Genomic DNA, 56,237 nt, shown 5'->3' on the forward strand with positions numbered 1-56,237 from the left:
CGCGGCATCCAGCCAGACGGAGATGCCGTCAGAAAGTCGATTTGCCGTCAAAACCTTGCTCACCATGACCTCTTCCTCAGTTCAAAATCTGTTCGTCGCGCCCGAAGGCGGCTTCAACGTTTTTCGTCTCGCCGCGCACCTTGCCTGCGACCAGCGGTTCGGACCGCTCGAAGTTGGCGCCGGCGACCGCATCGCCGATGATGACCATGACCGGACCCGCAAGCTCGCTGCGGTTTTCAAGATCCGGAAGGTCCTTCAGCGTGCCGTGCAGCAGACGGCGATCGGCGCGGCTGGCGTTCTCGATGACGGCAACCGTCGTTTCCGGCGGAAGGCCTGCCTGCATCAGACGACCGGCGACCGACGCGGCGACGGTACGGCCCATGTAAACGGCGATCGTCGCACCGGAAACCGCAAGCCGCGCCCAATCAGGCAAAACTTCGCCGGTCAGATCATGACCGGTGGTGAAGACCAGCGACGAAGCGACACCGCGAAGCGTCAGCGGCAATTCGAAATCGGCAGCCGCGGCGAAGGCCGAGGTGATACCCGGAACGATCTCGTAGCTGATGCCGGCTTCGCGCAATGCCGCCATCTCTTCGCCGGCGCGGCCGTAAACCAGCGGATCGCCGGACTTCAGCCGGACGACGCGCTTGCCTTCGGCAGCCAGCGTCACCAGCAGCTGGTTGATCTCGTCTTGGGACTTGGAGTGGCAGCCCTTGCGCTTGCCGACGGACAGTCGCTCGGCATCGCGACGGCCCATATCGACGATCGCCTGCGGCACCAGGGCATCGTAAACGATCGCGTCGGCTTCCATCATCACGCGCTGGGCGCGGAGCGTCAGCAGGTCTTCAGCGCCCGGACCGGCGCCGACGAGCCAGACGTGGCCTTTCGCCTTCTCAGGCGCATCGAGAAGACGCGACGCCTCACGGCGGGCGGCAGCCAGATCGCCGCCGGCAATCTTGTCGGCGACCGGGCCCTGGAAAAACCGGCGCCAGAAAATACGCCGGGCGACGCCGCGCGGCACCAGGCGATCGACCGTCTCGCGATAGCTTGCGGCAAGCGACGCGACGACGCCGAGCGAGGGTGAAAGCAGCTGATCGATCTGGGCGCGGATCATCTGCGCCAGAACCGGCCCCGCCCCTTCGGTACCGATGGCAACGGCAACCGGAGCACGATTGACGAGCGCCGGCGTGAAGAAATCGCAGAAATCGGGTTGATCGACGGCATTGGCCGGGATCTTGCGTTCGCGCGCTGCGATGACGATGCGCTGGTCTTCGGCGGCATTGCCGGTCGCGGCAAAAACGAGGATGGCGCCGTCCAACTGCTCGGGAACGAAGGCGGCGGCGATATGTTCGATGGCACGTTCACGAAGGTATTGCGCGAACTCCACTTCCGGCGCGTCGGCGAAGACCACGATCGACGCTTCCGTGTTCAGCAGCAGCCGCACCTTGGCAAAGGCTTCGTCGCCATTGCCGAAAACCGCCACGCGCTTTTGCGCGACGCGAAAGAATGCGGGGAAAACGGCGAGCTGCTGCGGCATGGTTAGACGGTCGTTCCTTCTACAGGCTGCGGCGAATATCCCTTATGGCGCACGACAATTGAAGGAACAGAAATTTCAATGCCTTTCCAGGCACGTATTGTTTTGCTCGGCGCTGCACCATTTTGAGCAAATATCTCCGAGCCTGTTCAATCGCCGACCTTGGCGCGGCCATTGCGCCGCATGGGCAACGTCCGTTAAATGCGGTCAACGACCTGCCGGAGACCTGTGACATGACAAAACCAGAACTCGCCGAACGGCTTTTGACCGTCATCGAAGAGGATATCCTGCCGCTCACCGAAAAGGGTGTCGCCGCCGGCAACAAGGTCTTCGGCGCGGCGATCCTGCGCAAGTCCGATCTGTCTCTGGTGCTGGCCGAAACCAACAACGAGACGGAAAATCCGCTTTGGCATGGCGAAGTCCATACGTTGAAGCGCTTCTACGAGATGGCGGAAAAGCCGGATACGCGTGATCTCATCTTCCTGTCGACGCACGAGCCCTGCTCCATGTGCCTTTCAGCGATTACCTGGGCCGGCTTCGACAATTTCTACTATTTCTTCAGCCACGAGGATTCGCGCGACGCCTTTGCGATCCCGCACGACCTGAAGATCCTGAAGGAAGTCTTCCGGCTGGAACCAGGTGGTTACGCTCAGGACAACGCCTTCTGGCATTCCGCCTCGATCGCTGCCCTTTCGGGGGATGCCGACGCTGAAACCCGCGATCGGCTCGCCGCCCAGGATGCCCGCATCCGCGCCCGATACCAGAGCCTGTCCGACAGCTACCAGTCGGGCAAGGACGACAACGCCATTCCGCTGAACTGAGATCCATGGAACCTTCACGCGACATAAAGGGCCTGCTCGACATCATGGCGGCGCTCCGCCAGCCCGAGACCGGTTGCCCCTGGGACATCGTCCAGACCTTCGAGACCATCAAGCCCTATACGATCGAAGAGGCCTATGAGGTCGCCGACGCCATCGAGCGCGGCGATATGCATGACCTCTGCGACGAGCTCGGCGACCTGCTGCTGCAGGTGGTCTTCCATGCCCGCATGGCGGAGGAAGCCGGCGACTTCGCCTTTGGCGACGTCGTCGAAGCGGTCACCCGCAAGATGATCCGCCGCCATCCGCATGTCTTTGCCCGCTCCGACGCCGATACGCCCGAGGCGGTGAAGCTGCAATGGGATGAAATCAAACAGGCCGAGAAGGTCGAGCGGCAGGAAAAGCGCGCCAAGCGTGGCCTCGCGCCTGATGCAGCCGCAAACCATCTGGGCTCGGTGCAGCGCTCATTTCCGGCGCTCGTAGAAGCCCTGAAGCTGCAGGAGCGCGCTGCAAAGGTGGGCTTCGACTGGTCGGAGCCGGAACCGATCCTCGACAAGATCGAGGAGGAGATCGGCGAGTTGCGCCAGGCGCTGCGCGAAAGAGACCGCGCCAAGGTCAGTGACGAACTGGGCGACCTGATCTTCGCCGTCGTCAATATCGGCCGCCATGTCGGCACCGATCCGGAGATGGCGCTTCGCGGCACCAACACCAAGTTCCGCCGCCGCTTCGCCCATATCGAGCGTGAGCTCGGTGCGGCCGGCGAGACGCTGGATGAGGCAACGCTGGAGCGGATGGAAGAACTCTGGCAGGCAGCCAAGGCAATCGAGCGGCAGCTGGGTTAGAACGAGCGGGACGCGCGCCCGCCACGCGTCCCGTTAGCCAAAACCGAGGCCGCCGGTCGCCGACCCCGGGAAAGCTATGGCTTACCAGTCTTCCGCGACCGGCTTCGGTCCGTTTCCGAGGCGACGCTCCAGCTCGGAGGCCTCGTTCTCGGTCAGCCTGAGATCAAGGCTTACCCGGCCATCTTCGAGGTCTTCACGACCATCGACGATCGCGTGCTGGTAGACCCAGGGCAGAAGCTGCAGCTGATCGATGCCGAGAACGACAGTGCATTCCGTCAGAACACCGGAAAGACGGCGGCCGATTTCGGCGAGCAGTTCGTCGACGCCGTCACCGGTGATCGCGGAAACGGCAACCGTGTTGTTGGACGTCGCCGCCTTGCCGCGCAATGCCTCGCGCGATTCGTCGTCGAGCCGGTCGATCTTGTTCCAGACCTCGATCAGGCGCTCGGAGGCTTCCTTCTCGTCGATGCCGAGATCGGAAAGGATTCTGAGAACGTCGCTTGCCTGCGCCTGGTTGTCCGGGTCAGAAAGGTCACGCACGTGCAGGATCAGATCCGCCTCCAACACCTCTTCGAGGGTCGCGCGGAATGCGGCGACGAGGTGCGTCGGCAGGTCGGAAATGAAGCCGACAGTGTCGGAGAGGATGACCATGCGGCCATGCGGCAGCTTCAGGCGCCGAAGCGTCGGGTCGAGCGTCGCAAACAGCATGTCCTCGGCAAGAACGCCTGCCCCGGTCATGCGGTTGAACAGCGTCGATTTGCCGGCATTGGTATAGCCGACGAGAGCGACGATCGGGTGCGGCACCTTCTTGCGCTTGGAGCGATGCAGCTGCCGTGTGCGGCGCACCTGCTCCAGCTCGCGCTCAAGCTTGACGATGCGATCCTGCAGCAAGCGCCGGTCCGCTTCGATCTGGGTTTCACCCGGACCGCCCATGAAGCCGCCACCGCCGCGCTGGCGCTCAAGGTGGGTCCAGCTTCGGACCAGGCGGCCCTTTTGATAGTTGAGGTGCGCGAGATCGACCTGCAGCGTGCCTTCCTTGGTGGAGGCGCGGCGGCCGAAGATTTCGAGAATGAGGCCGGTACGGTCGATGACCTTGGCGTTCCATTCCTTCTCGAGATTGCGCTGTTGCACCGGCGTCAGCGGATGGTCGACGATGACAAGGCCAGCGTCGAGCTCGACGAGGATATGGCCGATCTCTTCGATCTTGCCGGTGCCGAGCAAGGTGCCGGGCTTCGGCTGCGCCACCGGAACGATGGCGCCGTGCACGACCTCAAGGTCGATCGCCATGGCCAGACCGGTCGCCTCTTCGAGGCGACTTTCGTCCGAGCGTGTCGTGGTGGTCGAGAGGATATCTGCGGACTGCCGTCCGGTCTTTTTCAAGACCGGAACGATGACGACCGCGCGCATGTCGTCGCGGAGCTTCTCGAGCTCCGGAATGATCGACGACAACTTTGAATCACGTTTGGTAATGTGCCTAACGTCCCGTCAGGATGCGGCTTCTTCGTTCTCGAACATCTGCAGCGGCTGGCCGGGCATGATGGTCGAGATCGCGTGCTTGTAGACCAGCTGCGAGTGGCCATCGCGACGCAGCAGGACGCAGAAGTTGTCGAACGAGGTCACAACGCCGGTAAGCTTGACGCCGTTGATAAGAAAAATTGTCAAGGAAATCTTTTGCTTGCGGACCGTATTGAGAAAGAGATCCTGCAAGTTTTGAGAACGTTCCGCCATCGCGCCGCTTCTTTCTTATTTGCCGGCGTTTCGCGCCGGTGCATTTTTGTCAAATTCAGCAATCAGAGGCGCCACAAGTACCTTCCCCGACACCTCTTCAGAGTTGGTATCAAATCAATGTCTTTTCCGCAACGCCGAAAAAGGCTTCGCGAATATTCTGTGCTATGCTTCCTGGATGACCGTTGCCGATCGGCTTGCCGTCGATCGAAACCACCGGAAAACAGATGCTGGTAGCGGCCGTAATGAAGACTTCGCGCGCCGCGAGCATCTCTTCCACCGAGAACGCCCTCTCCTCGATTTTGAGCCCGAGCGGCACCGCCACATCCATCAAGGTGGTGCGGGTGATTCCCTTGAGGATGCCGTGTTCCGCCGGCCGCGTGCGCAAGTTTCCGTCACGATCGACGATCCAGACATTGGTCGCCGCCCCCTCCTTCACCGTGCCGTCGGCATCGACGAAGATCGCCTCCTGCGCGCCCTCTTCCCTGGCCTTCTGGCGCGCCAGCACGTTGGGTAGTAGCCCGACCGACTTGATGTCCACCCGGTCCCAGCGGTTTTCCGGCACCGTGATCGCCGCAATTCCGTGGGTCGCCTTCCTGGCAATGGCCGAGGCATCGGTGCGCTTCGCCGTCACGACGATGGACGGGCGGGTGTCCGCCGCCGGAAAGACGTGGTCGCGACGCGCCACGCCGCGCGTGACCTGCATGTAGAACAGGCCGTTCCTTACCCGGTTGCGCCGGACGACTTCGCGGATCACGTGGACGAGCGCCGCCCTGGTCATCGGCCAGTCGATGCGCAGCTCGCTGAGCGACCGGCCAAGGCGGTCGAGATGACGGGTGAGATCGACGATATAGCCGTGTCGTACCTCGCAGACCTCGTAGACGCCGTCGGCAAACTGGTAGCCGCGGTCCTCGATATGGACGCCGGCGTCTGCGTGCGGCACGTAGGCGCCGTTGACATAGGCAATTCGGGACATCGTCTCGACCTTAGAAATACTGGATGCTGACGCGGAACAGCTGCTCGACATGGCGCACCGCATCGGCGGTGGCAAAGAGCACGACGCGGTCCTTCGCCTTGATCCGGGTGGCGCCGTCAGGGCGAATGAACGTCTTGTCGCGATAGAGCGCGCCGATGCGGATACCGTCGGGCAATTCGAGGTCGCGCAGGGCCTTGCCGACGAGCGGCGACGTTTCGAGAGCCTCGGCCTCGATCACCTCGGCCATGCCCTTCTGCACCGCATAGACCGAGCGGATGCGGCCCTTGCGGACATGCTGCAGCACGCGCGAAATGGTCACGGCGCGCGGGTTCACATAGGCATCGACGCCGGCGGTCGCAGCGAAATCCTGGTAGGACGGCTCGTTGATGAGGACGAGCGTGGACTTCGCACCCAGGTGCTTCGCCATCATGCTGCCGAGGATGTTGATCTGGTCGTTGTTGGTCAGCGCCACCACGAGATCGGCGTCCTGGACATCGGCCTGGGCGAGGATTCGCTGGTCCATGGCCGACCCGTTGAGAACGACCGTGCTGCTCAGCTTGTCGGCCATCATCACGGCGCGGTCGCGGTCGCTCTCGATCAGCTTCACTCGCGTGCGCGGCTGGTGTTCCTCGATCGCCTTGGCAACGAAATAGCCGACGTTGCCACCGCCGAAAATGATGATGCGCCTCGCCTCCTGCTCCTCGTGACCGAAGAGCGCCAGCGTGCGACGCGCATGATCCCGATCGCAGACGACATAGGCGATATCGCCCGCCTGCAACTGGTCGTCGGAATGCGGCACAATCACCTTGCCGTTGCGGAAAATACCGGTGACCGTCGCAAGCAAATCGGGAAACAGTTCGCTCAACTGCTGAAGCGGCGTGCCGACGACGGGGCAATCTTCCAGGCACTCGAAGGCGACCATGGCGATGCGGTCGTCGGCAAAACGCACGACGTCGATCGCGCCGGGAAAAGAAATGCGCCGCAGCACCAGCCGCCCGACTTCGACTTCGGGCGAAATGGTGACGTCGATCGGCACGTTCTCGCGCGAAAACAGGTTTGCATATTCCGGCGCGAGATAGCTCTGCGCCCGAATGCGTGCGACCTTGGTCGGCACGTTGAAGATCGCGTGCGCCACTTCACAGGCAACGATGTTGACTTCGTCGGACAGCGTCACCGCAATCAGCATGTCGGCCTGGTCGGCACCTGCCTTGGCCAGCACGTCCGGGTGCGCACCGTGGCCGACATAGCCGCGCACGTCGAGGCTCTCGGTGATGTTGGCGATCAGCGCTGCCGACGTATCGATCACCGAAACGTCGTTGTCTTCCTGCGCCAGCCGCTCGGCAATGCCGTAGCCGACCTGCCCCGCGCCACAAATGACTACCTTCATGTCGTTCTTTCACATGCGAGCGCGGGCGAAGTTGGCCGGAAATTCCGGTTCACACACCCAGCGACTTCAGCTTCCGATGCAGTGCCGACCGCTCCATGCCGACAAATTCCGCCGTGCGCGAAATATTGCCGCCGAATCGGTTGATCTGCGCGATCAGATAATCACGTTCGAACATTTCGCGAGCCTCGCGCAACGGCAGCGTCATGATGTGCTGGTCGCCCTGCGCCGAGATCTTCGGCAGCGTGTCGCCCACTTCCGTCGGCAGCATGTCGGCCGAGATCGGCGTATCCGGACCGTCGCTGCGCGCAAGGATCATCAGCCGCTCGATGTTGTTGCGAAGCTGACGGATGTTGCCCGGCCAGTCGTGCGCCTGAAGCACGGCCAGCGCGTCGTCCCCGATCTTGCGCGGACGGATGCCGGCCTGCTCGCTGACCTGGCGCATGAACATGTCGACGAGGAACGGAATATCCTCGCGCCGTTCGGCCAACGCCGGGACGCGAACCGGAATGACCGCCAGCCGGTGGAAGAGGTCTTCGCGGAACAGGCCCTCGGAGATCATGTTTTCGAGGTTGTAGGCGGTCGACGAGATGATGCGGACATCGACCTTCACGCGCTTGGTGCCGCCGACACGCTCGAACTGCTGGTCAACGAGCACACGCAGGATCTTGTTCTGCGTCTCGCGCGGCATCTCGCCGATCTCGTCGAGATAGAGAATGCCGCCATGGGCTTCCTCAAGCGCGCCCGTGCGGCGCGGCTGGCCCGGCGTGCCTTCGGTCCCGAACAGCGCGATTTCCATCCGGTCCGGCGTGATCGCCGCTGCGTTCAGCGCCACGAACGGCCCAGCGGACCGCGTCGACTTGCGGTGGATCATGCGCGCGACCAGTTCCTTGCCGGAACCCGAAGGACCCTGGATCATGATGCGGCTGTTGGTCGGCGCAACCTTTTCGACCGTCTGGCGAAGCTGGGAGACCGCAACGGACGTGCCGATCAGTTCGACCGGGTCGCCGGACTTCTTCTTCAGTTCCGAGACTTCGCGCTTGAGCTTGGAGTTCTCCAGAGCCCGCTCGGCGATCAGAATCAGGCGGTCCGCCTTGAACGGCTTCTCGATGAAATCATAGGCGCCACGCTTGATGGCGTTGACGGCGGTTTCGATGTTGCCGTGGCCGGAAATCATGACGACCGGCAGATCCGGGTGGCGTCCCTTGATCTCGTCGAGCAGAGCCAGGCCGTCGAGGCGGCTTCCCTGCATCCAGATATCGAGGAAAACCAGCCGCGGCACACGATCGCTGATCGCCGCCAGCGCGCTGTCACTGTCGAAGGCGGTGCGCGTTTCGTGCCCCTCGTCGGACAGGATACCCGACACGATCTCGCGGATATCTTCCTCATCGTCCACAACCAGAATATCAGCGGCCATCGCTCGCACCCTTATCCTTCAAACTCTCTTCGCCCCCGGTTTCTCCGGCAGGCGGCAGGATCACGCGGATCATCGCCCCGACACCGCCGTCGTATTCGGCAGGCGCGTCGTGCAATTCCAATTGTCCGCCATGGTCCTCGATGATCTTCTTGACGATGGCGAGCCCCAGGCCCGTGCCCTTCTCGCGCATCGTCATGTATGGCTCCAGAATACGGTGCCGGTTTTCCGTGGGCAGGCCCTTGCCGTTGTCGATGATATCGACGACGAACCGGCCTGTCGCCGCATCGCTTCGCGCACGCGCCACGATAACAGGCTGGCCGCGGACCGCGTCCGACGGCACCGCCTCGATCGATTCGACGGCATTCTTGACGATGTTGCCGAAGGCCTGGCCGAGCATGCGCTCGTCGAACAGGCCCTCAAGCGGCTCCTCGCCAAAGTCGCGCACGAAGTTGATGTGGTTGTTGCCCATTTCGCGCAGGAACACTGCATCCTTCAGGATCGCGCGAAGATCCGCCCGTTCCTTTGTCGGCTTCGGCATGCGCGCGAAGGCCGAGAACTCGTCCACCATGCGGCCGATGTCTTCCACCTGACGCACGATCGTATCGGTGCACTGATCGAAAACGGCCTTGTCGTCCTGATTGATCTGCTTGCCGTAGCGCCGCTTCAGGCGCTCGGCCGAAAGCTGGATCGGCGTCAGCGGGTTCTTGATCTCGTGCGCGATGCGGCGCGCCACGTCGGCCCAGGCGGTCGAGCGCTGGGCGATGACGAGATCGGTGATGTCGTCGATGGTGATGACGTAGGATTCGTTCGCCTCGCCGCCCTCTTCCCGCGTCACCTGAACGTTCAGCGTGCGCTCGGTTCCGCCGCGCATGACGTTGATCTGCTTGCGGTAATCGTTGCGGTGGCGCCCTTCGGCCTCGACCAGCACCTCCTCGATCTCCGGCGCAACCTCCCGCAGGTCAGCACCGAGAAGATCCGGCGCCGCCTTCTTCAGGAAATCCTCGGACGACGGATTGGCGATGGTGATCTGGCGATCACGCCCGACACCGATGACGGCCGCAGTCACACCCGAAAGAACCGCCTCGATGAAGCGGCGACGGTGGTCGACTTCGTCCTTGGCCTCCAGGATCTGCTCCTGCTGGCTGCGGATCTCGGAAACCATCTTGTTGAAGGTTCGCGACAGATTACCGACGTCGCCATCGACGGCGCGCACCGGCACGACGACGTCGAGATTACCGGAGGCAACGCTGTCGGCGGCACCGATGAGCTGGCGGATGGGCCGGACAATCCGGTCGGCGACCGCGATCGCGGTCCAGATCGCCGCAAGCAATACGATGAGTGCAAAGCCGATATAGAGCACGCCGAAGGCGATCTGGGTGAAGGTTCGCCCGGCCTCGAGCATCTTGTACTCGGCGGTGTTCTCCTCCATCAGCCGGAGCGAGCGCATCACCTCCGGGTCGACGTTGCGAACCGTGTAGAGGAAGGTGCCGGGAATGTCGTCAAGCGGGATGACCGCGCCGACAAGGTTGGTGATGCCCGGCGGGATCAGGGTCGGCTGGCCGGAGACGGAGCTCTTCAATGCATCCGGAGGAATGGCCGGAAGCGGGCGGTCGGTCGAGATGCTGGCCTGCACGATGGGGCTGCCGTCGGCGCGCACAAGAAAGGCGCCCAGCATGCCGCGTCCCCGCGCCTGGCGCGTCATCAGCTCGGCAAAGCCCGTACGGTCGAGGCTGTAGAGCTGGCGATTGCGTTCGAGGTCGTTGGCCATCGACACGGTCTGGCCCTGCAGATAGCTCGCATTTTCGAGCACATAGGCCTGCGCCACGTTGATCGAGGAGCGGACGATCGCCTGGGTTCGGAGCGAGAACCAGCGGTCGAGGCCGACATCGAGCGTGATGCTGGCAAAGATCGCGACGAGCACCGCCGGCGTGATCGCGACGATCGAAAAAAGCGCGACGATGCGCACGTGCAGGCGTGCAGCCGCGCGCCCCTTGTGGCGGGCGCGCAGGAGACGCAGAATTTCACGGGCAATCAGATAGATGAGGCCGACGACGAAGAGGCTGTTGATCGCCGCGCAGGCGATGACGACATTTCGTTCGAGCTTGATGGGCGTCAGACCGAGAAGCACGAGCAGGGAAACGGTCGCGCAGATCAGCGCGCCGGTTGCCAACATCAGGCCCGGCAGGGCAAAGGACCCACGGCGATCCTGCGCCGCCAGTCCCTCATCTGTGCCCAGCGGCAAGGCCATTGCGTCCACCATGAAAAGCGTTCCCCCAACCGTCGCCGGCCGGCGGCGGCATCTCTTGCTTGCATTCTCGGGTCAAAGGTTGACCTCACCACCCAGCTGGGCTGCCGCGCTGCACCCCCGTCAATCGATTGGGTCAAATCGATTGAACAGGACGGCAACGACGCGCGATTCGGCGGCCGTCATCCGTTCAAGCAACGCATTGTGGCGAAAATGCAACGGTGGGTGTGACCAAGTCAAGCGCTGCGTGAGCTGCGATAGACCGAAACGCCGAGCTCGCGGATCTTCTTGCGCAGCGTGTTGCGGTTGAGGCCGAGCAGATCGGCCGCCTTGATCTGGTTGCCGCGGGTGGCGGTGAGTGCCGCAAGGATCAGCGGATACTCCATTTCCGCCAGCACCCGGTCGTAAAGGCCCGCCGGCGGCAAGGCCTCGCCGAAGCTTGCGAAATACTGGCGCATGTTTTCTTCGACCGCCTGCGAAATCGTCAGCGAGCCGGGGCGCGCCGCCGCCTTCTCGATCGGGCTGTCCGGAATCTCGGAGCGAAGCTCGTTTTCGATGATCTCACGGCTGATGACGTCCTGTGGATAAAGTGCCGTCAGGCGCCGTACCAGGTTCTCCAGCTCGCGCACATTGCCCGGCCAGGGATGCGCCTTCATCAGTTCCAGCGCCTCATGGTCGAAGCGCTTGACGTCCAAGCCCTCCTTCTCGGCCTGCTGGACGAAGTGGCGCACGAGGTCCGGAATGTCCTCGGCACGGTCGCGCAGGGGAGGCAGCCGTAGCGGCACGACGTTCAGACGATAATAGAGGTCTTCGCGGAACAGGCCCTGATTGATCGACTGCTTCAGGTCCTTGTTGGTTGCCGCGACGATGCGCACATCGGAGCGGATCGGCGTGCGTCCGCCGACGGTCGTATACTCCCCCTGCTGCAATACGCGCAGGAGACGCGTCTGCGCATCCATCGGCATGTCGCCGATTTCATCGAGGAACAGCGTGCCGCCCTCGGCCTGCTCGAAGCGACCGGTCGAGCGCATCTGCGCGCCGGTGAAGGCACCCTTCTCGTGGCCGAAGAGCTCCGATTCGATCAGGTCGCGCGGGATCGCCGCCATGTTGATCGCGACGAACGGGCCGTTGCGGCGCTTGCCGTAATCATGCAGCGCGCGGGCCACCAGCTCCTTGCCGGTGCCGGACTCGCCGGTGATCATCAGCGTCAAGTCGGTCTGCATCAAGCGCGCAAGCACCCGGTAGATTTCCTGCATCGCCGCCGATCGGCCGACCAGTGGCATGCCGTCCTGGGTGTCGTCGTCGAGCTTTGCCGGCCGGCGCTTCGGCTCCGACAGCGCCCGGCCGATGATGCCGATCAGTTCGGTCAGGTCGAAAGGCTTCGGCAGATAGTCGTAGGCGCCCTTCTCCGATGCCTTGATCGCCGTCATGAAAGTGTTCTGAGCGCTCATGACCAGCACCGGCAGGTCGGGCCGCGCCTTCTTGATGCGCGGCAGAAGATCGAAAGCGTTTTCGTCCGGCATCACCACGTCGGTCACGACCAGATCGCCATCGCCCGCCGCAATCCAGCGCCACAGCGTCGCCGCGTTGGAGGTGATGCGGACATCGTAGCCGGCGCGGCTCAGCGCCTGGTTCAGCACGGTGCGAATGGCGGCGTCGTCATCCGCGACGAGGATCGTGGCACCGGTCATGCAAGGTTTCCTTTTGTCATCGGCATGTCGTCGTCATCCGCGGCCTGGCCTTTGGAGGCCGGCATCAGCACGCGGAAGGTGGTGCGGTTCTGCTGGCTGTCGCATTCGACGATCCCGCCGTGGCCGCCGATGATCTTGGCAACCAGAGCGAGACCCAGGCCGGAACCGTTGGTCTTGGTGGTGATGAACGGATCAAACAAGAGCGGCAGCAGGTCCTGAGGGACGCCCGGCCCGTTGTCGTGCACACAGAATTCCAGCGGCAGCGAGATCTTCTCGCGCGTTCCGGCAACCGATAGGCGAATGCCCGGCCGGTAGGCCGTCGTCAGCAGGATTTCGCCGTCGTGGCGTTCGCCGATCGCTTCGGCCGCGTTCTTGATCAGGTTCAGGAACACCTGAACCAGCTGGTCGCGGTTGGCATAGACCGGCGGCAGCGACGGATCGTAGTGCTCGGCGAACTTGATGTGGCGGGCAAACCCGGCCTTTGCGATCGCCTTCACATGGTCGAGTACCGAATGGATGTTGAGCGGCACGCGATCGACGGGGCGTTCGTCAGAAAACACCTCCATGCGATCGACCAGCGAAACGATGCGGTCGGTCTCGTCGCAGATCAACCGCGTCAGCGCGCGATCCTCGTCGTTCGCCGAAGTCTCCAGCAGTTGCGCCGCACCGCGGATGCCCGAAAGCGGGTTCTTGATCTCATGCGCCAGCATCGAGGCAAGACCGGTCACCGAACGAGCAGCGCCGCGATGCGTCAGCTGCCGGTCGATCTTGTCGGCCATCGAACGCTCCTGGAAGACGACGACGACCGCACCCGGCTCGGACAGTACAGGGGCGACATAGAGATCGACGAGCTTGTCGGCCCCAAGGCGCGGTGAACTCAGGTCGACGCGATACTCGTTGACCGGCGCCTTGCGCTCGCGCACCTGCTCGATCAGCGTCAGCAGCGGGCTACCAAAGGGAATGAAGGCGCTGATGTCATGGCGCGCCAGGTGGTTGGCGCTGGCGCCGAAAAACGATTCGGCCTCCCAGTTGGCAAAGGCGACGAGGCCCTTGGCATCGACCATGATCACCGGGTTCTGGATGGCGTTCAATACCGCCATCGACAGGCCGTTGGCGACGGCATCAGGCATGCTCGGTTTCTCGGTCATGCGGCAATTCCTTCTGCGACCGCCTCGCCTTCCGGCTTGCCCGGGGCGGCGTCGAGCATCGCCGCGCAGGCCCTGTCGCGGACGAAACGGGCATCGGTCGATGTCAGGATTGCTGCCTTTTCTGCTCCCGCCATGTCGGGGGCGGCGCGATCGAGGTACCAGGCGACATGCTTGCGGGCGTGCCGCAAACCAACCTCGACGCCATAGAATTCGAGCATCATTTCGTAGTGCTCCGCAAAGATATCGGCGACCTCCGCCGGTGACGGATGCGTGACCGCCCCGGCGAGAAGGCCGACGTGCCACGGGCGCCCCTGGGAGGAACGGCCGGCCATGACGGCGTCCGCGCCCGATCGACGAAGGATCTCCTCCGCGTCGGCGACCGTCTCCACATCACCGTTGGCGACCAGTGGCACGGTGACGACCTCGCGGACCAGTCGGATCGCATCCCAATCCGCCTTGCCGTTATAGAACTGCATACGGGTGCGCCCGTGCACGGTGATCGCCTTCACACCTGCCTCTTCGGCGCGCTTGGCAATCAGCGGCGCGTTGATCGAGTTTTCGTCCCAGCCGAGCCGCATCTTCAGCGTCACCGGCACATCGACGGCGTTGACGGTCGCCTCGACCAGCGACAAAGCGTGATCGGGGTCGCGCATCAGCGCCGATCCGGAATAGCCGCCCGTCACTTTCTTTGCCGGGCAGCCCATGTTGATGTCGATGATGTCGGCGCCGTTGTCGGCGGCGATCTTCGCTGCCTCCGCCATCCAATGGGCCTCGCGGCCCGCGAGCTGGACGATATGCGGCTTGATCCCGGAGTTCTTCAGCCGCGCCCAGGATTCCTGGGCATTACCGACCAGTTCACGGCTCGCCACCATTTCGGTGACGACGAAACCCGCGCCGAAGCGCCAGGCAAGCCGCCGGAATGGAAGGTCGGTGACGCCGGACATCGGCGCGAGCGCAACCCGGTTGCGGAATTCGATGGATCCGATGCGGAGCGGAGACGAAAGAGCCGGAATTGGCAAATGCATATCTTTCAGGCACATGTTGTTCCTGCACTATTTTTAGACATTGTTCTCGGACTTGCCAAGCGATTTCGGCGCGGCGCGCAAAATTCCCAGCTCGGCTGGCAAAGCACGACCCTTCGCGGTACATCACGGCGAAGATCGGCGAATGCGGGACCTCATACAGAAAATGCAGCCTCAAGAACAGCTCAAGTGCGGCGTCGTTATCGTTGCGGCAGGACGCGGCGAACGCGCCGGACAATCGGCCGAGGGTCCGAAGCAGTACCGAACCATCGGCGACCGCCCCGTTATCGCCCATACGCTTGACACTTTCGCGACATGGCCGGACGCCGGCCCGATCGTCGTCGTCATTCATCCGGATGACGAAGCGCTGTTCGACGCCGCACGCAAGCGCTCTGCGGCCAGCGATGTGATCATCGTCCATGGCGGCGCCACCCGGCAGATATCGGTGCTCGCCGGCCTTGAGGCCCTGGCGGACATCGGCGCGCGCCGCGTGATGATCCACGACGCGGTGCGCCCCTTTGCCGATCACGCACTGCTGTCGCGCTGCGCTGCGGCATTGGGTGAAGACGTCACGGCCGTGCTGCCGGCAGTCGCCGTTGCAGACACGCTGAAGCGTGCCGGCAAGGATGGCATGGTCACGGAAACCGTGCCCCGCGACGGCCTTTATGGTGCGCAGACGCCTCAGACCTTCGATCTCCAGGCCATTCTTACCGCCCACCGGGATGCGGCAAGAAGCGGCCGCACGGATTTCACCGACGACGCGTCGATCGCCGAATGGGCCGGCCTCAAGGTCGTGCTCGTCGAAGGCGCCGTCGACAACGTCAAGCTTACGCTGAAAAGGGATATCGCCATGGCCGACGAGAAACTCAAGCGGATTGCCCTGCCCGATGTGCGCACGGGCAACGGCTATGACGTGCACCAGCTCGTCGAGGGCGACGGCGTCACGCTCTGCGGCGTCTTCATTGCCCATACCAAGAAACTCTCCGGCCACTCCGATGCCGACGTGGCGCTGCATGCGCTCACCGACGCGCTGCTCGCCACCTGCGGCGCCGGCGACATCGGCGATCATTTCCCGCCCTCCGACCCGCAATGGAAGGGCGCGCCGTCTCGCATTTTCCTGGAGCATGCGGCCAAGATCGTGCGCGAACGCGGCGGCATCATCACCAATGCGGACGTTTCGCTGATCGCCGAAGCGCCGAAGGTCGGGCCGCACCGCCTGACGATGCGCGAGAATCTTTCGGACATGCTGGGGATTTCGCTCGACCGCTGTTCGGTGAAGGCAACGACCAACGAACGCCTTGGCTTTGTCGGCCGCGACGAAGGCATCGCCGCGATCGCCACGGCCACCGTTGTCTATGGGAGCCTTTCGTGATGTGGCCAGCCGATATCGAGGTCAAGGCCGGTGAGATTATCGCTGCGTTTACGGCGCGCGGTCTCAAGGTCGCGACCGCCGAATCCTGCACCGGCGGCCTGATCGCGGGCGCCTTGACCGAGATTCCCGGCTCGTCGGTGGTCGTCGATCGCGGTTTCGTCACCTATTCCAACGAGGCGAAAGTGGCGATGCTCGGCGTCGAGGCAGCGACACTTATCGCCCATGGTGCGGTGTCGCGGCAGACGGCAATCGAGATGGCGCAGGGTGCCGTCGCGCATTCGGCGGCGGATTTCGCCGTCGCCGTCACCGGCATTGCCGGCCCGGGCGGTGGCTCTGCCGAAAAGCCTGTCGGCCTCGTACACCTTGCGGCATACGGACGAAACGGGGCATTGCTGCATCGGGAAATGCGCTACGGCGATATCGGCCGCAGCAAGATCCGGCTCGCAACCGTGCGCACCGCGCTCGACATGCTGACGGAAATCGCTCAGGCCGAATAGATGCTGTCGGCGCGCTTTTCGAACGCGTCGGAGAACATACGGAAAGCGCGATCGAACATCGTGCCCATCAGGGCGCCGAGAATGCGGCTCTTGAACTCGTAGTCGATATCGAAGTGCACGACCGACTGCCCCTCGTCCGAAGGCTCGAAGCGCCAGCGGTTGTCGAGATATTTGAACGGCCCATCGATGTACTTCACATCGATGGTGCGCTCGGCCTTGTTCAACAACACCTGTGTCGTGAAAGTCTCGCGGATCGCCTTGTAACCGACGGTCATGTCGGCAAGCAGCAGCACTTTGCCGTCGCGCTCCTTGCGGGAACGTACTTTCAGCGCCTCGCAGAGCGGCAGAAACTGCGGATACTGTTCGACGTCGGCAACGAGATCGAACATCTGGTCTGCGGTGTGCTTGACGACGTGGTTGGTTTCGAAATGCGGCATAAGGGGGAGTTAAGCGGGAGAACCGAGAAGATCAAGGAGCCTGCGCATCTGGCGCCGCGATTTCAACTGCAGAACCGGCACGTCAGGGCCGTGCTTTGCCAGACCTGCGACGATGTGCGGCGTAAATTTCTGCTCGAACGTCCAGATGAACTGAAGGAAATCCCAATCGACCTTTTCGATGCACCCCGGCGCCATCTCAGGACGGGTGCGGCCGAAGTGTTTCAGCCAGCGGGTAACGACGCCGCGTATGCAGACAAGCCGCGGCATGCGCACCCAGATCACGATGTCGCTTCTTGGCACCCGGATATCGAATGAAGACGGACTGGTGCCATCCATGACCCAGCGATCGGCGGCGATCTTCTCGACAATGCGCTGGCGTTGCTCCGCCCGGTCACGCTCGGCCCAACCCGGCAACCAGCGAATATCCCGATCGATCGAAATGTAAGCAAGCTGGAACTGACGGGCGAGCTTCAGTGAAAGCGTCGACTTGCCGCCGCCGGAGCACCCGACAACGAGGATACGCCTGGCACTGCGAATATGGTCGGCGGCAACGGCATCGGCGACATAGTTGACGATTGCCGGTTTTGACGGCTGGTTCATGGAAACTCCCGCGGAATTCGGGAAGAGCGAAACCCAATGTGAAACTCCGGCGCGGGGCCGGAGTTTCTTTTGATCAGCCAGGCTGTCAGCCTGCCACGGCCGCCAGCTTCTTCTCGCGGGCTGCACGCAGCCGCGCAAAGTCGTCGCCGGCGTGGTGCGAGGAGCGCGTCAGCGGGCTCGATGACACCATCAGGAAGCCCTTGGTGTAGGCGACGGTCTCGTAGGACTTGAACTCCTCGGGCGTCACGAACGCTTCGACCTTGTGGTGCTTGCGGGTCGGCTGCAGGTACTGGCCGATCGTCAGGAAGTCGACGTCAGCGGTTCGAAGATCATCCATCAGCTGCAGCACTTCGTTGCGCTCTTCACCGAGGCCAACCATGATGCCGGATTTGGTGAACATGGTCGGGTCCAGTTCCTTCACGCGCTGCAGCAGGCGGACGGAGTGGAAGTAGCGTGCACCCGGACGGACCGTCAGGTAGTTGCCGGGCACCGTTTCCATGTTGTGGTTGAAGACGTCGGGCTTGGCGGCAACGACACGCTCGAGCGCGCCCGGCTTCTTCAGGAAGTCCGGCGTCAGGATCTCGATGGTCGTCGAAGGCGATGCTTCGCGGATCGCCCAGATCACCTTCTCGAAGTGTTCGGCGCCACCGTCTTCCAGGTCGTCGCGATCGACCGAGGTGATGACCACGTGGCTAAGGCCCATCTGCTTGACGGCCTTGGCAATGTTGGCCGGCTCTTCCATGTCGAGCGCGTTCGGCTTGCCGGTCGCGACGTTGCAGAAGGCGCAGGCGCGGGTACAGATCTCGCCCATGATCATGAAGGTCGCGTGCTTCTTGTCCCAGCACTCGCCGATGTTCGGGCAGCCGGCTTCTTCACACACGGTCACGAGCTTGTGCGACCGCACCAGCTCGCGGGTCTCCTGATAGCCCTTGGACATCGGCGCCTTGACGCGGATCCACTCCGGCTTGCGCATCACCTCCGTGTCGGGCTTGTGGGCCTTTTCCGGGTGGCGGACGCGTTGCGCCCGGTCAGAGACGGCATCGAATACCGTTACCATACTGTCTTCCTCGTCGCGGCGGGGCCGGCATCAGGCCGGGTAACCCATTTTCGCTCTATATAGACGGCCCGATGGCAAATGTCAGGCCGTCTTCATATCACGCCCGACGGAAGCGCAGATGGCCCGGCAGGCTATCGTTTGACGGCGCGACCAACGGCGATCAGCAGGCAGGCGCCGATGAAGCCGATGACCAGATAGGCAACCCAGCCGGCAAAGGTCATGCCGAAGGCCGCCAGGATGAAGTTCAGCACCACCGCGCCGATGATGCCGAGCAGTATGTTCATGAACAGCCCCATGTCGCTGTTCATGAACCTCTCCGCGAGCCACCCGGCCAAACCGCCGATGATGATCGCAGCCAGAATACCGACGCCGTTCACGCTCATTGTTATCTCCGTGCATTGAAAACGAGGCAGTAATCAATGCCGAAGCTGCGTGAAAAGTTCCGTCGCTACACCCTTTAGGCGTTGAGGGCGCGGCCGTAGGCGTCGAGCACGCTTTCCTTCATCGTCTCCGAGATCGTCGGATGCGGGAAGATCGTGTGCATCAGGTCTTCCTCGGTCGTCTCGAGGTTCATCGCGACGACGAAGCCCTGGATCAGTTCGGTGACTTCGGCACCGACCATGTGGGCGCCAAGCAGTTCGCCGGTCTTCTTGTCGAAGATCGTCTTGACCAGGCCCTGGTCTTCGCCAAGCGCAATCGCCTTGCCGTTGGCAACGAAGGGGAAGCGGCCGACGCGGATGTCGCGGCCGAGTTCCTTGGCCTTGGCTTCCGTCAGACCGACCGAAGCGACCTGCGGGTGGCAATAGGTGCAGCCCGGGATCTTCAGCTTGTCCATCGGGTGGACGTTCGGCAGGCCGGCGATCTTTTCGACGCAGATGACGGCTTCGTGCTCGGCCTTGTGGGCGAGCATCGGCGGGCCGGCAACGTCGCCGATCGCGTAGACGCCGGGAACGTTGGTCTTGCCATAGCCGTCGATGACGATGCAGCCGCGGTCGGTCTTGACGCCGAGCGTCTCAAGACCGAGGTTCTCGATGTTGCCCTGGACGCCGACAGCCGAAATCATGCGATCGGCGGTGATCTTTTCGACCTTGCCATCCTTCATCTCGACATGGGCGGTGATCGAGTTGGCAGCCTTCTCGACCTTCGTCACCTTGGCCTGAAGATGGATCTTCATGCCCTGCTTCTCGAACTGCTTCTTGGCAATGTTCGAGATTTCGGCGTCTTCGACCGGCATGACGTTCGGCATGACTTCAACGACCGTCACGTCGACACCCATGGTGCGGTAGAACGAGGCGAATTCGATGCCGATCGCGCCCGAGCCCATGACCAGCAGCGACTTCGGCATTTCCTCGGGCTTCATCGCCTCGAAATAGGTCCAGATCAGCTTGCCATCAGGCTCGATGCCCGGAAGCGCGCGCGGACGAGCGCCGGTCGCGATAATGATGTGCTTGGCGGTGTAGGTGCCCTCGCCCTTGGTGTTCTTCGGCAGCGGCGCCTGCGGCTGGACGACGGGCTTCGTCGATTTGCCGACGACGATCTCGCCCGGCTTCGTCAGCTTGGCCTCGCCCCAGATCACGTCGACCTTGTTCTTCTTCATAAGGAAGCCGACACCGCCGTTCATGCGCTCGGCAATGCCACGCGAGCGGGCGACGATCGCCTTCAGATCCGGCGTCACCGTGCCTTCGATCTTGATGCCATAGGCGCCCGGATGCTGGGCATAATGAAGAACCTCAGCGGAGCGCAGCAGTGCCTTGGTCGGGATACAGCCCCAGTTGGAGCAGATGCCGGCCAGATGCTCGCGCTCGACGACCGCGGTCTTGAGACCCAACTGCGCCGCACGAATGGCGGCGATGTAGCCCCCCGGACCCGAACCGATGACGATGACGTCGTAATTCTCAGCCATGTGTTTCCTGCCTTTGTCTCAAGCGACTTTGCGGGTGAAGAGCACCCAGTCGTGTTTCTTGCTTTCCTCAAAGAGCGGAACCGCTTCGACGCGCGCTGCCTCGCCGAAGCCGTTTGCCCTGTATAGTGCCTGCGCCCTCACATTGTGGCTTTCGGTGATCAGGCTCACCGGCGCCGATCCGGCGCGTTCGAATTCCTCTGCCAAGAGCGCCTTGCCGATCCCGCGACCGCGCTGATGGCGATAGACGCCGAGGCTCTCGATGAACCAGTGCCCGACGATCTGCCGTTGCAGCGCCAGCAGGGGCTCGAGAACCGGGTGCCTGGCGACAATCTCGGCCGCTTCCGGCCCAATCCCATAGCCGACCGACAGTCCGGCAACTTCGTCATCGATCTCGGCAACCAGCGCATCGCGCCAATTCCCCGGCCCAGGCTCCTCGCGCAGCTTGTTACGGCCGCGCTCGAACGCCGTATCCGTCACCCCATGCTGAACCGCGCCGTACCAAAGCCAGGAGGCAAAGCCATGCGCCGCGATGTCGACGAGGATGGCGAGTTCAGCCGCCTCACGTCTTTCCGCCGGACGTATGGTGACGCCCCCAACCATGCTCAGACCCCGAGCATCATCCGCACGACCGGTTCCAGGCCGCGGCCGATCGCTCGCGTATTTTCCGCATCGAGATGTACGCCATCGAGCGGCGTGGTCTCCGCCACCGAGCCAGCGTCGAAGAAGCCGCAATCGAGTTCGTCGGCGAGGTCACGGTAAAGCGGCGCCAGCATCGCCGACTGTTCGATGCCGCCGGCAAACATGGCGGCAAACCCGGCATCGGCCGTTTCGCAGAGCTGCGGCGGCGATACGATCAGGATGTCCGGGCCTTCTTCGCCAGCGACGGGCCAATCGTGCCGTCGCACCAGGCTGACGAGACGCTCGACCCCTTGCACGGCACCGAACGCGGTCCCGTGAATGATCGGCTTCATGTCGTTGGCGCCGAGCAGCAGAATGACGAGATCGAGCGGGGCGTGGCTGTGCAGCACCGTCGGCAGCACCTTGGCGCCGTTGCGGTCGCAATCGGCGAGATGATCGTCATAGGCGGTGGTGCGGCCGTTCAGCCCTTCGGCAATGACCTGGACGTCCGGTCCCAGCGCCTTCTGCAATACGCTTGGCCAGCGATCGGCAAGCGCATGACGCCCGCCATCGGTAGCATCATAGCCCCAGGTCAGACTGTCGCCATAGCAGAGAACTGTTTTCATCGTCCGGGCCCGCCTTCGACTGCGCGAAAAGGAACGGACCGGCCCGAAGGCCGGTCCTTATCCAACTCAGACCAGCATGCCCATCGGGTTTTCGATGTAGCGCTTGAAGGCACCGAGCAGTTCGGCACCGAGCGCGCCATCGACGGCGCGATGGTCGGTCGAGAGCGTGACGGTCATGACATTGGCGATGACCATCTGCTTGTTCTTCACGACGACGCGCTCCTCGCCGGCACCGATCGCGAGGATCGTGGCGTGCGGCGGGTTGACGACGGCGGCGAAGTTCTTGACGCCCATCATGCCCATGTTCGAGACGGCAGTGGTGCCGCCCTGGTATTCCTCGGGCTTCAGCTTGCGGTCCTTGGCGCGCTGACCGAGGTCCTTCATCTCGTTGGAGATGGCCGACAGGCTCTTCAGGTCCGCCTGGCGCACGATCGGGGTGATCAGGCCGCCGGGGATCGACACGGCGACACCGACGTCAGCGTGCTTGTGCTTGACCATGTTGCTTTCGGTCCAGGAAACGTTCGCGTTCGGAACGTCGCGCAGTGCCAGCGCCAGGGCCTTGATGACCATGTCGTTGACGGAGAGCTTGTAGACCGGCTTGCCGCCCTGCTCGGGAGCAGCGGCATTGAGCTGTGCACGCAGCGCCAACAGCGCGTCGAGTTCGCAATCGACCGACACGTAGAAGTGCGGGATCGTCTGCTTGGATTCGACAAGACGCTTGGCGATCGTCTTGCGCATGCCGTCATGCGGCACGAGTTCGTAGGAACCCGGCTCGAACAGCTTGAGAACGGCTTCGTCCGACGGGCCCTTGGCGAGCGGAGCGGCTGCAGGAGCAGCAGCGCCGGCGGCCGGTGCGGCGGCGGGCTTGGCAGTGCCACCGGTGACGGCAGCTTCGACGTCCTTCTTGATGACGCGGCCATGCGGACCCGAACCGGCGATCGCCGAAAGGTCGATACCGGCGTCCTTGGCCAGACGGCGTGCGAGCGGCGAAGAGAAGACGCGGGCGCCGCCCTCAGCCTTGGCCGGCTGGGCTGCAGCCGGTGCAGCGGCTGGCGCCGCAGCCGGAGCGCTCGGCGCTGCCGGTGCAGGCGCTTCGGCCTTGGCGGCAGGTGCCGGTGCTGCCGCGCCGTTGCCGCCCTTGGCGGCAGCAGCGACATCCTCGCCATCGGCGGCGAGAACGGCGATCAGCGCGTTGACCTTGACGCCTTCGGTGCCGGCGGGGACAACGAGCTTGGCAACGGTGCCTTCGTCGACGGCTTCGACTTCCATCGTCGCCTTGTCGGTCTCGATCTCGGCGATCACGTCGCCGGACTTGACCTTATCGCCTTCCTTGACCAGCCACTTGGCCAGATTGCCTTCTTCCATCGTCGGGGAGAGGGCAGGCATTGTGATGTTGATAGGCATCGAAGGGCCCTCCCCTTATTTGTAGCAAACGGCTTTCACCGCATCGACAACCTCTGCGACGTTCGGAAGCGCCAGCTTCTCGAGGTTCGCGGCGTAAGGCATCGGAACGTCCTTGCCGGCGATCGTGAGGATCGGGGCGTCAAGGTAGTCGAAGGCCTGCTGCATGACGCGGGTCGCGATTTCGGTGCCGACGGAAGACTGCGGGTAGCCTTCTTCAACGGTGACGAGGCGGCCGGTCTTCTTGACGGATTCGATGACCGTCGGCAGGTCCATCGGACGGATCGTGCGCAGGTCGATCAGTTCGACGTCGATGCCCTGGGCTTCGAGTTCGGCAACCGCCTTGACGGCGTAGGTCATGCCGATGCCGAAGGAGACGATCGTTGCGTCCTTGCCGACCTTGTGGATGCGGGCCTTGCCGATCGGCAGCACGAAATCGTCAAGCTTCGGCACTTCGAAGGAGTGACCGTAGAGGATTTCGTTTTCGAGGAAGATGACCGGGTTCGGGTCGCGGATCGCAGCCTTGAGCAGGCCCTTGGCGTCGGCAGCCGTGTAGGGCATGACGACTTTCAGACCCGGGATATGGCTGTACCAGGCGGCGTAGCACTGCGAGTGCTGAGCGGCCACGCGGGCAGCGGCACCGCTCGGGCCACGGAAGACGATCGGCGCGCCCATCTGGCCACCGGACATGTAGAGCGTCTTGGCAGCGGAGTTGATGATCTGGTCGATCGCCTGCATGGCGAAGTTGAAGGTCATGAACTCGACGATCGGACGCAGACCGGTCATGGCAGCGCCGACGCCGACGCCGGCAAAGCCGTGCTCGGTGATCGGGGTATCGATGACGCGACGCGCACCGAATTCCTGCAAGAGGCCCTGGGTGATCTTGTAGGCGCCCTGGTATTCGGCGACTTCTTCGCCCATGACGAAGACGTCGTCGCTGGCGCGCATTTCTTCGGCCATGGCGTCACGAAGCGCTTCGCGAACGGTCATGGTGACCATTTCGGTGCCGGCGGGGATCGCCGGATCAGCGGCAACTTCGACCTTCGGCTGGGCTGCAACCGGAGCCGGCGCGGAAGCGGCCGGCGCTTCGGCAGCAGCTGCCTTCGGCGCTTCGGCCTTCGGAGCGGCGATATCGCCTGCGCCTTCGCCGTCCTGCAGCAGCACGGCGATCGGGGTGTTGACCTTGACGCCTTCGGTGCCGGCAGCGATCAGGAGCTTGCCGATCGTGCCTTCATCAACGGCTTCGACTTCCATCGTCGCCTTGTCGGTCTCGATCTCGGCAATGACGTCACCGGAAGTGACCTTGTCGCCTTCGTTTTTCAGCCATTTCGAGAGCGTGCCTTCCTCCATGGTCGGGGAAAGGGCAGGCATAAGAATTTCTACTGGCATGTTTGTCCCTCCCCGGATCAAAGCAGGATGTCGGTGTAGAGCTCGGATGCATCCGGCTCCGGATCGGCCTGGGCAAAATCGGCGCTGTCGGCAACGATGTCGCGGACTTCCTTGTCGATCTGCTTCAGTTCGTCCTCGTTCGCCCAACCCTTTTCGGTCAGACGCGCCTTCACCTGCTCGATCGGGTCATGCTCCGAGCGCATCTTCTGCACTTCGTCCTTCGAGCGATACTTCGCCGGGTCGGACATCGAGTGACCGCGATAGCGATAGGTCTGCATCTCGAGGATGATCGGACCCTTGCCCGAGCGGCAATGCTCAACAGCCTCGTCGCCGGCGGCCTTGACCGCGCGGACGTCCATGCCGTCGACCTGGAAGCCGGGAATGTTGAAGGAGACACCGCGCTGCGAGAAGTCGGTCTGTGCCGAAGCGCGCGAAACGGACGTACCCATGGCGTAACGGTTGTTCTCGATCACGTAGATCACCGGCAGCTTCCAGAGCTGCGCCATGTTGAAGCTTTCGTAGACCTGGCCCTGGTTGGCAGCGCCGTCACCGAAATAGGCAACGGACACGTTGTCGTTGCCGCGATAGCGGTTGGCGAAAGCAAGACCGGTGCCGAGCGACACCTGGGCGCCGACGATGCCGTGACCGCCGTAGAAGTGCTTTTCCTTGGAGAACATGTGCATCGAGCCGCCCTTCCCCTTGGAAAGACCGCTGCGACGACCGGTGAGTTCGGCCATGACACCGCGGGCGCTCATGCCGCAGGCCAGCATGTGGCCATGGTCACGGTAGGCGGTGATGACCTGGTCGCCTTCTTTCAGCGCCATCTGCATGCCGACAACGACAGCTTCCTGGCCGATATAGAGGTGACAGAAGCCGCCGATGAAGCCCATGCCATAGAGCTGGCCGGCCTTTTCCTCGAAACGCCGGATCAGCAGCATTTCGCGGTAGGCGCTCAGATCTTCCTGTTTGGAGAATTCGGCGAACGTGCCGCCATTGAAGTCTTTCTTCGCCGGCTTTGCGGCACTCTTGCGGCTGGAAACGGACGCGGATTTTCGCGGAGCCATTCGTTCCTCCCAATGGTTAGCCTTTTGCGGTTACCATAGGGAAAGAAAGCAGACACAGCAATGCCATATTTGCATGGCTCACATTCCACACAAACAATTGATTTTACTTTACAAATTTCAATTAACTGAATTCAGGTTAATTTGCGACGCGGTGAAAAATAACGATCTCGTCACTTCGCGACATGTTGAGCGCGAGGCGAGCCTTTTCATCCAGCATGTCCCTTTCCAGCGACCCATCACTCATCAGCTGAACCTCCTTTTCAAGGATCAACCGCTGTTTCGTGAGCTTATCCAGCCGCGCCTGCCGCTCGACGATCTGGCGATCGAATTGCTCGGTCGCCTTCAGGCCATAGCCGCCGTGAATGGAATGATAGCCGAAGTAGGAGAGAAAGGCGACCGCGATCAGCGGCATCACCAGCCGTCCCAGTTTCCGTTTCTTATGATGCCGTGTCCACATGCATTCACGCCCTGATACGCAGTACGGCAATCAGATTAGCGGCGATTGATTAACCGACCGTTGACCATGAACGGCAGGAAAATAGAAACCCGCCCACACGGGGCCGTGTGGACGGGTTCGATTTTCAGACGAATATCAGGCGGCGATCAGCCGCGCAGGATCGAACGGCCGGCGTACTTCGCCTGCAGGCCGAGCTGCTCTTCGATGCGGATCAGCTGGTTGTACTTTGCGAGCCGGTCCGAACGGGCGAGCGAGCCGGTCTTGATCTGGCCGCAGTTGGTGGCGACCGCGAGATCGGCGATCGTCGCGTCTTCGGTTTCGCCCGAGCGGTGCGACATGACGGCGGTGTAGCGTGCCTTGTGCGCGGTCTCGACGGCGTCGAGCGTTTCCGACAGCGAGCCGATCTGGTTGACCTTGACGAGGATCGAGTTGGCGACACCCATCTTGATGCCGTCGCGCAGGCGCGCCGAATTGGTGACGAACAGGTCGTCGCCGACGAGCTGGCACTTGTTGCCGATGAGGTCGGTCACGGCCTTCCAGCCATCCCAGTCGTCTTCGGCCATACCGTCTTCGATCGAGAAGATCGGGTACTTGGCAGCGAGTTCCGCCAGGTATTCAGCCATGGCGCCCGGCTCGAGCGTGCGGCCTTCACCTTCGAGAACGTACTTGCCGTCCTTGAAGAATTCGGTCGCTGCGCAATCGAGCGCGATGAACATGTCTTCGCCCGGCTTGTAGCCAGCCTTTTCGATCGACTTCATGATGAAGTCGAGCGCTGCCGGAGCAGAGGCGAGACCCGGCGCGAAGCCGCCTTCGTCGCCGACATTGGTGTTGTGGCCGTCAGCGGAGAGCTGCTTCTTCAGCGTGTGGAAAACTTCCGAACCCATACGAACGGCGTCGCGCATCGTGTCGGCACCAACCGGAACGATCATGAACTCCTGAAAGTCGATCGGGTTGTCGGCATGGGCGCCGCCGTTGATGATGTTCATCATCGGTACCGGCAGCACGTGGGCGTTCGGGCCGCCGACGTAACGATAGAGCGGCAGGCCGGCAGCTTCGGCAGCGGCCTTGGCGACAGCCATCGAAACGCCGAGGATGGCGTTGGCGCCGAGGCGCGACTTGTTCGCCGTGCCGTCGAGCTCGATCATGGTCTTGTCGATCTGGATCTGGTTCTCGGCATCGAGACCGCCGATCGCTTCGAAGATCTCGCCGTTGACGGCTTCGACGGCGCGCTCGACGCCCTTGCCGAGGTAACGCGTTCCACCATCGCGCAGCTCGACAGCCTCATGCGCACCGGTCGAGGCGCCCGACGGGACTGCCGCGCGACCGAAGCTTCCGTCTTCCAGGTACACGTCGACCTCGACGGTCGGGTTGCCGCGGCTGTCCAGAATTTCTCGGCCGATGATGTCGATGATTGCAGTCATGATCTCTTCCCTGTTGAGGACGGTGGGTGGTCGGGGCCTGTCATACGCCAAGGCCTCGAAATTACAATGGCGCGCAATATGCAAAAACAACCGCGCCATTGCGGTTCATGAAAATTTCACGAAGCGTCGCGGGGCTCAGCCCTTGGCGATCGCGTCGAACGCCAGCAGCTTTTCGAGCAGCCGCGGCATGTCCTTCAGATGCACCATGTTCGGGCCATCCGACGGCGCATTGTCCGGATCTTCGTGCGTCTCGACGAACAGACCGGCGACGCCAACGGCAACGGCCGCACGCGCCAGCGTCTCGACAAATTCACGCTGGCCGCCGGTCGAACCGCCCTGCCCGCCCGGCTGCTGGACCGAATGAGTCGCATCGAAAACGACGGGTGCGCCGAGCGAGGCCATGATCGGCAGCGAGCGCATGTCGGAGACCAGCGTGTTGTAGCCGAAGGAGGCGCCGCGCTCGCACAGCATGACATTGGGGTTGCCGCTCTCGGTGAACTTCGCCAGCACGTTCTTCATGTCCCAGGGCGCCAGGAACTGGCCCTTCTTGACGTTGATCGCGCGGCCGGTCTTGGCGGCTGCGACCAGAAGATCGGTTTGCCGCGACAGGAAGGCCGGGATCTGCAGAATGTCGACCATCGGGGCGACCAGCGCGCATTGCTCTTCGGTGTGGATGTCGGTCAGGACCGGGAAGCCGAATTCCTTCTTGAGGTCGGCGAAGATTTCCATCGCCTTTTCGAGGCCGATGCCACGTTTGCCCGAGAGCGACGTGCGGTTGGCCTTGTCGAAGGAGGATTTGTAGACGAGGCCGAGCCCGAGCTTGTTGCAGAGTTCCGAGAGCGCGCCCGCCATCATGAAGGCGTGTTCACGGCTCTCCATCTGGCAGGGGCCGGCGATCAGCGACAACTTCTCGGTCTGTGCGAAGGCGACCTGGCGGGCACCCTCCCCGACCACGACTCTGGCATTGGTTTTCATCATCAAGCTCCAAACGCGAAGATCACCCCTTGCCCCGGCATTTCGGGAACAATGAGGCGCCCGCCCATTTCTGCAAATTCGATATCGTTGTCGGCGAACAGCGCCCGCGTCGCTTCGAGATCGGCAACGCGGAAAACGACTGCCCGCCCGCGCAAGCCCCGTTCGGCATTGCGCACCGAGCGACCGAAGAAGGCTTCCATGCCGGCGGCGTTCAGCACCGAGATCTTGGCGTTGGTGGTCGCGACATCCATGCCGAAGGAATGCGCCGAAACCTCGCGCTCATCGACCGCTTCCTGCAGCAGATACTGGAAATCGGTCGGATTGGCTTCCGACAGCACCACTTCGCTGATGCCGATCACACCGTTGTCGTGCCGCTCCAGCGCCGCCCGATCGGTGGGGAGCGCGCGAACGCGCTGACAGTTGAAGAGGAAGAAATCCGGCGCGCGAAGATCCGCGGCAAAGGCCAGGCGGAAGGAGCCCAGGCCCTCACGGCCATCCGGCAGCTTCATCGGCCGGGAAAATTCCAGCATGTCTCCGCCGGAGATGCCGCACGCCCGAAAGCGGATGTGATCGCTCGCCGCGTCCTCGGTGCCGAAGACCAGCGCCGAGAGACCTTCCGGTCCCTGGCGGAAACGAAACGCCTGATCGCGCGCCACAAAGGCATTGCCGTCGAGTGCGGCCGCCTCGCATTCCTCGCGGGACGCTATGGCGAGCGGTTCGAGATAGGTGCCGTCGGTAAAGAAGACACAGGCATTTTCGGTGCCGAAGGGATGGCGGGCATCGTCGGCGACGGTAAAGCCGAGATCGGAAAGCCGACGCCGCGCCTGGGTAAGCGTATCCACCGGCAGCACGAGGTGATCGAGCGGGCGGGTGGTGCGCTTGGAGAGGCTCATGGCGTGTTCCCTGATGGTTCGCCGCTGTTTGCAACTTTTGGCCGGCGAATGCAAGCCGGGTCACCGCCAGGGAGCGGATCGACGGTCCGGGCTCGGGCCGTTGCTGCAAACGCGAACCATCCGCGGCCGGCTGCGCCCGCCGCGGATTATGCCTGTCGCCAGCAGACGAACCGCCGGAAGGTCAGTAGTAGCCCGGCGCCGTCGTGGCGTTGGCCGTGTTCCCCGCACCGAGACCGGGGGCGAACGTCTGGGGCTGCGTGTAGGACGTATTGGTCGAGGACGTAGAGGCACAACCCGAGAGCCCCAGCACGGCGACCGCCAAAGGCACGAACAACAAAGCGATGAAGCGCATACGGATTGACCCCTTTCCAGTTTCGCTGACGAACAGGAAAGTACGAAAACGATGCTTTGGCGAGTACGTAACAGTAACGCGAGGTAAATAGGCGGCGACGAAGCCGGGTTCGACAACCGCAGCCCCCTACCGGCCGCTGCGGTTGCTCTTGTTGCGCGTAAGCTTTCGGCCCGGCCGGGACACCGGGCTCACTCCATCAGGGGCGACGATCGCTCTTGATGGCGAAGGTGGCGATGAAGGTCGGCACGAACCTGTCGATCAGGAAACGAGCCGACGGCTGCCAATCCTCGTGAAAGCCGGCCAACAGGAAACCGGCCTGCAATTGCCCCTCGATCTGCTGAGAAAGGCTGTGTCCGAACACCAGGGCCTCGCCACGCCCGACCTTGGCCTGCACGACATCGGGAGGGAGATGCTCCGCTTCGGCAAAGGGGAGCCGGTAGGCCGGGCGGATAAGACCCCTTTCCGCATGGGCCGGATCGCGGTCGCCGACGAAAACGATCGGATTGTAGAAGCTCGAAAGCAGCCGACCGCCGGTTTTCAGCACCCGGTGGCACTCCCGCCAGACCGGACGGATATCCGGAACGTAGAGATTCGAGATGGGGTGAAAGACGATATCGAAGGTTTCGTCGGCAAAGACAGAGAGGTCGCGCATGTCACCCTGCACGGCCGAAAGCGGCAACCCTTCGCGTTCGGCGACGCGCCGATCCTGTTCGAGCTGTCCCTCGGAGATGTCGAAGACCGTAACGTCGGCACCGGCCGCAGCCAGGATCGGTGCCTGCTGCCCACCGGCGGACGCCAGGCAGAGGATCCTCTTGCCCTTGACGTCGGGCAACCACCCGTCAGGCAAGTCACCGGGGGTCAGCCGCGCCTGCCACTGACCCTTGCGGGCGTCGGCGATCATCTCCGGCGTGACCGGGCGCGACCATTCGCAGTCCTGGCTTGCCTGCCGGTCCCACGCCTGGCGATTGTGATCGATGATATCGAGATTGGAGGAGGAAATATCTTGCATATTCGGTCCCTGGAAACTTTGTCCTGATGTGACCGCTCATGAAGGCGAATGGAGATCGCAGGCAGAAATGCCCTGGCGTTCGTCCGTCGATGCGGATCGCAGCAATGCCATCGTCCATCCCCTTCGCAAGCGAAGTTGAGGCGATTCGGTTTTCACCGGGCATTACTGGCGCATTGGACGACGCTCCTCTTGCTGGAAGCCGCACGCTAGCGGCTGGGTTGCGGGTGGTCAATGCAAACAAAGGTCCACGCCGTGCGGCTTGCGGCCGCAAGGGTTTTGTTCAATAGCCCCGGCGAACGAATATCCGGCACGGTCTGCACGTTATCATGCTGCCTATGATTTCAACCGCTTGAGAAGCCGTCACAATTGCGTAAAATTCACCAATGCAGCCTGGAGTTATGCCGGGCAGCAGGCTGAGGGGCAGCATTTGATTATCGACTTGCAGGACAAGCAACGCATCCGGGCGCGGCCGAGGGACGCCAAACGGCGCATCGGGACGCTGACCCGGTTTCCAATCGGGCACACATTCACATGATGCGCGAGATGATGGCCAAGCTGGCTTCCATCGCCATCATGATGTTTGCGCGAGCGCTGACGGCGGCACGCGCCATCTGGCATGAGACCGGCCTCCCGCCGAAGCAGAGCATTTACTTCGCCAACCATTCCAGCCACGGCGATTTCGTGCTGATCTGGGCGGTCCTGCCGCCTTGGCTCAGGGAACGCGCCCGGCCGGTCGCGGGCGCCGAGTACTGGCTGAAATCGAAGCTTTCGCGCTTCATCGGCCGTGACGTGTTCGATGCGCTGCTGATCGAACGCGACCCGGAAGCGCGCACGCAGGACCCGGTCGAGCAGATGGCGGCCGTGCTCAACGACGGATCGTCGCTCATTCTCTTTCCCGAGGGAACGCGCAACCAGACCGAAGCACGCCTTTTGCCGTTCAAGAGCGGGCTCTTCCACCTCGCTTGCAAGCGCCCGGACGTGGCGCTGGTCCCCGTCTGGATCAACAATCTCAATCGCGTCATGCCCAAGGGGGAGTTCGTGCCGATCCCGCTCATCTGCACCGTCAATTTCGGCGAACCGATGCGCCTCAAGGCGCAGGAGACGAAGGAAGAGTTCATCGCCCGCGCCGAGGCCGCGCTGCTTTCGCTCGCGCCGTCATCGACAGATGACCGCGCATGAGCACAGCCAGCCTGGACATGCTCAAGCTGCTCTCCGGCGTCGGCGGCGTTCTCGTGCTGGCGTCGAGCGTCGGCTACGTGCTCAAGCAGAAGCTTTCGCCTGACGGGTCGAACGGCGCGATCGAGAACCTCAACGCCCGCATCAAGGCGTGGTGGGCGATGGTGGTCCTGATCGCGATCGCCTTCGTTGCCGGCCGGGTCGGCGTGTTGCTGCTCTTTGCCTTCTGCTCGTTTGCAGCGCTGCGCGAATTCATCACGCTCATCAACACGCGCCGCGGCGACCACTGGGCGATCGCGGCCGCCTTCTTCGTCGTCCTGCCGATCAACTACTTCCTGCTCTGGGCCGAGCAATACGGGATCTATTCGATCTTCGTGCCGGTCTATGCCTTCCTGCTGATGCCGATCGTCGCGGTCCTTCGCGGCGACACCCGCGACTTCCTGGTCCGGATCTCCGAGGTGCAATGGGCGCTGATGATCTGCGTCTTCTGCGCCTCGCACGTGCCGGCGTTGCTCACGCTTCAGATCCCAGGCTATGAGGGACGCAACGTGCTCCTCATCGCCTTCCTCGTCATCGTCGTTCAGTCGAGCGACGTGCTGCAATATGTCTGGGGCAAGCTCTTCGGCAAAACCAAAATCGCGCCCACCCTTTCGCCGTCGAAGACGGTCGAGGGCTTCGTCGGCGGCGTTGCGAGCGCAACCCTGATCGGTGCCTCGCTCTGGTGGATCACCCCGTTCACGCCGGCGCAGGCGGCGCTGATGTCGCTCATCATCACCCTGATGGGCTTCTTCGGCGGTCTCGTCATGTCGGCAATCAAGCGGGATCGCGGCGTCAAGGACTGGGGCCATCTGATCGAAGGCCATGGCGGGCTCATCGACCGGCTCGATTCCGTCGTCTTTTCCGCGCCGATCTTCTTCCATCTGACGCGCTACTGGTGGTCGCTGACATGAGCGCCAAACTGAGGGGGCTGGCATCAAGCGGCGTCGTTCATGTGGCCCTCGCCTTTTTCGCCATGGGCGGCTGGGCGCTTTTCGCCAACCGCCATCACCCGATGCCGAAACCGCTTGTTGCCGGCCTCGTCCAGGGAACGCTTTCGGCGCTCCTGACGCTCTACCTCAAGACGGCGATCGACGCGCTTTCCAAGCAGTTCAGCGGCGCCTGGCGTCTGGTCCTGCCACCACTTATCGCCTGCCTTGGTTCCTCGGCTGTACTTGTCGCGATCCACGCGGCCAGCGGCACGCCCGAGATCCTGAAGACGATCGCGCTGCCGCTTACGGTTTCGACCACCTACGCCGCCATCTACAACTATTCCATCAGCCGAGGCGAACATGACCGAGACCGGTGACCGCAGGCCGCTCGCAAGTCGCAACACCCGCTGGGCGCAGGCCATTGCACGCCGCCTGGCATCGATGAACCTCACGCCGAACCGGATCTCGCAGGCGAGCATGCTGGCGGCTGCCCTAGCCGGCCTTGCCTTCTGGCTCGCGGGCGGAAGCGAGGATGGCGTAAGGGCGAGCCTGTTCATCGCTGCCGCCCTCTTTTGCCAGTTGCGCCTGCTCTGCAACCTCTTCGACGGCATGGTCGCCGTCGAGGGCGGCAAGGGCGAGGCCGACGGTCCCTTCTGGAATGAGTTTCCCGATCGCATCGCCGATATCTTCATCTTCGTCGGCGCAGGTTTTGCCATCGGCGTGCCGGCTCTCGGTTTTGCTGCGGCCACTTTCGGCGTGTTGACCGCCTATGTGCGCGAACTCGGCCGTGCCAATGGCGCGCCCAGCGACTTCTCCGGCCCGATGGCCAAACAGCACCGCATGGCGACGATAACGCTGGGCGCTGTTGTTTCGGCCTTTGAAGGCCTCTGGCTCGGCGATGGCGAAGTGCTGTGGATCGCGCTTCTTGCGATTTCGATCGGGGCAGCGCTGACGGCCCTTCTGCGCGCCCGCCGCCAGATTGCCTGGCTTCGGAAAAACGCGCCCAACAAAGGCTAAACACCCTCTTCACGCATCATGAACGAGGCCGCCGCAACATCGCGCGGCCCCTTGACGTATGCCTAGGTCCATTACTAGATAGATTAGTCTATTTATTAAATGCCACGAGCGTCACCGATGAACGAATGCTCGTGCGCGCCAAGATCGGCGGCGATCAGACCCGTGATCGCCGCCTCCTGAAAGCAAACTTTTTCAATCGGTTACGGCGCAAAATTTCAGCGCCTCCCGTTACGGAGAACACGAATGAGTACCCCGGACCGCATCGACGACGTCGACGCATTGCGCGGCTTTGCCTTGCTCGGCATCCTCCTGGTCAACATCATGGCCTTCGCCTCTGCCTTCTACGGACTGGAAATCGCCGACCCCGCCTTCGGCAGCATCCTCGATCGCAGCGTGCATTTCGTAATCGCCCTGTTCTTCGAGATGAAATTCTACCTGCTCTTCTCGTTCCTGTTCGGCTACAGCTTCACCCTGCAGATGCGCTCGGCGGAAAAATCCGGCGAGGCCTTCGTGCCCAGGCTTTTGCGCCGACAGATGGGCCTCTGGCTGATCGGGCTTGCCCATGCGGTTCTGCTTTTCCATGGCGATATTCTCACCACCTACGCGGTGCTTGGCATCGCCCTCCTGACGCTCAGAAACCGCAGCGATGCAGGCCTCTTCCGGCTAGCCAAATGGCTGGTCCTTCTCCTTGCACTCGTCTGGGGCGCACTCGGCATCCTCATCACGCTGGATCCGGTGCCGCTCGATCGGTCCGCCATTCTCTCCGCTGCGGAGGCGGCGGAGCTTGCTTTCCGCGGCGACTGGCAGGCCATCATCGGTCAGCACCTGACGGAGCTCAACTCGGTCTGGGTCATCCTCGTCCTGCTGCAAGCGCCGTGCGCGCTGGCGATGTTCCTGCTCGGCCTGATCGCCGGACGTCGCAAGACCCTGGCGCGGCCGGAGGAGAACACGGCATTGTTCCAGCGCCTCGTGCGCACCGGCCTCTGGGTCGGCCTGCCTGGTGCCGTCATCTATGCCTTTGTCAGCGTCGAGATGCCCGAATCGCCGATCGCGGTCATCGCACTTTCGATCGGCCTCGCCACCGGCCCGCTTCTCACCGGCGCCTATGTCGGCGGCATGATGCTGCTCTTCGGATCCAAAGCCGGCCACGGGCTGCGCAACCTGCTGGCGCCTGCCGGGCGCATGGCCCTTTCCAACTACCTGATGCAGTCCTTGCTCATGGCCCTGATCTTTCATGGCTACGGCCTTGCTCTCATCGGCCAGGTCTCGCCTCTGGTAACCGTGCTGATCGCACTTGCGATCTTTGCCGCCCAGCTCGTTATCAGCCGCTGGTGGATGGCCCGCTTCGCCTATGGACCGCTCGAGTGGCTCCTGCGCTTCATCACCATTGGCCGCGTGCCCCAATGGCGCCGCCCGGCGGAGGCGCGCTGACGGCAACCAGCCAATTCCCACGAGCTGTACTGCCCGGCGCCTTAAACGCCGGGCATTTTCGTTTCCTGGCTTGAACCGCAGTTCGATCTATTTTGCTTTGACTCTAATTAGATGATTATCTAAATATAAGAGCAACAAGCGAGCGGAGTCGATGCGGATCAACAGGGTTTTCGAGGCGCTTTCCCATCCGGTGCGGCGGCAGATCCTGGCGCTCCTGAAGGCCGGACCGATGAGTGCCGGCGAACTGGCCGAGCATTTCGACCTGACCAAGCCGACGCTTTCCGTTCATTTCAACAAGCTACGCGAGGCGGAACTCGTCGCCGTCGAGCGGCGCGGTACGAGCCTTATCTACCACCTCAACATGTCCATCCTCGAGGAGGCGCTCGGCGGCCTTCTCAGCACAAGGGATCCAGTACCATGAGCTTACTTCCGCGCTCCCCAATCGCGCTGGCATCCGGCGGCGTTCTTCTTTCCGCGACGCTCGTCGGCTATCTCGCAATTCCTGCAGGGGTGCAGCTTCCCATCCATTGGGGCGTTGACGGCACGGCTGACGCCTTCTGGCCGCGCGACCGCGCGCTGGCCCTGGCACCGGTGGCAGTCGCCGTGCTTGCCGCACTCTCGTTCGCGGTCGGTCGGTTCGCGCCACGGGCCGAGCTTCAGGCGGGCCGGCATGTCGCCGAAGTCACTCTCCCCGCAATCCTCGCGCTCTTTGCCACCATTCAGACTGTGATCGTGCTGATCGGTCTTGGCGTCGACCTCTCGATGTCGCGGGTGATCGCCTTCGGACTCGGAGTTCTGTCGATCGCCGTCGGCAACGTCCTGCCGAAATCGCAGCCGAACGGCCTTGCCGGCATTCGGCTGCCGTGGACGCTCGCCGATAGCGCCAACTGGCGGGTAACGCACCGGCTTGCGGGCCTGCTGATGATCTCAGCCGGTATCACCCTGGCGCTGTTGGCACTCGTCATGAGCGCGGGTCCGGCGCTTTCCGCAGCCACGATCACCGCCATGCTGCTTCCGGTCGCGATCGCTACGCTCTATAGCTACCGGCTCGCTCGTCGGACCTAGCCTCTCCCAGCGTCGCACTGGAGCCGCAGCGCCATCGCACGAACGAAAACGGCCGGTCTCGCGACCGGCCGTATCATTTCATTCCTGTGCGCCTCAGACGAGGCGGGACTGTTCGAGCGCCGCTTCGATGAAGCTTGCAAACAGCGGATGCGGATCGAGCGGGCGCGACTTCAGTTCCGGATGGTACTGAACGCCGATGAACCACGGATGATCCGGGTACTCGACCGTCTCCGGCAGGATACCGTCCGGCGACATGCCCGAGAAGACGAGACCGCAGGATTCGAGACGATCCTTGTAGTCGACGTTGACTTCGTAGCGGTGACGGTGACGCTCGAAAATCTCGGTCGAACCGTAGATCTCCGCAATCTTGGTGTCGGCCTTGAGCGCTGCGCGATAGGCGCCGAGGCGCATCGTGCCGCCGAGATCACCCGATGCAGAACGCTTCTCGAGTTCGTTGCCCTTCACCCATTCCGTCATCAGGCCAACGACCGGTTCCTTGGTCGGGCCGAACTCGGTGGAGGACGCCTTCTCGATGCCGGCGAGGTTGCGGGCAGCTTCAACGACGGCCATCTGCATGCCGAAGCAGATGCCGAAGTAAGGCACCTTGCGCTCGCGGGCAAAGCGCGCCGCGTTGATCTTGCCCTCGGAGCCGCGTTCGCCGAAACCGCCGGGAACGAGGATGCCGTGCACCTTTTCGAGGTAGGGTGCCGCATCTTCCTTCTCGAAGACTTCCGATTCGATCCATTCGAGCTTGACCTTCACCCGGTTGGCGATGCCGCCATGGTAAAGCGCTTCGATCAGCGACTTGTAGGCATCCTTGAGGCCGGTGTACTTGCCGACGATCGCGATCGTGACTTCGCCTTCCGGCGTGCGGATGCGATCGGCAACCCGTTCCCAGGCGTCCATGCGCGGCTTCGGCGCCGGCTCGATGCCGAAGGCTGCCAGCACTTCGTTGTCGAGGCCTTCCTTGTGGTAGGCGATCGGAACGTCGTAGATCGAGGCAACATCGAGCGCCTGGATGACTGCCGACTGGCGGACGTTACAGAAGAGCGACAGCTTGCGACGCTCGGCTTCCGGAATTTCGCGGTCCGCACGAACGAGCAGGATATCAGGGTGGATGCCGAGGGCCTGCAGTTCCTTGACGGAATGCTGCGTCGGCTTGGTCTTCAATTCGCCGGCCGCCGGGATATAGGGCATCAGGGTAAGGTGGACGTAGACGGCGGTGCCGCGCGGCAGGTCGTTGCCGAGCTGGCGGATCGCCTCCATGAACGGCATCGCCTCGATGTCGCCGACGGTGCCGCCGATTTCGCAGAGGACGAAGTCGTAGTCGTCGTTGCCTTCGGTAACGAAGTTCTTGATTTCGTTGGTTACGTGCGGGATCACCTGAACGGTTGCGCCGAGATAGTCGCCGCGGCGTTCCTTGTCGATGATGTTCTTGTAGATCCGGCCAGTGGTGATGTTGTCGGTCTTCGTCGCCGAACGCCCTGTGAAGCGTTCATAGTGGCCGAGATCGAGATCGGTCTCCGCGCCATCGTCGGTTACGAAAACCTCACCGTGCTGGGTCGGGCTCATGGTGCCCGGGTCAACGTTGAGATAGGGGTCGAGCTTGCGCAGTCTCACCCGGTAGCCACGCGCCTGCAGCAGTGCTCCGAGAGCCGCTGCAGCGATGCCTTTTCCGAGGGAGGAAACCACGCCGCCTGTGATGAATACATATCGCGCCATGGGAGTCACCGGATACCTTTTCACAAATGATTCCGCCACCGAAAAATTCATATTCCAGAACTTTTCGTCTTGGGATGGAGGCAGATTTCACACAAAACAAAACCGGCGGATGAAACATCCGCCGGCGGGTTCTTCAGAATTGCGACCTTACTGGCCGCTGGGAACTTGCGATCCCGTATTGCTGTTGGCGCCAGCGGCGGGCGCCGGAGTCGTTGCGCCGCCGGCCGGGGCTTCGCCCGTCGTCGCCGGTGCGGCGGTCGACGGAACGCCGTTGTCGGCCGGAGCGGGGTTGCCGGTTGCCGGCTGCTGTCCAGTCGCGCCGCCAGCCGGAGCCGGAGCGCCGCCACCGAGCGAATTGAGAACGCCACCACCGTTCGAGCTGGTGCCCGGGATACGGTCGAGGATGTCGGTCGCCTGCGGCTGGTAACGCGCGAGAATGCCCATGCCGAGCGCCAGGACGAAGAACAGCGCGGCAAGGATCGCCGTCGTGCGCGTCAGCGCATTCGCCGTGCCGCGCGCGGACATGAAGCCCGAGCCGCCGCCGATGCCGAGACCACCGCCTTCGGAACGCTGAATGAGTACGACGCCGATCAGGGCGACGACGACCATGAGATAGATGACGAGTAGTACGGTCTGCATCAGCTTCCAGTCCTGCCCTTGGGGCACACGAATCAAACCCTGCGCAAACTCGGCATGGCCGGGCGCAATTTTCGCGCCTCTTTATACCATGCCGTGCGCCATTCCAAGCCCCTGCCCGGTAACCCGGGCGATCAGGCCGTCAATTCTTCATAAGCCCGGTAGATGGCGAGGAAGTCTTCGGCTTTCAAGCTTGCGCCACCGATCAGTGCGCCGTCGACATTGGCGACGCCCATCAATTCCTTCGCATTGGACGGCTTGACCGAGCCGCCATAGAGGATGCGCATCTTGGCGCCGGCGTCGGCAAAGCGCGCGACCAGCTCCTTGCGCATGAAGGCATGCGCTTCCTCGACGTCAGTGGCCGTCGGCGTCAGGCCGGTGCCGATCGCCCAGACGGGCTCATAGGCAATCACGGTGTTTTCCGCGGTTGCTGCATCCGGCAGGCTTTCGGCGAGCTGACGCTTCAAAACATCGAGCGTCTTGCCCGCCTTGCGCTCGTCACCGGTCTCGCCGATGCAGACGATCGCGATGAGTTCGGCCGAATGCGCCGCTTCCGTTTTTGCGCGTACCAGCGCATCGCTTTCGGCGTGGTCGGTGCGGCGCTCGGAATGGCCGACAATGACGTGGGTGCCGAAGCAATCGGCGATCATCTCGGCGGAAAGGTCGCCGGTATGGGCGCCCGATTGCTTCTGATGGCAGTCCTGCGCGCCGATCAGGAGCGGGCTGTCGTCGCAGAGCGCCGTCGCCACGTAGAGCAGCGTTGCAGGCGGGCAGATCAGCGTCTCGACCTTGGCGGAGAGTTCGCCCTTGACCCCTTCGGCCATCGCCTTGATCTGATCGAGCGAGGCGCGGGTTCCGTTCATCTTCCAGTTGCCGGCGACGAGCGGGCGGATATCGGGCGTCATGCAATTTCCTCCGGGTACTTTTCTCCGGAAGCGGCCTAGCAAATGCAGCCGGCAAATAAAAGCGCCGCCAACGATTATTCATCGGCGGAGCCGGTTGCCCCGCCCCGCCGCAACGGATCGTCAAGTGCTGCGTGTCGCCGGTATCATGCCGAAGGACGCCCTGCCTTTTCGCCATCTTCCGTCGCCGGCCCAGTCTTTGCGGCCGCAATCGCATACATCAGCGGCAGGCTCGGCATGCCCGCAGGCGGCGCCATCCGCCCGCCGCCAAGGTCGCGCATGCCTTCGAACGCCACCCAGCCATTGGCATAGGGATATTCCTTCAGAACTTCGATCCGCAGCCCAGCGTCGATCAGCGCCTGCACGACGTCGGCGATACCCCAGTTGAACTCGAAGGACGGGTGCGGATTTGTGAAACCCACGACGCCCTCCTGGTAGCCGCCGTGGGCAAGGCCTGCGCCCGAGTCGGCCACATAGTCACCGACGCCTGCCTCCGCGACCGGCTTCTTGGGGGCGTAATCGTAATGCAGCTTCCAACCCGGATCGAAGACCATCGCAAAGGGATGGAATTCGACGAAGGCGAAACGGCCGCCCGGCTTCAGCACATCGGCGATGCCGCGCGCCCAGATCCCGAGGTCCGACAGCCAGCAAATGGTGCCATAGGACGCAAAGACGCGATCGAAACGCCGACCGCTCGCACGGGCGTCATCGAACCAGCCGAAAAGGTCGGACCGCTCGAAGGTGGCGGCGATGCCGCTTTCCGTCGAAAGCCGCGTGGCAAAGGCGATCGCCTCGTCCGAGATATCGACGCCGGTCACGTTCGCACCGCGACGCGCGAGACTCAAGCTGTCCTGCCCGGAATTGCATTGCAGATGGAGAACGTCGAGCCCGGTGATATCGCCGAGCAACTCGATCTCTTCCGGATAAAGCGTTGAGCCGCCGGCGCGGAAGTAGGCGGCCTGATCGCCCTTATGGCTGTTGTGCGCGACGGTCGCGGCATTCCACGAGAGGCGATTGGCCTCGTGAAGATCAATACTCATGTTTCACTCTTAAACATCTGAGAGAGACACGGGAGGTTTTTCCCGTGTCCCTGGTGCGCTTAGAATTTCAGCACCGCTTCGAGTTCATCGTCATAGTGCTCGCCCGTCGGCTTGAAGCCCAGGCCTTGGTAAAAGCCTTCGGGGCTGCCAGGGCCCTGTCCGTAGCTCGTGTAGAGCTCATGCAGACCCCTACCCTTCAGATCGCGTACGACAAGTGCGATCGCCTGCTTGCCATATCCCTTGCCCTGGAACGGCCGGGCGATCATGAAGCGCCAGAGATAGACACCCGGGCAATCGATGCCGTCATCCCAGTCGGATCCTTCGTGCAGCATGATGAAGCCAATAAGCGTCTCATCGGCATAGACCGCACGGAACCAGGCATTCTCGGAAAAATGCGCCTCGGCGATCGAGGTGCCGTTGTCCGCCACCATATTGCGCTGTTCCTCGCTCAGCGTTTCGCTGAGCTCGCAGACGTCGCAGACGGTCAGGGCTGAGATGCGCCGAAGGGTAATTTCGGCATCAGACGGCAATACGGTTTCGCTCATGGGAAACTCCTTAGAAAAATCAAAATGTTAAAAAAGGGCCCGAACCAGAACGGCGGACCTCGAATCACCCGTTAAAGGGGCAATCGGCCGATAAAATGAAATCATGGCGAGAAAATGCCAACGTCAGAATTGCCGAGATCCCGCCAGATTCCGGCACAGCTATTATCAAGGATAACCGCGCGCCCTTACTTGGGGCGGCCGGCGGTCGGCTGGTTGCTGCCGTTCTCCAAGCCGGCGATCGCCGCGTGAACGTCGGCTTCCGCATCCTCGTCGAACTGCTCGAAGATCGCATCGCCGATCAGGGCGTGAACCTCGCGCAGATAGGGTGCCGCCGCCTCGCCGTCGCCGAGCGCCAGATAAGCGCGCGCGATCGAAAGCGACGAGAGCGGTTGGCGCCGCGCGAGTGTCCACTCACGGGCGAGCAGGGAGACGGCAATGCTCTCGCGATGGTGCCCGGCATCGCAAAGGGCGGCGCCGTAGCCACTCTTGACCCAATAATACATATCCGTGAGCGCAAGATGCACATCGGCGACGTTCGATGCCAGACGCCAAGCGTCGACCGCCTCACCATAATTGCCTTCGGTTCCAAGCCGGATGCCCGTGCGGCCGTGTTCATAGGCTTCCCGCTCGTGCGGGCTCATTGGTGTGGTTTTCTTCTTTGTCATGTACGCCAGTCCACATGCTCCCGGGAACAACCCCTCCGTGTCCCCTCCACGAGCAAATGGACCATAGCTTGCCGAGATCAACAAGATCTCAGTGCAATTTTATGGTATTCTATGCGAATAAAAGCGCGAACTCATGAGTCTTACCGCAGTCGCCGAGCCGATTCTGGCCGGGCGAACGACCATGGGGTCGGACATGCTGCGCAACGACAAAACCGGATTTGGCTGGATCACCATCGTCCTTCACTGGGCGATTGCGGCGTTGATCCTTACACTGCTCGGCCTCGGCTTCGTCATGCGGCGAACGCCCGTCGATCCGGCGCTGCAGTTTTCGCTCTATCAGTGGCACAAGTCGCTCGGCTTCACCGCGCTCGGGCTGGCGACGATCCGAGCCCTGTGGCACCTCGTCGAGGTTCGGCCGCGTCCGCCGGCAGGCCTCAGCGCGCTTGAGCGCCGAGCGGCCAGCGCCACCCATGTCGTGCTCATTCTGCTCGCGCTTGCCGTTCCGCTTGCCGGCTGGGCGGTGGCCTCGACATCGACGCTGAACATACCGAGCTTCTATTTCAACTGGATCGTCATCCCCCATCTGCCGATGGCGAAATCGGAAGCGGCCGAAGACCTCTGGACGCTCGTCCACATGACGCTTGCCTATCTCTTCTTCTGCTTCGTCGCGCTTCATGTTCTGGCCGCCCTCTACCACCACTTCGCACGCCGCGACGACGTCCTCGTCCGCATGCTTCAGACCGGCTCACGCCAACGCGCTTCCTCCCAAGCGGCTGGTTCGGATCCGGTCATCGCCGGAAGGAAGAAACCATGACACCGCACTCGCAATCACCAACAAAGGCCATTTCCCTGACGCTGCTGCTGGCGCTCGGGAGCATTCCGTCGCCCGCTGCGGCAGCCGCACCGGACCTTGCCGATGCTGCCGGCAACTACGGCATCACGCCAGCTTCGCGTATTCATTTCACCGTGGCGCAAGCCGGTGGCGGCGGCATTGTCGGCGACTTCGCCAAGTTTTCCGGCAATTTCCGCATCGACCGAAATGATGTCGGCCACTCGACGGTCGAATTCACGCTTTACCCCGAGAGCGTGAAAACCGGAGAAAAGCGGATCGAGGATTTCCTGAAGTCGAGCGCGGTCTTCGACACCGCCAACTTCAGCACAGTCACCTTCCGTTCGACGACCGTGAAACAGACCGGGCCGGATACAGCCGCGGTCGAGGGAACGCTGACGGCGCGCGGCATGTCGCGCAAGGAGCGCTTCTCGGTGACGCTGCTTGACTGGAACCGCGGCTCGATCGCCTTCAACATCCGCGGCAATATCCACCGGTCACCCTATGGCATGGATGTCGGCACGCCGATCTATTCCAACGTCGTCGAGTTCGACATGAACATCAAAGGGCAGAGGCGCTGAACGCCCCTGCCCCTTGCAAGTCGATAGGCGTCTCGATCAGCCGATCTGGCTTCCGACGAAATCCTTGACGATCCGCACGATGCCGCGGCCGAGCAGGTCGTCGAGGGCTGCGATGAACTGGTCGACATGGGCGCGCTCGCAGATCAGCGGCGGTTCGAGCCGGATGACGTTGCGATTGTATTCGGTGAAGGCCACCAGCACGTCGTAGTCCCGCAGGAGCAGCGCGCCGATGAAGCCGGAGAGCGAGCCCTTGAGCTTGTCGTCCAGCATCGAGACGACAGGACGCAGCACCATCGGCAGCGTCTGGCTGAAGTCCTGGAATTCCAGGCCGACCATCAGGCCCTTGCCGCGCACGTCCTTGATGATCTTCGGATACTTCTCCTTCAGCGCCTGCAGGCGTTCGAGCAGATAGTCGCCGCTGTCGGCGGCGCGGTCGATCAGGTGCTCGTCGTAGAGCACGTTGATGCCTTCAATCGCCGTGACGCAGGCCTCGCCCATGCCGCCGAAGGTCGCCATCGCATGGATCATCGCGGTCTTCGGCGTGCCGTAAGCCTTCATGTAGACCTCACGGCGGGCAATCATCGCGCCGACAGCGGCCTTGCCGGCGCCGAGCGACTTGGCGAGCGCCGTCACATCAGGCACGACGCCGTAATGCTCGAAGGCATAGAAGCGGCCGGAGCGGCCATAGCCGCACTGCACTTCGTCGGCGACCCAGAGAACACCGTACTTGTCGCAGAGCGCACGCAGTTTCTGCCAGTATTCGGCCGGCGCCTGGATGATGCCGCCGCCGCCCTGGATGGTTTCGAGCACGATGACGCCGATTTCCGGATCGGACTTGAAGGCGTTCTCCACCGCATCGATATCGGCAAACGGTACGCGCACGGTGTTGTCCGTAAGCTTGAAGTCGCCGCGGTAGAGCTGGCCGTCGGTGATGGCGAGCACGCCCTTGGTCTTGCCGTGGAAAGAATTCTCGGCATAGACGACCTTCGGACGCTTCGGGCCGGCGGCACGCTCGGCGAGCTTGACCGCCGCTTCCATCGCCTCGGAGCCGGAGGAGCCGAGGAAGACCATGTCGAGGTCGCCCGGCGAGCAGGCCGCGATGTTCTTGGCGAGTGCTGCCGCATATTGCGACATGAAGGCGATGGCGATCTCGTGGCGCTTTTCGTCCTGGAACTTCTGGCGGGCGTCGAGAATGCGCGGATGGTTATGGCCGAAGGCGAGCGAGCCGAAGCCGCCGAAGAAATCGAGGATCTTGCGGCCGTTCTGGTCCGTGTAGAACATGCCCTCGGCACTCTCGATCTTCACCTTGTGAAAGCCGAGAAGCTTCATGAAATGCAGCTGGCCGGGGTTCAGATGATCCTTGAAGGCCGTGGTGATGTCGCCGATCGACATGGCTTTCGCCTGTTCAACGGTGACGAGATTGGGCTTGGCAACGCCGCCGTCGAGTGACGGAGCGGAAACGGCGATACGGTTCGGTCTATCCAGCATGGTCTGTCCCCTCATTCGGCCGGCACGACGACGGAAGCGGCCGAAACGGCGCCCGTCTTCTTGGCCCGATATTCGTCATAGGCGGCAATGAGCATGTCGCCATCGTTGTATTCCGCGCGCCAGCCAAGCTCGCGCTTGAGCTTGCCGGTCTCGCGCACGCACATCTCGTCGGCGATCAGATACTGTTCCGGGTCCATGATCGGCTTGTTGATCAGGTCGAAGAAGGCCAGCGTCTGCTTGACCGCGAAGGCGGGCGTCGGCAGCAGAATGGACTTCGAGCCGGCATGCTTGACTAGGTTGCCGAGCAGTTCGCGCACCGACGGCGGATTGTCGGAGCCGAGGTTGTAGGCTTCGTTCGGAACGCCGCCCTTCCAGGCAAGCCGCGCGGCTTCGGCGCAATCGAACACAGAGATGAACTGGTAGGGTACCTTGCCCGAGCCGATCATCGGCACCGGCAGGTTCAAATCGATCAGCTTGAACAGCTTCTCCAGGATGCCGAGGCGACCGGGGCCGATGATCAGGCGCGGGCGGAAGATCGAAATGTTCATGCCCTGCTTACGCCACTGCATGGCCAGTTGTTCGGTCGCCCATTTCGACTTGCCGTATTCACCGAGCGGTTTCGCCGGATGGTCCTCGGTCTGCGGCGACTGTACGGTGTGGCCATAGATCATGTCGGTGGTGAACTGCACCAGGCGCGACGCGCCGGCGGCATCCATCGCCTTCATGATGTTTTCGGCACCGTAATAATTGACGGGCCAGAAGAACTCCCAGCGCTTGGCGCGGACCTGCAACGGCGACAGCATCTTGGCCGCCATGTTGTAGATCATGTCGTCGGCGCCGATCCCGACCTTTTGGACGGCCTCCAGATCGGTAACGTCGCAATGGACGAAGCGCACGCGGCCGTAATGCGGCAGGTCGGACTTGACGATATCGGCGACGACGACCTCCTCGCCCTCCTTGACGAGGCGTTCCGCCAGATGACGGCCAACGAAGCCATCGCCACCAAAGATGATATGTTTCATGACTTGCTCCCGAATTCTGCGGTGCTCACCCCAGCGGCCTCAGTCGGCTTGTCTTCGGCATGGGATGAAATGCCCGACTGGGCGATAAGAACGGTTCCGGCGCAGATCAGCGCGATGCCGGCGATGCGCCAGGTGTTGAGATCTTCGCGAAAGACGAAATAGGCGAAGACGGCAACGAGAACGTAAGCCAGGCTCAGGAACGGATAGGCAAAGGAAAGCTCGACCTTCGACAGCACGTAGAGATGCGACGCCATTGAGATGACGAAGGTCGCAAGACCGGCAAAGACCCAAGGGTTGAAGACGATCTGAAACAACCGGACGATCGCGGTTTCGGCCGTCATCGAAATCGGTCCGAGCGTCATCATGCCCTGCTTCAGCATCAGCTGCGCGGCGGCATTGGTGAGCACGGTAAAGAGAATGAATGGAATATATTTCATAGTTTTACTCCCAGTCCCGAAAATCTACTTACGGGCAAGAGACGGATATTCCGTGAAGTTTGCGCATTTAATTGAATAAAATTGTCTGCATTCTCATTCTGGCAAAGCCAGAGCGGTGCGCTTCCAGAAGTTCGAAACCAGTGCCGGATCGCGCAACGTTTCGAGCTTCTTCCAGAAAGGAAAAGACTTTTCAAAGACTTGCGAGCTCATGCGGGCATCCTTGTACGGATTGATCGCACCGCCTGCCTCGATCACGATGCGATCGAGCGCATCGAGCAGCTTTACTGTCCGTTCACCTTGATTGGCGAAGTCCAGCGTCAAAGTAAAACCGGGACGCGGGAAGGACAGGACGCCCCGGGAGCCGATATCGCCGAACCGCTTCAGGATCGTCAGAAACGACGCATGGCCGGCCTGACGGGCGGTTTCCATGAGCTTGGCCGTGACCTCCGGCGCGTTTTCTGCGGGATAGACGCTCTGATGCTGGTAAAGCCCGCGCGGACCGTAGAGCCGGTTCCAGGCGCCGATCGCATCCAGCGGATAGAAATAGGACGTCCAGGGAACGGTCGTCACCGTCTCGCCCGGCTTCACCTTGCGGAAATAATACTCGTTGAAGCCTTTGAGCGTTGCTCGGTTGAGCAGGTTGAACGGCGGCGAAAACGGCACCGACAGCTTCAATCCCTTGGGGATGTCGGGCAGTTCGCAGGAACCATCTGCATGATCGCCGGCAAGCAGCACCCCCCTGCCCATGCGAGATCCCCTGGCGAGCTGGTCGATCCAGGCGACGGAGTATTCATGCTCGGCATCGACGCCGTCGACGAGGGCAAAGTACTGGTCCAGGTTTTCGAAGCGGATCGCGTGCTGCTGCACGTGCGGCGACGGCACCTTCATCAGCCGAATATCGACGGTCATGATCAGTCCGGTCAGCCCCATGCCGCCGATGGTCGCGGCGAAAAGTTCCGGGGTTTCGACCGGCGTGCAGGTCAGCCGTTCGCCGGTCGAGCGCAGCAGCGTAAAACGCGTCACGTGATTGCCGAAGGTGCCGCGTGCGTGATGGTTCTTGCCGTGTACGTCGTTGGCGACCGCGCCGCCGACGGTGACAAAGGCCGTGCCGGGCGTCACCGGCAGGAAGAAGCGATGTTCGATCGCCCGTTCCAGCACCTGGCGCAGCGTCACGCCGGCCTCGCAGGTCATCATGCCGGTGCCGGGATCGAAGGCGAGGATGCGGCCGTGAAGGTTGCTTTCGATCAGCGTTCCGCGATCGTTGTGGCAGCTGTCGCCGTAGCTGCGTCCGTTGCCGAAGGGCAGATAGCCATCGGCCTCAAGGCTACCGAGCCGGTCTTCATAGTCGTCAGGCGAAATTCCAGGCCGCACGCGATTGTCGATGCGGCCCCAGCTTTCATGGTCTTGCAGGGTCATTGCGGCCCGATGGCTCCAAATAGGATCAGCAGCGCGCCGATCAGCATGGTCAGTTGGCTGCGCCAGTCGCGCATGATGAAAACGACCGGATCCTCATGCAGCATGCCGCGGCGCGCAAGCATCCAGATGCGCAGCAACATATAGAGCACCAAAGGGCAGAGCGGCCACAACGCCCAGGGCGTGGTGTACATCTCCTGCAGCTCCTTGCTGTGCACGTAGAGCGCCAGAACCAGGGCCGAGGTGAAGGCCGAGGCAACGCCGGCCTGACCGACCATTTCGAAGTCCACGGCCAGATAGCCACGCCCCGGCACGTTGCCGCCGTCCTTGTCCTCGAACTCGTGCAGTTCAACGTAGCGCTTCACCAGCGCCAGGCTCAGGAAGAAGAAGATCGCAAAGGAGACCAGCCAGAAGGAGAGTTCGGTGCCGGTCGCGGCCGCACCGGCGACGATGCGCGTGGTGTAGAGGCCGGCGAGCGTGAACACATCGACGAGCAGCTTGCGCTTCAGCACGAAGGTATAGGCCGTCGTCGCGCAGGCGTAGAAGGCGAGCACCCCGGCAAACTTCCAGGGCAACAGAAGGGTCAGCGCCACCGACGCGACGATGAGGCAGCCGGCGAGCACCAGCGCCGTCGGCACGGACATCTGGCCGCTCGCGAGCGGCCGGAAGCGCTTCTTTGCGTGGCGGCGATCGTTGGCAAGGTCCGAGAGATCGTTGATGACGTAGACGGCGGAAGCAAGGAAGCTGAAGGCGAAGAAGGCGATGATGACGCTGACGATCGCATCGAAGTGCAGCACCTCGTGATTGAGGATCATCGGCACGCCGATGAGCACGTTCTTCGCCCATTGATGCACCCGGATCGACTTCAGCGGTGCAAGCGCGCTGACCTTGCCGGTATCGAGCCGCTCGGCATCATGGTTGCGACGCCATTTTTCCGCGGCCGCGTCGGGCGAGACGACGATTGCGCGGCGCGCCACCTCAAAGACGGCGATATCGTCACGGCTGTTGCCCATATAGTCGAAGGCGCCATCGCCAAAGCGCTCGACCAACGCCCGGCGCTTGTTGCTGCTCGTCAGGTTGAGCGCGTCGGTCGAATGCATGACCGAGGAGAACATGCCGACATGGGCGGCGATGTCGTTTGCCACGGACGGTGCCGCGCCGGTCACGAGCACGAGTTCGCGCCCGCTCTTCTTTTCCTCCGCAAGCCGGTCGATGACGGCCTGCCGATAGGGCCAGTCTTCCGCCCGGCGGCCGGATCTAAGCGCCACTTCATGCTTCAGCCGTGCCTTGCCCTTTGCCAGCCAGAGCAGCATCGGAAACAGCATGAACGGATTGCGCAGCAGGATGATCGCCGCCCCTTCCCAGAGGGTATCGGCGGCCAGCAAAGTGCCGTCAAGATCCACACACAGCGGAATGTGCCGTGTCTCGGTACGCGCGTCCATGAAGTCCATCCCAGCCATAGTTGCCGGTATCATCACGACTTCAACTTTCCAGAGTGGAAACGCGCGGCCCTGTTTCGCTCGCAAATTGGCGGGCTGGTTAACAAATCCGCAGCAGCAGGGCGACGCCTATCGCCTGTCGCGTGAACGAAGATTCACACACCAGGCCTTAGGCTCTTGTTTTTATGCATGTCGTTGCCGCAAAACCGCTGCACACTTTTGCGCGACACGCATTAGCGGCTGCCGATCCAGTTTAGCGCATCGCGCCAGTCGGTCATGCGCACCGGCGTTCCGTGCGAGCCGCTTTCGAACAGCACGAAGCGCGTCGGGTAACCCTTGGCTTTCAGCGACCGATAGAGCGCCTTCTGGCCTTCGGCCGGATAGACGCTGTCGCGGCTGCCATGGCTGAAGAACATCGGCAGCTTCGCCTTATAGGCGGCGCTTTTCGTGAAGTCAGGATCACTGACGCCGCCCATCACCATCATGCCGGAGAGTGCTGAGACGGCGGAGGCGTCACGCGAGACACCCCAGCAGATGAAGCTTCCCATCGACGCGCAGGCGAGCACGACCGGACGGCCGCCGGAACGTTCGGACACGTATCGGACCAGGCCGGCGATATCGGCGGCCCCTGCCGTATCGAAGGACCGGACGCTCGGGGCGTAATAGACGCCGCCATTGGCGACGGCGAGGTTCTTCAGCCGATTGAAGTTGCCTCCGAAGGAAAAGTCATTGGCACCCAGCCGGCGGTCGCCGCCGCGCCCATGGATGAAGATGACCGAAAACCCGGCGCCGCGATCGGGGCCGACCCGGGTCACGTCCAGCGCACGGCCGCCAATATCGAGCGTTTCGTTGACCTGCTCGCTCTTGACGCCAAGCGACACATAGGCGCGCTTCACCCGGCGCTCCGGGATTTCGTCGCGCTCGTTGATGTCCCGCAGTTCCTGGTAGTCGACCGTCAGGTCGTCGCCGCCATCCTCCTGGCCGAGCACTTTGGTATAGGAGAACAGTTCGTCCTTATAGGGCTTGAGCGTCTGAGCCTCTGCCGGCGAACCGGCAATTGCCAGGGCCAAGGCGAACAGGCAGGCGCGAAACGGAAAAACAACTGTGGACACGGCCAAATGACGGGCTCCCTCTTTGGCCGCAAGCCTTGCCATTGGCCGCACCGCAAAGCAACACTTGGCCAGAAACACGGCCGTTCATGCGAAAAATCACCGGCGGCCGGCGCCAGAAATTCTCCTTTTGTTCGCGTATCCTGTGAGAGTCTGGCAGAATTCAGGTGATTCGACCGCCGGGGGATGGCGGCAAAGCCTGGGGCTTGCTAAGGCCTCTGGCATTCCCGAACGACAGGAACGATCCGAACGGCCCCATGGACGACAACAGCGACCTCTTCTCAATGCCCGAGCAACCGAAGCCCGTTCAGCCGAGCGCCAAGCCGGCCGTGGCTGCAGCCCCCATCGCGCGCGAAGAACCGCGCCCTGCCCCGAAGGGCAGCGATGGCAGCGATTACGATGCGTCGGCGATCGAGGTGCTCGAGGGCCTTGAGCCCGTCCGCCGTCGTCCAGGCATGTATATCGGCGGCACCGACGAGAAGGCGCTGCACCATCTCTTTGCCGAAGTCATCGACAACTCGATGGACGAAGCGGTCGCCGGCCATGCCAACTTCATCGAGGTCCATCTCGATGCCGAGGGGTTCCTGACCGTCACCGACAACGGCCGCGGCATCCCGGTCGAAAACCATCCGAAATTCCCCGGCAAGTCGACGCTCGAAGTCGTCATGACGGTGCTCCATGCCGGCGGCAAGTTCGACGGCAAGGCCTATGAAACCTCGGGCGGTCTGCACGGCGTCGGCGTTTCCGTCGTCAACGCGCTCTCCGACGCGCTCGAAGTCGAAGTCGCCCGCAATCGCAAGCTCTACCGCCAGCGCTTCTCCCGCGGCATTCCGCAGGGCGGGCTCGAGGAACTCGGCGACGTGCACAATCGCCGCGGCACGCGCGTCCGCTTCCATCCGGACCCGGACATTTTCGGACCGCACGCGCATTTCGAACCCGGCCGGCTTTTCCGCATGGCTCGCTCGAAGGCCTACCTTTTCGGTGGCGTCGAGATCCGCTGGTCGTGCGATCCGTCATTGCTGCAGGAAGGTTCGGAGATCCCGGACAAGGCGGTCTTCCACTTCCCGGGTGGCCTGAAGGATTACCTGGCGGCAACGCTCGGCAAGGAATTCACCGTCACCCGCGAGATCTTCGCCGGCAAGTCGGAGAAGGCCAACGGCCACGGCTCGCTCGAATGGGCGGTCACCTGGTATGGCGGCGATCAGCAGGTTCATTCCTACTGCAACACCATTCCGACGCCCGAAGGCGGCACGCACGAGGCGGGTTTCCGCATCGCGCTGACCAAGGGCCTCAAGAACTACGCCGAACTGAAGCAGAACAAGCGCGCGGCGCTCATCACCACCGATGACGTGATGATCTCGGCCGCCGGCATGCTGTCGGTGTTCATCCGCGAACCGGAATTCGTCGGCCAGACCAAGGACAAGCTCGCCACCGTCGAAGCACAACGCATCGTCGAAAATGCGTTGCGCGATCCCTTCGACCACTACCTGACCGACAATCCGGCCGAGGCCGACAAGCTGCTCGACTGGGTGGTCGAACGCGCCGAGGAGCGCGTGCGCCGGCGCAAGGAAAAGGAAGTCAACCGCAAGACCGCGGTGCGCAAGCTGCGCCTGCCCGGCAAGCTTGCCGACTGCTCGCAGAACACCGCCGAAGGCGCCGAGCTCTTCATCGTCGAAGGGGACTCGGCAGGCGGTTCGGCGAAGCAGGCGCGCAACCGCGCCAACCAGGCAATCCTGCCCTTGCGCGGCAAGATCCTGAACGTCGCAAGCGCCGGTCGCGAAAAACTCGGCGCCAACCAGCAGATCGCCGACCTCATCCAGGCGCTTGGTTGCGGCACCCGCAGCAAGTACCGCGAAGAGGACCTGCGCTATGAGCGCATCGTCGTCATGACCGACGCCGACGTCGACGGCGCGCATATCGCCTCGCTGCTGATCACCTTCTTCTATCAGGAGATGCCCGAGCTGATCCGCGGCGGTCACCTCTATCTCGCCGTGCCGCCGCTCTATCGCATCAGCCAGGGCGCAAGGACGCTCTATGCCCGCGACGACGCACACCGCGAAGAACTGATGCGTACCGAGTTTGCCGGTCGCGGCAAGGTCGAGATCGGCCGCTTCAAGGGCCTCGGCGAGATGCTGCCGGCGCAGCTCAAGGAAACGACGATGGATCCGAAGTTCCGCACGTTGCTGAAAGTCGAGATCGACGATGTCGATTTCGAGGGCACGCGCGAGGCGGTCGACAACCTGATGGGCACGAAGGCGGATGCGCGCTTCCGCTTCATCCAGGAACGCGCGGTCTTTGCGGACAACCTGGACATCTGAGCCGGCCTTCAGCCGGCAAGTCTGAGCCGGCCTTCAGCCGGCAAGCAGGATCACAACAGTCCAAATCAAAAATGGCGGCCCAACGGCCGCCGTTCTCGTTTACCGAGATTGTTGGCAGCCTGACCTCATGCCGCCGCACAAACGGATTTTTCCATGAAGAGGCTCAGCGGATCCGGCTGATATTCACCGAACGGCGGGCGCTCGGCATAGCCGGCCGCCTTGTAAAGGCCGATCGCTTCCGGCTGATAGATGCCGGTTTCAAGACGGATTGCCGATAACCCAACTTGCGCTGCGCGCGCCTCCAGCGCCTGCAGCAGCAATTTGCCGACCCTGAGCCCCCTCGCCTCAGGATCGACGAACATGCGCTTGATCTCCGCCGTCCCGTCACCGGCATCCACCAGGGCGCAGCAGCCGACGATATCGCCGTCACGCCTCGCAACGAAGAACGATACCTCCGGCTTTTCCAGGCTCGACAGATCGACCATGTGGTTGCTCTCGGCGGGATAGAGCGAGGCGGCGTAGGCGTCGGAGAGTTCCAGGAGACGCAGGACTTCTGCTTGGCGCGGCGTCTCCTGGGCTATGATTACGGCAGGCAATCGGTTCTTCCTTTTCATTCAATTGCTTTGCGCCAAACTACCGCCGGCAAACGCCCGGACCAATACGTCAAATGGCGCAGGTCCGCATGCCGCTCCATCAATCCGCCTAACAGGTTGAAACAATTTGTTCCGCGCTGCCGGCAACATCGCCCTATTTCGAGGAGAATCATGCAGGCATAGGTTGATCCACCACAACCTGCAAAGACGATGGGAACGCGATGCAAGCGGCGCTGATAGTCATGACCATTCTCGGCTGCGACCACGACGTCAGCCAATGCCAATATATCTCGACGGTCAACGGCAGCTGGCCATCGATCGCGCAGTGCGACACGGAATCGAACGCGCAACTGCCGAAGTTTTCCAATGCGAACTACCCGGTTGTCGTCGCGGTTTGCGAGAGCTCGGCGCCAAGTGTGGCCGAAATGCCCGCGCCGCCGCCGGGCGCCCAGCAGAACCAGGCGCTGCCCGCTCCGGCGACGGAGGCAGAACCCGAGCAAGGATTACCGAAACGCACGCTGGCTTTCCTGTCAGGTGCGATCCCCGATCGGGAAAAGCTGAAAAACATCGTGACGACGCCGGTGCGCTATGTCGAAGATGGCTATTCCTGGGTCGCGCGCCGCTTTACCGACTGACGCGCCTGCATGCCTCAGACGAGGCCGGCCGAGATCAGGCTGTTCGCCGAGGCGACGACCGCGTCCTCCGCCGAGCGTGGCTGCCACCCGAGCACGCGTCGCGCCTTTTCGTTGGAAATGCGTGAGTCATGCCCGAGCTCGCGCACGATGAGACGCAAGCCCGCATCGAAGGGTGCGGCAAGTCCCGCCAGCCAATTGGGCAGGACGAACCTTGGAAGCCTGCCCGCGCGTTCAGGGAACCGGCGCCGGAGGATAGCCGTGATATCCGCAAGGGAAAGCGTCTCTCCCGCGATCAGGAAGCGCTCGCCCGCTGCCGCGGCGACGGTCAAGGCCCGCACATGCGCATCCGCCACGTCGCGCACATCGACAACAGGCACGGCGAACTTCGGCAAGGCTGGGTAATTCCCCTTGAGCAGGTTGCGCACCACGGCGACGGATGTGCCAATATCGTGGCCAAGAACCGGCCCGAGCACCATGCCGGGATTGACGACCGCAAGCTCCAGGCCACTTTCCGCCGCATAGTCCCAGGCTGCGCGTTCGGCAACGGTCTTGGAGCGGTAATAGGGCGTCGCAAGCGGAGACTGCGGGTCGCTCCAGTCCCCCTCCGTAAACGGCGCTCGCCCTGCCCCGTAGATCACCGCGGCGACCGACGACGTGAGCACGACGCGTTTGACACCGGCCGCATGGGCAGCCCTGAGCACCCGCAGCGTGCCGTCACGGGCCGGCCCGATCAGATCACCTTCATTGGCGGGCAAGCGAGCCGGAAATGGCGAGGCGGTGTGGACGACGTAAGAAACGTCAGCAAAGGCCTTGGCCCAGCCCCGCTCCTCCAGGAGATTCGCCTCACCAAACGTCAGGCGCGCGGCATCGGTTCCTCCGGCTGATCGAACGGATTGCTCGATCTCCCCGGCGCGCCCGAGCGTTCGGACCGTGCCGTGCACGGGATAGCCCTCGCGCAGCAAGGCGAGCGCGACGTGCCGCCCGACGAAACCGCCAATTCCGGTCACGGCAACGGTCGCGGTCCTCGCGTTCATATGTGCATACCTCGCTGGAAACGGGTGACGCTCAGGCGGCCTGGCGTGCGGCAAGCTCCGCGTAGTGGCGGGCCGACTGGCGCTCCTCGGCAAATGCCAGGCGCTCGAGCAGATCGATCATCGCGACTTCGGCCGGCGACGTGGCGCCACCGCGTCGAAGGCGCGCGAGCAGTTCTGCCGAGACCGTCGCATGGCTGTCGACTGCCGCCGGCCCGTCCTGACGCCACAGGAGGACGGCTGTTGCAAAAGTTTCGCTGACGTCGCGTCCAAGTCCGGCGCTTTCGAACAAGGCACGGATCGAGTGGATGCGTCCGCCGGACAGAATGGAGCGCACGCGTTTTTCGCTAACGCCCGAGAGGTCGACGATCACCGCCGAGAAAAACTCTGCGCGGCCGGTCACCAGCGCATGCAACAGGAAAGCCGGTGTCAGTCGCCCGGTCTCGCGCAGGTGCGTGACGAGGTCCGGCAGTTCCTCGACGGCGGTCGCTCCAACCATGCCGACGGCGGCGATATCGCAGGCCTCACGGGTGACCCGCTGCACGCGGGCTTCGCCAATCGTCACCTGCACGAGGCCGAAAGCGGCAAGCGCTGCGCCGACTTCTTCGACAAGCGTGTGGCGGGCGGCACTCGGCAGGTCGTTGCGCGCAAGAAGCAGATCACGAACGGAAGCCGAATGACCAAGGCGCTCGGCAATGCGCTTCAGCGAACGGCGCGACAGAAGAGCACCGGGGTTTTCCAGCAGAATCAGCATTTCGTCTTCGTCGCCGATTTCGGCGATCGCAGCGGCGACCCCGCGCGAAACGAAACTGCGCGCCGCGATCAGCGCGCGGGTCTCCAGCGTTCCGCGCGCGGCGAGGTCGACCAAGTCGTCGTCGGTCAGGACAGGAGAATGCGAAACGACGAGATAGGCAATTTCAGGCTGGTCGCCGGCAAGGCCAAGAACGATGGCGCGCGGCACGGAGGAACAACTGCAAAGGGCTTCGGCCAAGGCAAGGCGAACTTTCGGCGACGGATCGTCCAACAGGAAGGTCATCGCCATTTCGGCGGCTCGACGATCGAGGCCATTCAACTGCGCATCAACATAGGCGCGGCCGAGCGCGCTGGCGGCGCGAATGCGCTCACCCGTTCTCGCCGTTTCCACCCAGCGAAGAAATGCTTGTATGATCACCTACGCCCCACTAGACCACGCCAATGCCACCGATGTTCAGAGCCTAGCGAGCAAAGGTTTAAGATTGGTTCACCATGTCTGTTAACCGCCTCCAAACCATAAAGCCGCTGCTTCTTGCCGACGGCGACGCG

General features: G+C 62.7%; 57 protein-coding genes (2 of these 57 cut by a window edge). 16 read left to right on the plus strand and 41 right to left on the minus strand.

The window, feature by feature from the left end:
* Positions 1-66, minus strand: partial view of a DUF2849 domain-containing protein gene (locus OKW20_RS15140; protein WP_043622092.1) — the 5' end (the start) only. The gene continues 249 nt to the left of window position 1, outside the view; only the first 66 of its 315 coding nucleotides appear in the window; it begins with the start codon at positions 64-66; its stop codon lies off the left edge, out of view.
* A 10-nt stretch (positions 67-76) separates the two neighbouring features.
* On the minus strand, positions 77-1,537 hold the full coding sequence (gene cysG, locus OKW20_RS15145) for a siroheme synthase CysG (RefSeq protein ID WP_429173282.1): 1,461 nt from the start codon (positions 1,535-1,537) through the stop codon (positions 77-79).
* 230 nt (positions 1,538-1,767) lie between these two features.
* Here cysG and OKW20_RS15150 point away from each other — a divergent pair, with 230 nt between their 5' ends.
* Positions 1,768-2,355 carry a deaminase gene (locus tag OKW20_RS15150; RefSeq protein ID WP_043622088.1) on the plus strand — a complete coding sequence of 196 codons (588 nt, stop codon included), beginning with the start codon at positions 1,768-1,770 and terminating at the stop codon, positions 2,353-2,355.
* 5 nt (positions 2,356-2,360) lie between these two features.
* A complete protein-coding gene (mazG, locus tag OKW20_RS15155; RefSeq protein ID WP_429173284.1) occupies positions 2,361-3,194 on the plus strand; it encodes a nucleoside triphosphate pyrophosphohydrolase in 834 nt (277 codons plus the stop codon).
* 81 nt (positions 3,195-3,275) lie between these two features.
* Here the strand turns inward: mazG and hflX are convergent, their stop codons facing one another.
* The 9 genes from hflX to dusB all read right to left on the minus strand — a co-directional run bounded on the left by hflX (position 3,276) and on the right by dusB (position 14,820).
* Positions 3,276-4,601 (minus strand): GTPase HflX, encoded by a 1,326-nt coding sequence (gene hflX / locus OKW20_RS15160; RefSeq protein WP_043622194.1) that lies wholly within the window; start codon positions 4,599-4,601, stop codon positions 3,276-3,278.
* Between the two features lie 78 nt (positions 4,602-4,679).
* Positions 4,680-4,922 carry an RNA chaperone Hfq gene (gene hfq / locus OKW20_RS15165; RefSeq protein WP_003535434.1) on the minus strand — a complete coding sequence of 81 codons (243 nt, stop codon included), beginning with the start codon at positions 4,920-4,922 and terminating at the stop codon, positions 4,680-4,682.
* A gap of 109 nt (positions 4,923-5,031) precedes the next feature.
* Positions 5,032-5,895, minus strand: coding sequence for a D-amino-acid transaminase (locus OKW20_RS15170; protein ID WP_429173286.1), 864 nt, complete (start codon positions 5,893-5,895; stop codon positions 5,032-5,034).
* Positions 5,896-5,905: 10 nt separating this feature from the next.
* Positions 5,906-7,282 (minus strand): Trk system potassium transporter TrkA, encoded by a 1,377-nt coding sequence (gene trkA, locus OKW20_RS15175; RefSeq protein ID WP_429173289.1) that lies wholly within the window; start codon positions 7,280-7,282, stop codon positions 5,906-5,908.
* Positions 7,283-7,331: 49 nt separating this feature from the next.
* Positions 7,332-8,696, minus strand: a complete 1,365-nt coding sequence (gene ntrX, locus OKW20_RS15180; protein WP_043622069.1) for a two-component system response regulator NtrX — start codon at positions 8,694-8,696, stop codon at positions 7,332-7,334.
* Positions 8,686-10,956, minus strand: a complete 2,271-nt coding sequence (locus OKW20_RS15185; protein WP_429173292.1) for an ATP-binding protein — start codon at positions 10,954-10,956, stop codon at positions 8,686-8,688. The genes ntrX and OKW20_RS15185 overlap by 11 nt, the downstream gene beginning before the upstream one ends.
* A gap of 221 nt (positions 10,957-11,177) precedes the next feature.
* Positions 11,178-12,632, minus strand: a complete 1,455-nt coding sequence (ntrC, locus tag OKW20_RS15190) for a nitrogen regulation protein NR(I) (RefSeq protein ID WP_034795776.1) — start codon at positions 12,630-12,632, stop codon at positions 11,178-11,180.
* Entirely contained in the window at positions 12,629-13,780 is a 1,152-nt protein-coding gene (locus OKW20_RS15195) for a two-component system sensor histidine kinase NtrB (protein ID WP_034795779.1), read from the minus strand. Before OKW20_RS15195 ends, ntrC begins: the two co-directional genes overlap by 4 nt.
* Positions 13,777-14,820 carry a tRNA dihydrouridine synthase DusB gene (gene dusB / locus OKW20_RS15200; protein ID WP_429173296.1) on the minus strand — a complete coding sequence of 348 codons (1,044 nt, stop codon included), beginning with the start codon at positions 14,818-14,820 and terminating at the stop codon, positions 13,777-13,779. The genes OKW20_RS15195 and dusB overlap by 4 nt, the downstream gene beginning before the upstream one ends.
* A 148-nt stretch (positions 14,821-14,968) precedes the next feature.
* Here dusB and OKW20_RS15205 point away from each other — a divergent pair, with 148 nt between their 5' ends.
* Together OKW20_RS15205 and OKW20_RS15210 are read left to right on the plus strand one after the other, a co-directional pair.
* On the plus strand, positions 14,969-16,174 hold the full coding sequence (locus OKW20_RS15205; RefSeq protein WP_429173463.1) for a bifunctional 2-C-methyl-D-erythritol 4-phosphate cytidylyltransferase/2-C-methyl-D-erythritol 2,4-cyclodiphosphate synthase: 1,206 nt from the start codon (positions 14,969-14,971) through the stop codon (positions 16,172-16,174).
* Positions 16,174-16,671 (plus strand): CinA family protein, encoded by a 498-nt coding sequence (locus tag OKW20_RS15210; RefSeq protein WP_429173466.1) that lies wholly within the window; start codon positions 16,174-16,176, stop codon positions 16,669-16,671. The genes OKW20_RS15205 and OKW20_RS15210 overlap by 1 nt, the downstream gene beginning before the upstream one ends.
* Here the strand turns inward: OKW20_RS15210 and OKW20_RS15215 are convergent.
* The 15 genes from OKW20_RS15215 to OKW20_RS15285 all read right to left on the minus strand — a co-directional run bounded on the left by OKW20_RS15215 (position 16,659) and on the right by OKW20_RS15285 (position 30,873).
* Positions 16,659-17,108 (minus strand): type II toxin-antitoxin system RatA family toxin, encoded by a 450-nt coding sequence (locus OKW20_RS15215; protein ID WP_429173299.1) that lies wholly within the window; start codon positions 17,106-17,108, stop codon positions 16,659-16,661. The genes OKW20_RS15210 and OKW20_RS15215 overlap by 13 nt on opposite strands.
* A 9-nt stretch (positions 17,109-17,117) precedes the next feature.
* The gene (locus OKW20_RS15220) at positions 17,118-17,708 is read right to left on the minus strand and encodes an AAA family ATPase (RefSeq protein WP_429173302.1); all 591 of its coding nucleotides are present in this window, start codon (positions 17,706-17,708) and stop codon (positions 17,118-17,120) included.
* 85 nt (positions 17,709-17,793) lie between these two features.
* On the minus strand, positions 17,794-18,765 hold the full coding sequence (lipA, locus tag OKW20_RS15225) for a lipoyl synthase (RefSeq protein WP_043622048.1): 972 nt from the start codon (positions 18,763-18,765) through the stop codon (positions 17,794-17,796).
* A gap of 131 nt (positions 18,766-18,896) precedes the next feature.
* Complete coding sequence (locus tag OKW20_RS15230) at positions 18,897-19,148, minus strand: GlsB/YeaQ/YmgE family stress response membrane protein (RefSeq protein ID WP_043622045.1); 252 nt, start codon at positions 19,146-19,148, stop codon at positions 18,897-18,899.
* A 74-nt stretch (positions 19,149-19,222) separates the two neighbouring features.
* Entirely contained in the window at positions 19,223-20,668 is a 1,446-nt protein-coding gene (gene lpdA / locus OKW20_RS15235; RefSeq protein WP_043622043.1) for a dihydrolipoyl dehydrogenase, read from the minus strand.
* Positions 20,669-20,686: 18 nt separating this feature from the next.
* Entirely contained in the window at positions 20,687-21,268 is a 582-nt protein-coding gene (locus OKW20_RS15240; RefSeq protein WP_043622042.1) for a GNAT family N-acetyltransferase, read from the minus strand.
* Positions 21,269-21,270: 2 nt separating this feature from the next.
* Entirely contained in the window at positions 21,271-21,912 is a 642-nt protein-coding gene (locus OKW20_RS15245; RefSeq protein WP_429173304.1) for an SGNH/GDSL hydrolase family protein, read from the minus strand.
* A 66-nt stretch (positions 21,913-21,978) separates the two neighbouring features.
* Positions 21,979-23,316 (minus strand): pyruvate dehydrogenase complex dihydrolipoamide acetyltransferase, encoded by a 1,338-nt coding sequence (locus OKW20_RS15250; protein ID WP_429173307.1) that lies wholly within the window; start codon positions 23,314-23,316, stop codon positions 21,979-21,981.
* Positions 23,317-23,331: 15 nt separating this feature from the next.
* Entirely contained in the window at positions 23,332-24,702 is a 1,371-nt protein-coding gene (locus OKW20_RS15255) for a pyruvate dehydrogenase complex E1 component subunit beta (RefSeq protein ID WP_043618014.1), read from the minus strand.
* Between the two features lie 17 nt (positions 24,703-24,719).
* A complete protein-coding gene (gene pdhA, locus OKW20_RS15260) occupies positions 24,720-25,766 on the minus strand; it encodes a pyruvate dehydrogenase (acetyl-transferring) E1 component subunit alpha (RefSeq protein WP_043618011.1) in 1,047 nt (348 codons plus the stop codon).
* A gap of 136 nt (positions 25,767-25,902) precedes the next feature.
* Positions 25,903-26,223 carry an FtsB family cell division protein gene (locus OKW20_RS15265; protein WP_043618008.1) on the minus strand — a complete coding sequence of 107 codons (321 nt, stop codon included), beginning with the start codon at positions 26,221-26,223 and terminating at the stop codon, positions 25,903-25,905.
* A 146-nt stretch (positions 26,224-26,369) separates the two neighbouring features.
* A complete protein-coding gene (gene eno, locus OKW20_RS15270) occupies positions 26,370-27,644 on the minus strand; it encodes a phosphopyruvate hydratase (RefSeq protein WP_043618005.1) in 1,275 nt (424 codons plus the stop codon).
* A 135-nt stretch (positions 27,645-27,779) separates the two neighbouring features.
* Positions 27,780-28,622 carry a 3-deoxy-8-phosphooctulonate synthase gene (gene kdsA / locus OKW20_RS15275; protein WP_429173310.1) on the minus strand — a complete coding sequence of 281 codons (843 nt, stop codon included), beginning with the start codon at positions 28,620-28,622 and terminating at the stop codon, positions 27,780-27,782.
* Positions 28,622-29,512 carry a VOC family protein gene (locus OKW20_RS15280; protein ID WP_429173312.1) on the minus strand — a complete coding sequence of 297 codons (891 nt, stop codon included), beginning with the start codon at positions 29,510-29,512 and terminating at the stop codon, positions 28,622-28,624. Before OKW20_RS15280 ends, kdsA begins: the two co-directional genes overlap by 1 nt.
* A 548-nt stretch (positions 29,513-30,060) precedes the next feature.
* Positions 30,061-30,873, minus strand: a complete 813-nt coding sequence (locus OKW20_RS15285) for a class I SAM-dependent methyltransferase (RefSeq protein ID WP_429173315.1) — start codon at positions 30,871-30,873, stop codon at positions 30,061-30,063.
* A gap of 534 nt (positions 30,874-31,407) precedes the next feature.
* Between OKW20_RS15285 and OKW20_RS15290 the strand changes: the two genes are divergently transcribed.
* The 7 genes from OKW20_RS15290 (at position 31,408) to OKW20_RS15320 (ending at position 36,530) form a co-directional block, all read left to right on the plus strand.
* Positions 31,408-32,052 (plus strand): lysophospholipid acyltransferase family protein, encoded by a 645-nt coding sequence (locus tag OKW20_RS15290; protein ID WP_429173469.1) that lies wholly within the window; start codon positions 31,408-31,410, stop codon positions 32,050-32,052.
* Complete coding sequence (locus OKW20_RS15295) at positions 32,049-32,999, plus strand: phosphatidate cytidylyltransferase (RefSeq protein WP_043617993.1); 951 nt, start codon at positions 32,049-32,051, stop codon at positions 32,997-32,999. The genes OKW20_RS15290 and OKW20_RS15295 overlap by 4 nt, the downstream gene beginning before the upstream one ends.
* A complete protein-coding gene (locus OKW20_RS15300; RefSeq protein WP_429173318.1) occupies positions 32,996-33,394 on the plus strand; it encodes a hypothetical protein in 399 nt (132 codons plus the stop codon). Before OKW20_RS15295 ends, OKW20_RS15300 begins: the two co-directional genes overlap by 4 nt.
* Entirely contained in the window at positions 33,378-34,034 is a 657-nt protein-coding gene (locus OKW20_RS15305) for a CDP-alcohol phosphatidyltransferase family protein (RefSeq protein ID WP_429173320.1), read from the plus strand. The genes OKW20_RS15300 and OKW20_RS15305 overlap by 17 nt, the downstream gene beginning before the upstream one ends.
* 243 nt (positions 34,035-34,277) lie before the next feature.
* A complete protein-coding gene (locus OKW20_RS15310) occupies positions 34,278-35,465 on the plus strand; it encodes a DUF418 domain-containing protein (protein WP_429173323.1) in 1,188 nt (395 codons plus the stop codon).
* 151 nt (positions 35,466-35,616) lie between these two features.
* Positions 35,617-35,886, plus strand: coding sequence for an autorepressor SdpR family transcription factor (locus OKW20_RS15315; RefSeq protein ID WP_429118517.1), 270 nt, complete (start codon positions 35,617-35,619; stop codon positions 35,884-35,886).
* Positions 35,883-36,530, plus strand: a complete 648-nt coding sequence (locus tag OKW20_RS15320; protein WP_429173326.1) for an SdpI family protein — start codon at positions 35,883-35,885, stop codon at positions 36,528-36,530. The genes OKW20_RS15315 and OKW20_RS15320 overlap by 4 nt, the downstream gene beginning before the upstream one ends.
* A gap of 93 nt (positions 36,531-36,623) precedes the next feature.
* Here the strand turns inward: OKW20_RS15320 and OKW20_RS15325 are convergent, their stop codons facing one another.
* From OKW20_RS15325 to OKW20_RS15350, 6 genes are all read right to left on the minus strand, one after another.
* On the minus strand, positions 36,624-38,261 hold the full coding sequence (locus tag OKW20_RS15325; RefSeq protein ID WP_305877765.1) for a CTP synthase: 1,638 nt from the start codon (positions 38,259-38,261) through the stop codon (positions 36,624-36,626).
* Between the two features lie 138 nt (positions 38,262-38,399).
* Entirely contained in the window at positions 38,400-38,891 is a 492-nt protein-coding gene (gene secG, locus OKW20_RS15330; protein WP_043617978.1) for a preprotein translocase subunit SecG, read from the minus strand.
* Between the two features lie 131 nt (positions 38,892-39,022).
* On the minus strand, positions 39,023-39,793 hold the full coding sequence (gene tpiA / locus OKW20_RS15335) for a triose-phosphate isomerase (protein WP_429173329.1): 771 nt from the start codon (positions 39,791-39,793) through the stop codon (positions 39,023-39,025).
* Between the two features lie 143 nt (positions 39,794-39,936).
* The gene (locus OKW20_RS15340) at positions 39,937-40,830 is read right to left on the minus strand and encodes a class I SAM-dependent methyltransferase (protein ID WP_429173331.1); all 894 of its coding nucleotides are present in this window, start codon (positions 40,828-40,830) and stop codon (positions 39,937-39,939) included.
* A 59-nt stretch (positions 40,831-40,889) separates the two neighbouring features.
* Positions 40,890-41,375, minus strand: a complete 486-nt coding sequence (locus tag OKW20_RS15345) for a GNAT family N-acetyltransferase (protein WP_043617971.1) — start codon at positions 41,373-41,375, stop codon at positions 40,890-40,892.
* A gap of 185 nt (positions 41,376-41,560) precedes the next feature.
* Positions 41,561-42,040, minus strand: coding sequence for a hypothetical protein (locus tag OKW20_RS15350; protein ID WP_429173333.1), 480 nt, complete (start codon positions 42,038-42,040; stop codon positions 41,561-41,563).
* Between the two features lie 193 nt (positions 42,041-42,233).
* On the opposite strand from OKW20_RS15350, the gene OKW20_RS15355 reads away from it, so the two are divergent.
* Both OKW20_RS15355 and OKW20_RS15360 read left to right on the plus strand, forming a co-directional pair.
* The gene (locus OKW20_RS15355) at positions 42,234-42,854 is read left to right on the plus strand and encodes a cytochrome b (RefSeq protein WP_429173471.1); all 621 of its coding nucleotides are present in this window, start codon (positions 42,234-42,236) and stop codon (positions 42,852-42,854) included.
* Positions 42,851-43,450 (plus strand): YceI family protein, encoded by a 600-nt coding sequence (locus tag OKW20_RS15360; RefSeq protein WP_043617965.1) that lies wholly within the window; start codon positions 42,851-42,853, stop codon positions 43,448-43,450. Before OKW20_RS15355 ends, OKW20_RS15360 begins: the two co-directional genes overlap by 4 nt.
* Positions 43,451-43,486: 36 nt before the next feature.
* On the opposite strand, the gene OKW20_RS15365 is transcribed toward OKW20_RS15360, so the two are convergent.
* The 6 genes from OKW20_RS15365 to OKW20_RS15390 form a co-directional block, all read right to left on the minus strand.
* Entirely contained in the window at positions 43,487-44,938 is a 1,452-nt protein-coding gene (locus tag OKW20_RS15365) for an aspartate aminotransferase family protein (protein WP_429173336.1), read from the minus strand.
* Between the two features lie 11 nt (positions 44,939-44,949).
* A complete protein-coding gene (locus tag OKW20_RS15370; RefSeq protein WP_402316849.1) occupies positions 44,950-45,960 on the minus strand; it encodes an NAD-dependent epimerase/dehydratase family protein in 1,011 nt (336 codons plus the stop codon).
* On the minus strand, positions 45,957-46,397 hold the full coding sequence (locus tag OKW20_RS15375; protein ID WP_192445983.1) for an EamA family transporter: 441 nt from the start codon (positions 46,395-46,397) through the stop codon (positions 45,957-45,959). Before OKW20_RS15375 ends, OKW20_RS15370 begins: the two co-directional genes overlap by 4 nt.
* A 93-nt stretch (positions 46,398-46,490) precedes the next feature.
* Positions 46,491-47,813: an FAD-binding oxidoreductase gene (locus tag OKW20_RS15380; RefSeq protein WP_429173339.1), complete on the minus strand. Its 1,323-nt coding sequence runs from the start codon at positions 47,811-47,813 to the stop codon at positions 46,491-46,493.
* Positions 47,810-49,252: a UbiA family prenyltransferase gene (locus tag OKW20_RS15385; protein WP_429173342.1), complete on the minus strand. Its 1,443-nt coding sequence runs from the start codon at positions 49,250-49,252 to the stop codon at positions 47,810-47,812. The genes OKW20_RS15380 and OKW20_RS15385 overlap by 4 nt, the downstream gene beginning before the upstream one ends.
* A 230-nt stretch (positions 49,253-49,482) precedes the next feature.
* Positions 49,483-50,403, minus strand: a complete 921-nt coding sequence (locus OKW20_RS15390; protein WP_429173345.1) for an alpha/beta hydrolase — start codon at positions 50,401-50,403, stop codon at positions 49,483-49,485.
* A 212-nt stretch (positions 50,404-50,615) separates the two neighbouring features.
* Here OKW20_RS15390 and parE point away from each other — a divergent pair, with 212 nt between their 5' ends.
* Positions 50,616-52,676, plus strand: coding sequence for a DNA topoisomerase IV subunit B (parE, locus tag OKW20_RS15395; protein ID WP_043616536.1), 2,061 nt, complete (start codon positions 50,616-50,618; stop codon positions 52,674-52,676).
* 125 nt (positions 52,677-52,801) lie between these two features.
* Here the strand turns inward: parE and OKW20_RS15400 are convergent, their stop codons facing one another.
* A complete protein-coding gene (locus tag OKW20_RS15400) occupies positions 52,802-53,272 on the minus strand; it encodes a GNAT family N-acetyltransferase (RefSeq protein ID WP_429173348.1) in 471 nt (156 codons plus the stop codon).
* Between the two features lie 218 nt (positions 53,273-53,490).
* Between OKW20_RS15400 and OKW20_RS15405 the strand changes: the two genes are divergently transcribed.
* Positions 53,491-53,904: a hypothetical protein gene (locus OKW20_RS15405; RefSeq protein ID WP_429173350.1), complete on the plus strand. Its 414-nt coding sequence runs from the start codon at positions 53,491-53,493 to the stop codon at positions 53,902-53,904.
* 14 nt (positions 53,905-53,918) lie between these two features.
* Here the strand turns inward: OKW20_RS15405 and OKW20_RS15410 are convergent, their stop codons facing one another.
* Positions 53,919-54,938 (minus strand): SDR family oxidoreductase, encoded by a 1,020-nt coding sequence (locus OKW20_RS15410; RefSeq protein WP_429173353.1) that lies wholly within the window; start codon positions 54,936-54,938, stop codon positions 53,919-53,921.
* Positions 54,939-54,969: 31 nt separating this feature from the next.
* Positions 54,970-56,106 carry a DUF2336 domain-containing protein gene (locus tag OKW20_RS15415; protein ID WP_429173354.1) on the minus strand — a complete coding sequence of 379 codons (1,137 nt, stop codon included), beginning with the start codon at positions 56,104-56,106 and terminating at the stop codon, positions 54,970-54,972.
* A 74-nt stretch (positions 56,107-56,180) separates the two neighbouring features.
* Between OKW20_RS15415 and OKW20_RS15420 the strand changes: the two genes are divergently transcribed.
* Positions 56,181-56,237 carry the 5' portion of an aldolase gene (locus tag OKW20_RS15420; protein WP_429173357.1) on the plus strand. It continues 645 nt past the right edge of the window, so 57 of the gene's 702 nt are visible here — the first part of the coding sequence; the start codon lies at positions 56,181-56,183; the stop codon falls past the right edge of the window.

Source organism: Ensifer sp. LBL, from assembly GCF_050435225.1.
Classification (GTDB): Bacteria; Pseudomonadota; Alphaproteobacteria; order Rhizobiales; family Rhizobiaceae; genus Ensifer.

Bases quoted from the DNA above. Each gene is read 5' to 3' on its own strand.
- cysG (WP_429173282.1), bottom strand. From the start codon at position 1,537: ATGCCGCAGCAGCTCGCCGTTTTCCCCGCATTCTTTCGCGTCGCGCAA.
- OKW20_RS15150 (WP_043622088.1), top strand. From the start codon at position 1,768: ATGACAAAACCAGAACTCGCCGAACGGCTTTTGACCGTCATCGAAGAG.
- mazG (WP_429173284.1), top strand. From the start codon at position 2,361: ATGGAACCTTCACGCGACATAAAGGGCCTGCTCGACATCATGGCGGCG.
- hflX (WP_043622194.1), bottom strand. From the start codon at position 4,601: ATGCGCGCGGTCGTCATCGTTCCGGTCTTGAAAAAGACCGGACGGCAG.
- hfq (WP_003535434.1), bottom strand. From the start codon at position 4,922: ATGGCGGAACGTTCTCAAAACTTGCAGGATCTCTTTCTCAATACGGTC.
- OKW20_RS15170 (WP_429173286.1), bottom strand. From the start codon at position 5,895: ATGTCCCGAATTGCCTATGTCAACGGCGCCTACGTGCCGCACGCAGAC.
- trkA (WP_429173289.1), bottom strand. From the start codon at position 7,282: ATGAAGGTAGTCATTTGTGGCGCGGGGCAGGTCGGCTACGGCATTGCC.
- ntrX (WP_043622069.1), bottom strand. From the start codon at position 8,696: ATGGCCGCTGATATTCTGGTTGTGGACGATGAGGAAGATATCCGCGAG.
- OKW20_RS15185 (WP_429173292.1), bottom strand. From the start codon at position 10,956: ATGGTGGACGCAATGGCCTTGCCGCTGGGCACAGATGAGGGACTGGCG.
- ntrC (WP_034795776.1), bottom strand. From the start codon at position 12,632: ATGACCGGTGCCACGATCCTCGTCGCGGATGACGACGCCGCCATTCGC.
- OKW20_RS15195 (WP_034795779.1), bottom strand. From the start codon at position 13,780: ATGACCGAGAAACCGAGCATGCCTGATGCCGTCGCCAACGGCCTGTCG.
- dusB (WP_429173296.1), bottom strand. From the start codon at position 14,820: ATGTGCCTGAAAGATATGCATTTGCCAATTCCGGCTCTTTCGTCTCCG.
- OKW20_RS15205 (WP_429173463.1), top strand. From the start codon at position 14,969: ATGCAGCCTCAAGAACAGCTCAAGTGCGGCGTCGTTATCGTTGCGGCA.
- OKW20_RS15210 (WP_429173466.1), top strand. From the start codon at position 16,174: ATGTGGCCAGCCGATATCGAGGTCAAGGCCGGTGAGATTATCGCTGCG.
- OKW20_RS15215 (WP_429173299.1), bottom strand. From the start codon at position 17,108: ATGCCGCATTTCGAAACCAACCACGTCGTCAAGCACACCGCAGACCAG.
- OKW20_RS15220 (WP_429173302.1), bottom strand. From the start codon at position 17,708: ATGAACCAGCCGTCAAAACCGGCAATCGTCAACTATGTCGCCGATGCC.
- lipA (WP_043622048.1), bottom strand. From the start codon at position 18,765: ATGGTAACGGTATTCGATGCCGTCTCTGACCGGGCGCAACGCGTCCGC.
- OKW20_RS15230 (WP_043622045.1), bottom strand. From the start codon at position 19,148: ATGAGCGTGAACGGCGTCGGTATTCTGGCTGCGATCATCATCGGCGGT.
- lpdA (WP_043622043.1), bottom strand. From the start codon at position 20,668: ATGGCTGAGAATTACGACGTCATCGTCATCGGTTCGGGTCCGGGGGGC.
- OKW20_RS15240 (WP_043622042.1), bottom strand. From the start codon at position 21,268: ATGGTTGGGGGCGTCACCATACGTCCGGCGGAAAGACGTGAGGCGGCT.
- OKW20_RS15245 (WP_429173304.1), bottom strand. From the start codon at position 21,912: ATGAAAACAGTTCTCTGCTATGGCGACAGTCTGACCTGGGGCTATGAT.
- OKW20_RS15250 (WP_429173307.1), bottom strand. From the start codon at position 23,316: ATGCCTATCAACATCACAATGCCTGCCCTCTCCCCGACGATGGAAGAA.
- OKW20_RS15255 (WP_043618014.1), bottom strand. From the start codon at position 24,702: ATGCCAGTAGAAATTCTTATGCCTGCCCTTTCCCCGACCATGGAGGAA.
- pdhA (WP_043618011.1), bottom strand. From the start codon at position 25,766: ATGGCTCCGCGAAAATCCGCGTCCGTTTCCAGCCGCAAGAGTGCCGCA.
- OKW20_RS15265 (WP_043618008.1), bottom strand. From the start codon at position 26,223: ATGTGGACACGGCATCATAAGAAACGGAAACTGGGACGGCTGGTGATG.
- eno (WP_043618005.1), bottom strand. From the start codon at position 27,644: ATGACTGCAATCATCGACATCATCGGCCGAGAAATTCTGGACAGCCGC.
- kdsA (WP_429173310.1), bottom strand. From the start codon at position 28,622: ATGATGAAAACCAATGCCAGAGTCGTGGTCGGGGAGGGTGCCCGCCAG.
- OKW20_RS15280 (WP_429173312.1), bottom strand. From the start codon at position 29,512: ATGAGCCTCTCCAAGCGCACCACCCGCCCGCTCGATCACCTCGTGCTG.
- OKW20_RS15285 (WP_429173315.1), bottom strand. From the start codon at position 30,873: ATGCAAGATATTTCCTCCTCCAATCTCGATATCATCGATCACAATCGC.
- OKW20_RS15290 (WP_429173469.1), top strand. From the start codon at position 31,408: ATGCGCGAGATGATGGCCAAGCTGGCTTCCATCGCCATCATGATGTTT.
- OKW20_RS15295 (WP_043617993.1), top strand. From the start codon at position 32,049: ATGAGCACAGCCAGCCTGGACATGCTCAAGCTGCTCTCCGGCGTCGGC.
- OKW20_RS15300 (WP_429173318.1), top strand. From the start codon at position 32,996: ATGAGCGCCAAACTGAGGGGGCTGGCATCAAGCGGCGTCGTTCATGTG.
- OKW20_RS15305 (WP_429173320.1), top strand. From the start codon at position 33,378: ATGACCGAGACCGGTGACCGCAGGCCGCTCGCAAGTCGCAACACCCGC.
- OKW20_RS15310 (WP_429173323.1), top strand. From the start codon at position 34,278: ATGAGTACCCCGGACCGCATCGACGACGTCGACGCATTGCGCGGCTTT.
- OKW20_RS15315 (WP_429118517.1), top strand. From the start codon at position 35,617: ATGCGGATCAACAGGGTTTTCGAGGCGCTTTCCCATCCGGTGCGGCGG.
- OKW20_RS15320 (WP_429173326.1), top strand. From the start codon at position 35,883: ATGAGCTTACTTCCGCGCTCCCCAATCGCGCTGGCATCCGGCGGCGTT.
- secG (WP_043617978.1), bottom strand. From the start codon at position 38,891: ATGCAGACCGTACTACTCGTCATCTATCTCATGGTCGTCGTCGCCCTG.
- tpiA (WP_429173329.1), bottom strand. From the start codon at position 39,793: ATGACGCCCGATATCCGCCCGCTCGTCGCCGGCAACTGGAAGATGAAC.
- OKW20_RS15340 (WP_429173331.1), bottom strand. From the start codon at position 40,830: ATGAGTATTGATCTTCACGAGGCCAATCGCCTCTCGTGGAATGCCGCG.
- OKW20_RS15345 (WP_043617971.1), bottom strand. From the start codon at position 41,375: ATGAGCGAAACCGTATTGCCGTCTGATGCCGAAATTACCCTTCGGCGC.
- OKW20_RS15350 (WP_429173333.1), bottom strand. From the start codon at position 42,040: ATGACAAAGAAGAAAACCACACCAATGAGCCCGCACGAGCGGGAAGCC.
- OKW20_RS15355 (WP_429173471.1), top strand. From the start codon at position 42,234: ATGCTGCGCAACGACAAAACCGGATTTGGCTGGATCACCATCGTCCTT.
- OKW20_RS15360 (WP_043617965.1), top strand. From the start codon at position 42,851: ATGACACCGCACTCGCAATCACCAACAAAGGCCATTTCCCTGACGCTG.
- OKW20_RS15365 (WP_429173336.1), bottom strand. From the start codon at position 44,938: ATGCTGGATAGACCGAACCGTATCGCCGTTTCCGCTCCGTCACTCGAC.
- OKW20_RS15370 (WP_402316849.1), bottom strand. From the start codon at position 45,960: ATGAAACATATCATCTTTGGTGGCGATGGCTTCGTTGGCCGTCATCTG.
- OKW20_RS15375 (WP_192445983.1), bottom strand. From the start codon at position 46,397: ATGAAATATATTCCATTCATTCTCTTTACCGTGCTCACCAATGCCGCC.
- OKW20_RS15380 (WP_429173339.1), bottom strand. From the start codon at position 47,813: ATGACCCTGCAAGACCATGAAAGCTGGGGCCGCATCGACAATCGCGTG.
- OKW20_RS15385 (WP_429173342.1), bottom strand. From the start codon at position 49,252: ATGGACGCGCGTACCGAGACACGGCACATTCCGCTGTGTGTGGATCTT.
- OKW20_RS15390 (WP_429173345.1), bottom strand. From the start codon at position 50,403: ATGGCAAGGCTTGCGGCCAAAGAGGGAGCCCGTCATTTGGCCGTGTCC.
- parE (WP_043616536.1), top strand. From the start codon at position 50,616: ATGGACGACAACAGCGACCTCTTCTCAATGCCCGAGCAACCGAAGCCC.
- OKW20_RS15405 (WP_429173350.1), top strand. From the start codon at position 53,491: ATGCAAGCGGCGCTGATAGTCATGACCATTCTCGGCTGCGACCACGAC.
- OKW20_RS15410 (WP_429173353.1), bottom strand. From the start codon at position 54,938: ATGAACGCGAGGACCGCGACCGTTGCCGTGACCGGAATTGGCGGTTTC.